The 56,023-nt window shown below is 72.3% G+C and carries 53 protein-coding genes (2 of these 53 running past the window's edge); 32 read left to right on the top strand and 21 right to left on the bottom strand.

Annotation, left to right across the window (positions count from 1 at the left end; translation table 11 throughout):
* The 6 genes from ACX9MN_RS24425 to ACX9MN_RS24400 all read right to left on the bottom strand — a co-directional run.
* Nucleotides 1-967: the 5' portion of a dienelactone hydrolase family protein gene (locus ACX9MN_RS24425; protein ID WP_489725674.1), read on the bottom strand. Its footprint begins 41 nt before the window's first position; the window shows 967 of its 1,008 coding nt (coding positions 1-967); its start codon is at nt 965-967; its stop codon lies off the left edge, out of view.
* 115 nt (nt 968-1,082) lie between these two features.
* Nucleotides 1,083-2,894: an allophanate hydrolase gene (atzF, locus tag ACX9MN_RS24420; protein WP_489725673.1), complete on the bottom strand. Its 1,812-nt coding sequence runs from the start codon at nt 2,892-2,894 to the stop codon at nt 1,083-1,085.
* A gap of 15 nt (nt 2,895-2,909) precedes the next feature.
* Complete coding sequence (locus ACX9MN_RS24415; RefSeq protein ID WP_091675650.1) at nt 2,910-3,824, bottom strand: polysaccharide deacetylase family protein; 915 nt, start codon at nt 3,822-3,824, stop codon at nt 2,910-2,912.
* Entirely contained in the window at nt 3,824-4,606 is a 783-nt protein-coding gene (locus ACX9MN_RS24410; protein ID WP_020091230.1) for an ABC transporter ATP-binding protein, read from the bottom strand. The genes ACX9MN_RS24415 and ACX9MN_RS24410 overlap by 1 nt, the downstream gene beginning before the upstream one ends.
* A complete protein-coding gene (locus ACX9MN_RS24405; protein WP_489725672.1) occupies nt 4,599-5,459 on the bottom strand; it encodes an ABC transporter permease in 861 nt (286 codons plus the stop codon). The genes ACX9MN_RS24410 and ACX9MN_RS24405 overlap by 8 nt, the downstream gene beginning before the upstream one ends.
* Nucleotides 5,456-6,406 carry an ABC transporter substrate-binding protein gene (locus ACX9MN_RS24400; protein WP_020091228.1) on the bottom strand — a complete coding sequence of 317 codons (951 nt, stop codon included), beginning with the start codon at nt 6,404-6,406 and terminating at the stop codon, nt 5,456-5,458. The genes ACX9MN_RS24405 and ACX9MN_RS24400 overlap by 4 nt, the downstream gene beginning before the upstream one ends.
* 117 nt (nt 6,407-6,523) lie before the next feature.
* Here ACX9MN_RS24400 and ACX9MN_RS24395 point away from each other — a divergent pair, with 117 nt between their 5' ends.
* On the top strand, nt 6,524-7,420 hold the full coding sequence (locus tag ACX9MN_RS24395) for a LysR family transcriptional regulator (protein ID WP_042671102.1): 897 nt from the start codon (nt 6,524-6,526) through the stop codon (nt 7,418-7,420).
* A 12-nt stretch (nt 7,421-7,432) separates the two neighbouring features.
* Here the strand turns inward: ACX9MN_RS24395 and ACX9MN_RS24390 are convergent, their stop codons facing one another.
* Nucleotides 7,433-9,010, bottom strand: coding sequence for a winged helix-turn-helix domain-containing protein (locus ACX9MN_RS24390; protein WP_489725671.1), 1,578 nt, complete (start codon nt 9,008-9,010; stop codon nt 7,433-7,435).
* A 203-nt stretch (nt 9,011-9,213) separates the two neighbouring features.
* Between ACX9MN_RS24390 and ACX9MN_RS24385 the strand changes: the two genes are divergently transcribed.
* From ACX9MN_RS24385 to phnE (ACX9MN_RS24360), 6 genes are all read left to right on the top strand, one after another.
* A complete protein-coding gene (locus tag ACX9MN_RS24385; RefSeq protein ID WP_489725670.1) occupies nt 9,214-10,263 on the top strand; it encodes an alpha/beta fold hydrolase in 1,050 nt (349 codons plus the stop codon).
* Nucleotides 10,264-10,328: 65 nt separating this feature from the next.
* Nucleotides 10,329-10,841, top strand: a complete 513-nt coding sequence (locus tag ACX9MN_RS24380) for a cytochrome P460 family protein (protein WP_042671122.1) — start codon at nt 10,329-10,331, stop codon at nt 10,839-10,841.
* Between the two features lie 202 nt (nt 10,842-11,043).
* On the top strand, nt 11,044-12,066 hold the full coding sequence (phnD, locus tag ACX9MN_RS24375) for a phosphate/phosphite/phosphonate ABC transporter substrate-binding protein (protein WP_020091223.1): 1,023 nt from the start codon (nt 11,044-11,046) through the stop codon (nt 12,064-12,066).
* A gap of 35 nt (nt 12,067-12,101) precedes the next feature.
* Nucleotides 12,102-12,896, top strand: coding sequence for a phosphonate ABC transporter ATP-binding protein (phnC, locus tag ACX9MN_RS24370; protein ID WP_024828718.1), 795 nt, complete (start codon nt 12,102-12,104; stop codon nt 12,894-12,896).
* Nucleotides 12,893-13,702, top strand: coding sequence for a phosphonate ABC transporter, permease protein PhnE (phnE, locus tag ACX9MN_RS24365; protein WP_091675666.1), 810 nt, complete (start codon nt 12,893-12,895; stop codon nt 13,700-13,702). Before phnC ends, phnE (ACX9MN_RS24365) begins: the two co-directional genes overlap by 4 nt.
* A complete protein-coding gene (phnE, locus tag ACX9MN_RS24360; RefSeq protein ID WP_042671111.1) occupies nt 13,699-14,514 on the top strand; it encodes a phosphonate ABC transporter, permease protein PhnE in 816 nt (271 codons plus the stop codon). Before phnE (ACX9MN_RS24365) ends, phnE (ACX9MN_RS24360) begins: the two co-directional genes overlap by 4 nt.
* Nucleotides 14,515-14,526: 12 nt before the next feature.
* Here the strand turns inward: phnE (ACX9MN_RS24360) and ACX9MN_RS24355 are convergent, their stop codons facing one another.
* Entirely contained in the window at nt 14,527-15,948 is a 1,422-nt protein-coding gene (locus ACX9MN_RS24355) for a M20 family metallopeptidase (protein ID WP_489725669.1), read from the bottom strand.
* A 321-nt stretch (nt 15,949-16,269) separates the two neighbouring features.
* Between ACX9MN_RS24355 and ACX9MN_RS24350 the strand changes: the two genes are divergently transcribed.
* The 12 genes from ACX9MN_RS24350 to ACX9MN_RS24295 all read left to right on the top strand — a co-directional run bounded on the left by ACX9MN_RS24350 (nt 16,270) and on the right by ACX9MN_RS24295 (nt 30,403).
* A complete protein-coding gene (locus ACX9MN_RS24350; RefSeq protein ID WP_489725668.1) occupies nt 16,270-18,060 on the top strand; it encodes a peptide ABC transporter substrate-binding protein in 1,791 nt (596 codons plus the stop codon).
* Nucleotides 18,061-18,077: 17 nt separating this feature from the next.
* A complete protein-coding gene (locus ACX9MN_RS24345; protein ID WP_091927930.1) occupies nt 18,078-19,037 on the top strand; it encodes an ABC transporter permease in 960 nt (319 codons plus the stop codon).
* Nucleotides 19,003-19,935: an ABC transporter permease gene (locus ACX9MN_RS24340; RefSeq protein ID WP_012321500.1), complete on the top strand. Its 933-nt coding sequence runs from the start codon at nt 19,003-19,005 to the stop codon at nt 19,933-19,935. The genes ACX9MN_RS24345 and ACX9MN_RS24340 overlap by 35 nt, the downstream gene beginning before the upstream one ends.
* A gap of 2 nt (nt 19,936-19,937) precedes the next feature.
* Nucleotides 19,938-21,797, top strand: a complete 1,860-nt coding sequence (locus ACX9MN_RS24335; protein ID WP_489725667.1) for an ABC transporter ATP-binding protein — start codon at nt 19,938-19,940, stop codon at nt 21,795-21,797.
* A gap of 200 nt (nt 21,798-21,997) precedes the next feature.
* Nucleotides 21,998-22,552, top strand: coding sequence for a SiaB family protein kinase (locus ACX9MN_RS24330; RefSeq protein ID WP_020091215.1), 555 nt, complete (start codon nt 21,998-22,000; stop codon nt 22,550-22,552).
* A gap of 13 nt (nt 22,553-22,565) precedes the next feature.
* Nucleotides 22,566-22,955 carry a DUF1987 domain-containing protein gene (locus tag ACX9MN_RS24325; protein ID WP_012321503.1) on the top strand — a complete coding sequence of 130 codons (390 nt, stop codon included), beginning with the start codon at nt 22,566-22,568 and terminating at the stop codon, nt 22,953-22,955.
* Nucleotides 22,952-23,797 (top strand): GGDEF domain-containing protein, encoded by an 846-nt coding sequence (locus tag ACX9MN_RS24320; protein WP_489725666.1) that lies wholly within the window; start codon nt 22,952-22,954, stop codon nt 23,795-23,797. The genes ACX9MN_RS24325 and ACX9MN_RS24320 overlap by 4 nt, the downstream gene beginning before the upstream one ends.
* A gap of 54 nt (nt 23,798-23,851) precedes the next feature.
* On the top strand, nt 23,852-25,660 hold the full coding sequence (locus tag ACX9MN_RS24315; RefSeq protein ID WP_489725665.1) for a SpoIIE family protein phosphatase: 1,809 nt from the start codon (nt 23,852-23,854) through the stop codon (nt 25,658-25,660).
* Between the two features lie 198 nt (nt 25,661-25,858).
* Nucleotides 25,859-26,989 (top strand): L-talarate/galactarate dehydratase, encoded by a 1,131-nt coding sequence (locus ACX9MN_RS24310; protein ID WP_489725664.1) that lies wholly within the window; start codon nt 25,859-25,861, stop codon nt 26,987-26,989.
* 633 nt (nt 26,990-27,622) lie between these two features.
* Nucleotides 27,623-28,501: a heme/hemin ABC transporter substrate-binding protein gene (locus ACX9MN_RS24305; protein WP_447692773.1), complete on the top strand. Its 879-nt coding sequence runs from the start codon at nt 27,623-27,625 to the stop codon at nt 28,499-28,501.
* Nucleotides 28,502-28,525: 24 nt separating this feature from the next.
* Nucleotides 28,526-29,569, top strand: coding sequence for a FecCD family ABC transporter permease (locus tag ACX9MN_RS24300; RefSeq protein WP_489725663.1), 1,044 nt, complete (start codon nt 28,526-28,528; stop codon nt 29,567-29,569).
* 12 nt (nt 29,570-29,581) lie between these two features.
* The gene (locus tag ACX9MN_RS24295) at nt 29,582-30,403 is read left to right on the top strand and encodes a heme ABC transporter ATP-binding protein (RefSeq protein WP_489725662.1); all 822 of its coding nucleotides are present in this window, start codon (nt 29,582-29,584) and stop codon (nt 30,401-30,403) included.
* Here the strand turns inward: ACX9MN_RS24295 and ACX9MN_RS24290 are convergent.
* Nucleotides 30,400-31,332: a glycosyltransferase family 2 protein gene (locus tag ACX9MN_RS24290; RefSeq protein WP_489725661.1), complete on the bottom strand. Its 933-nt coding sequence runs from the start codon at nt 31,330-31,332 to the stop codon at nt 30,400-30,402. The two genes, ACX9MN_RS24295 and ACX9MN_RS24290, sit on opposite strands and share 4 nt — an antisense overlap.
* Nucleotides 31,333-31,336: 4 nt before the next feature.
* Nucleotides 31,337-32,356 carry a glycosyltransferase family 2 protein gene (locus ACX9MN_RS24285; RefSeq protein ID WP_234081757.1) on the bottom strand — a complete coding sequence of 340 codons (1,020 nt, stop codon included), beginning with the start codon at nt 32,354-32,356 and terminating at the stop codon, nt 31,337-31,339.
* Nucleotides 32,357-32,911: 555 nt separating this feature from the next.
* Between ACX9MN_RS24285 and ACX9MN_RS24280 the strand changes: the two genes are divergently transcribed.
* Nucleotides 32,912-33,133, top strand: coding sequence for a DUF6894 family protein (locus ACX9MN_RS24280; protein ID WP_447681938.1), 222 nt, complete (start codon nt 32,912-32,914; stop codon nt 33,131-33,133).
* A gap of 20 nt (nt 33,134-33,153) precedes the next feature.
* Here ACX9MN_RS24280 and ACX9MN_RS24275 read toward each other — a convergent pair whose 3' ends face one another.
* Complete coding sequence (locus ACX9MN_RS24275; protein ID WP_447699949.1) at nt 33,154-34,230, bottom strand: acyltransferase family protein; 1,077 nt, start codon at nt 34,228-34,230, stop codon at nt 33,154-33,156.
* Nucleotides 34,231-34,404: 174 nt separating this feature from the next.
* On the bottom strand, nt 34,405-34,557 hold the full coding sequence (locus ACX9MN_RS24270) for a hypothetical protein (RefSeq protein ID WP_020091203.1): 153 nt from the start codon (nt 34,555-34,557) through the stop codon (nt 34,405-34,407).
* A gap of 211 nt (nt 34,558-34,768) precedes the next feature.
* Here ACX9MN_RS24270 and ACX9MN_RS24265 point away from each other — a divergent pair, with 211 nt between their 5' ends.
* The 3 genes from ACX9MN_RS24265 (at nt 34,769) to ACX9MN_RS24255 (ending at nt 37,152) form a co-directional block, all read left to right on the top strand.
* Entirely contained in the window at nt 34,769-35,506 is a 738-nt protein-coding gene (locus ACX9MN_RS24265) for a sugar transferase (RefSeq protein ID WP_083916189.1), read from the top strand.
* Between the two features lie 54 nt (nt 35,507-35,560).
* Nucleotides 35,561-35,791, top strand: coding sequence for a hypothetical protein (locus tag ACX9MN_RS24260; protein ID WP_020091201.1), 231 nt, complete (start codon nt 35,561-35,563; stop codon nt 35,789-35,791).
* Between the two features lie 417 nt (nt 35,792-36,208).
* Nucleotides 36,209-37,152, top strand: a protein-coding gene (locus tag ACX9MN_RS24255; protein ID WP_100250497.1) for an IS630 family transposase whose coding sequence is annotated in 2 segments (ribosomal slippage) — nt 36,209-36,545 and nt 36,545-37,152 — 945 coding nt in all. Because the reading frame shifts where the segments join, the coding sequence is not laid out codon by codon here.
* Between the two features lie 12 nt (nt 37,153-37,164).
* On the opposite strand, the gene ACX9MN_RS24250 is transcribed toward ACX9MN_RS24255, so the two are convergent.
* Entirely contained in the window at nt 37,165-38,022 is an 858-nt protein-coding gene (locus ACX9MN_RS24250) for a glycoside hydrolase family 16 protein (RefSeq protein WP_489725660.1), read from the bottom strand.
* A gap of 206 nt (nt 38,023-38,228) precedes the next feature.
* Between ACX9MN_RS24250 and ACX9MN_RS24245 the strand changes: the two genes are divergently transcribed.
* Nucleotides 38,229-39,254 (top strand): glycosyltransferase family 2 protein, encoded by a 1,026-nt coding sequence (locus ACX9MN_RS24245; RefSeq protein ID WP_489725659.1) that lies wholly within the window; start codon nt 38,229-38,231, stop codon nt 39,252-39,254.
* 31 nt (nt 39,255-39,285) lie between these two features.
* Here the strand turns inward: ACX9MN_RS24245 and ACX9MN_RS24240 are convergent, their stop codons facing one another.
* From ACX9MN_RS24240 to ACX9MN_RS24225, 4 genes are all read right to left on the bottom strand, one after another.
* Nucleotides 39,286-39,594, bottom strand: coding sequence for a hypothetical protein (locus ACX9MN_RS24240; protein ID WP_244534870.1), 309 nt, complete (start codon nt 39,592-39,594; stop codon nt 39,286-39,288).
* A gap of 172 nt (nt 39,595-39,766) precedes the next feature.
* Nucleotides 39,767-40,072, bottom strand: a complete 306-nt coding sequence (locus ACX9MN_RS24235) for a hypothetical protein (protein WP_489725658.1) — start codon at nt 40,070-40,072, stop codon at nt 39,767-39,769.
* Between the two features lie 317 nt (nt 40,073-40,389).
* Nucleotides 40,390-40,617 (bottom strand): hypothetical protein, encoded by a 228-nt coding sequence (locus tag ACX9MN_RS24230; protein WP_489725657.1) that lies wholly within the window; start codon nt 40,615-40,617, stop codon nt 40,390-40,392.
* Between the two features lie 100 nt (nt 40,618-40,717).
* Nucleotides 40,718-40,939, bottom strand: coding sequence for a DUF6894 family protein (locus ACX9MN_RS24225; RefSeq protein WP_020091195.1), 222 nt, complete (start codon nt 40,937-40,939; stop codon nt 40,718-40,720).
* A gap of 406 nt (nt 40,940-41,345) precedes the next feature.
* Between ACX9MN_RS24225 and ACX9MN_RS24220 the strand changes: the two genes are divergently transcribed.
* A complete protein-coding gene (locus ACX9MN_RS24220) occupies nt 41,346-42,731 on the top strand; it encodes a UDP-glucose dehydrogenase family protein (RefSeq protein WP_091675708.1) in 1,386 nt (461 codons plus the stop codon).
* A gap of 369 nt (nt 42,732-43,100) precedes the next feature.
* On the opposite strand, the gene ACX9MN_RS24215 is transcribed toward ACX9MN_RS24220, so the two are convergent.
* The 4 genes from ACX9MN_RS24215 to ACX9MN_RS24200 all read right to left on the bottom strand — a co-directional run bounded on the left by ACX9MN_RS24215 (nt 43,101) and on the right by ACX9MN_RS24200 (nt 49,709).
* A complete protein-coding gene (locus ACX9MN_RS24215; protein ID WP_020091193.1) occupies nt 43,101-43,928 on the bottom strand; it encodes a LuxR C-terminal-related transcriptional regulator in 828 nt (275 codons plus the stop codon).
* A 785-nt stretch (nt 43,929-44,713) separates the two neighbouring features.
* The gene (locus ACX9MN_RS24210) at nt 44,714-45,952 is read right to left on the bottom strand and encodes a glycosyltransferase (protein WP_427508508.1); all 1,239 of its coding nucleotides are present in this window, start codon (nt 45,950-45,952) and stop codon (nt 44,714-44,716) included.
* Nucleotides 45,949-48,321 (bottom strand): GumC family protein, encoded by a 2,373-nt coding sequence (locus tag ACX9MN_RS24205; protein ID WP_489725656.1) that lies wholly within the window; start codon nt 48,319-48,321, stop codon nt 45,949-45,951. Before ACX9MN_RS24205 ends, ACX9MN_RS24210 begins: the two co-directional genes overlap by 4 nt.
* Nucleotides 48,322-48,419: 98 nt before the next feature.
* A complete protein-coding gene (locus ACX9MN_RS24200; RefSeq protein ID WP_091980308.1) occupies nt 48,420-49,709 on the bottom strand; it encodes a polysaccharide biosynthesis/export family protein in 1,290 nt (429 codons plus the stop codon).
* Between the two features lie 354 nt (nt 49,710-50,063).
* Between ACX9MN_RS24200 and ACX9MN_RS24195 the strand changes: the two genes are divergently transcribed.
* The 7 genes in view from ACX9MN_RS24195 to ACX9MN_RS24165 are tightly spaced (at most 13 nt apart) and all read left to right on the top strand, a layout consistent with a single transcriptional unit that may run on beyond the window.
* Nucleotides 50,064-50,612, top strand: coding sequence for an acyltransferase (locus tag ACX9MN_RS24195; protein WP_026604627.1), 549 nt, complete (start codon nt 50,064-50,066; stop codon nt 50,610-50,612).
* Nucleotides 50,613-50,625: 13 nt separating this feature from the next.
* Nucleotides 50,626-51,654, top strand: coding sequence for a Gfo/Idh/MocA family protein (locus ACX9MN_RS24190; RefSeq protein WP_020091188.1), 1,029 nt, complete (start codon nt 50,626-50,628; stop codon nt 51,652-51,654).
* A complete protein-coding gene (locus ACX9MN_RS24185; RefSeq protein ID WP_020091187.1) occupies nt 51,651-52,766 on the top strand; it encodes a DegT/DnrJ/EryC1/StrS family aminotransferase in 1,116 nt (371 codons plus the stop codon). The genes ACX9MN_RS24190 and ACX9MN_RS24185 overlap by 4 nt, the downstream gene beginning before the upstream one ends.
* The gene (locus tag ACX9MN_RS24180; RefSeq protein ID WP_020091186.1) at nt 52,750-53,781 is read left to right on the top strand and encodes an NAD-dependent epimerase/dehydratase family protein; all 1,032 of its coding nucleotides are present in this window, start codon (nt 52,750-52,752) and stop codon (nt 53,779-53,781) included. The genes ACX9MN_RS24185 and ACX9MN_RS24180 overlap by 17 nt, the downstream gene beginning before the upstream one ends.
* Nucleotides 53,778-54,914 carry a DegT/DnrJ/EryC1/StrS family aminotransferase gene (locus tag ACX9MN_RS24175; protein ID WP_056524965.1) on the top strand — a complete coding sequence of 379 codons (1,137 nt, stop codon included), beginning with the start codon at nt 53,778-53,780 and terminating at the stop codon, nt 54,912-54,914. Before ACX9MN_RS24180 ends, ACX9MN_RS24175 begins: the two co-directional genes overlap by 4 nt.
* Nucleotides 54,911-55,711 (top strand): polysaccharide deacetylase family protein, encoded by an 801-nt coding sequence (locus tag ACX9MN_RS24170; protein ID WP_489725655.1) that lies wholly within the window; start codon nt 54,911-54,913, stop codon nt 55,709-55,711. Before ACX9MN_RS24175 ends, ACX9MN_RS24170 begins: the two co-directional genes overlap by 4 nt.
* Nucleotides 55,708-56,023, top strand: partial view of a glycosyltransferase family 2 protein gene (locus ACX9MN_RS24165; RefSeq protein WP_489725654.1) — the start only. It continues 653 nt past the right edge of the window; the window shows 316 of its 969 coding nt (coding positions 1-316); its start codon is at nt 55,708-55,710; its stop codon lies beyond the right edge, outside the window. Before ACX9MN_RS24170 ends, ACX9MN_RS24165 begins: the two co-directional genes overlap by 4 nt.

The following is a 56,023-nucleotide window of genomic DNA, read 5'->3' as shown; positions in this document are numbered from 1 at the left end:
GCGCCAGGATCCCGGCGCGGGCGGCGGCGTCGGAGCCGATATGCGGGTCGCGCTGCACGCACGGGTCCGCGTAGGTGAACGGCGTGGCGTCCGGGCCCGCCACGAGGGCGCCGTCCCCCGCCTCGCTTATCGCGCAGGCGCGGACGGTCTGCGCGCCCCGGGCGACCACGGGCTGGGTCGGCCCGGCCGGGTTGTCGAAGACGTGCTGCGCTCCGGGAAAGACGGTCAGGTCGACATCGGCGCCGGCCGCCCTCAGCCGCTCCGCGTAGGCCGCGCAGGTGGCGGCGGGATTGTAGTCGTCGCCGCCGCCACCGAAGATCCGGATCGGCCGATCCGCCACAGCCGTGTCGTCCCGGAAGCGGATGGAGCAGTCCGGGTAGACCGGCAGGTAGAGCGCGGGGATCACGCCGGAGCGGTTCCAGGCCGCGTCGAAGCGCTTGAGGCTGGCGTAGAGCGCGGCCTGCCCGCCGCGCGAGAAGCCCATCACGGCGATCCGCGCCGGGTCGACCCGCGGATGCTTCGCCAGCACGCCCAGCGCCCGGTAGATGTCGAGGATCAGGTTCGTGCGCGCCAGGAGGCTCTGGTCGGTGTTGACGCTGGTCAGGCCGCGCCCGGTGAAGCCGTCGATCGCGAAGGTCGAGATCCCGCGCGCCGCCAGCGCCCGCTGCCAGAACTCGATGTTGCCGCCCAGACCCCCGGAGCCGTGCATCAGGATCACGGTCGGCAGGCGCTCGGTCCCCGCCTTGGCGATGCGCAGGATCCCCGCGACCGTGACCGGCTTCGCTCCCTCGGACGTGCCGGTGAGGAACTGCCGGTCGGTCAGCGTCAGGCTCTCGAACGGGTGAACCTCCACGCGGGCGGCGTAGCTGCCGAGATCGGCGACGCCGTCCGCTGCGGGCCCGGCGGAGGCCGCCGGCGTGATGCCGGCCAGCAGACAGGCCGCCAGGAACAGGATCGATCGCCGCATCGGAACGCTCCGCCACCGGGCGGCAGCCTAGCAGCGGCGCGGGCGGCCTGTCGCCGCGCGAGGGACCGGAACCGGTTTCCTCTCGCTGCCCGATGTCAGGCCCCGGGGGCGAGGGCTACGCGGCCGCGCGGTCGGCCAGGTAGGCGCGCCAGCCGCCGAAGCGCGTGATGTCGGCCGCCCCGTCGAGGCCGGCTTGCTCGACCAGGAAGCCCTTGGGCGCCGTGCCGTCGGCGAGCCGCAGCGTGCCGATGCCGAGCGGTGCCGGGATGGCGGCGACGAAGCGTCCGAACGCGGCGGGCGGCAGGGCCCACACCTCGGTCTCGATGGGGGCGCCGTCCCCGGCCGCCACCCGGAGCAGCCCCGGGCGCTGCGGCGGGCCGCCCGGCAGGGCGTAGAGGCGATAGTCCCGGGCTGTCGGCACGGCGCGCAGGAAGCGCGCGCCGCACGCGGCCAGCTCGCGGTTCAGCGGAAGCCCCGAGAGATGCGCCCCGACGACCGCCAGCTCGATCGCGTCCGGTCCGGCCGGTGCCGGTCCCGGCTCCACGACCGGCACCGGCATCGTGCCCGCGCCGATCCGCGGCGCCGAGGCCGCGTGCAGGCGTGCCCCGAGGGCGGCGAGGAGCCCGTCCGAGCCGCGCGGCGCCAGCAGGGTGATCCCGGCGGGGAGGCCGTCGGCGCGGGGCCGGCCCGGCACCGCCAGGGCGCACCAGTCCAACAGGTTGACAAAGTTGGTGTAGGTGCCGAGCTCGCTGTTCGGCCCGATCGGGTCGGCCGCGACCGCCGCGCAGGTCTGCGGGCGGGGGTAGGTCGGCACGGCGAGGACGTCGATCCGGTCCCAGACCGCGTCCGCGGCCCGGCGCAGCGCCGCGAGGCGGTAGAGGCCCGCGAAGGCGTCGGCCGCGCTGTGGCGCTCGGCGGATGCGATGACCGCCCGCGTCGTCGGGTGGAGGATGTCGGGGCGCGTCTCCATCACCGGGCGGATCGCCGCGTAGCGCTCGGCGACCCAGGGGCCGTCGTAGAGCAGGGCCGCGACGGCGAACATCGGCGCGAGATCGACCGGCGCCGCCGCTCCGGCGAGGGCTTCGAGATCGGCGACCGTCGCCGCGAAGGCCGCCTCGGAGAGCCCGTCGCCGCCGAAGCGGAGGCTCGCCCCGTCCGGGAGCCCGAGGCGCAGGCCCGGCGGGAGGGCGGCGGGGGCGGCCGGCACCGGCAGGGCCCGCGACCAGGGATCGGCGGCATCCGGACCCAGCATGACCCGGAAGGCCGCGTCGGCGTCGGCCACGGTGCCGGCGAAGACCGAGAGCGTGTCGAGGGTCCGGCAGGCCGGCAGCATCCCGCGGCTGGAGACCGCCCCCAGGGAGGGCTTCAGCCCGACGACGTTGTTGAGCGCCGCCGGCACCCGGCCCGAGCCCGCGGTGTCGGTGCCGAGGGCGAAGGCGACGATCCCGTGGGCCACCGCCACGGCCGAGCCGCTGCTGGACCCGCCGGGCACGTAGGCCGGATCGATCGCGTTGCGCGGGGCCGGGTAGGGGGTGCGCAGGCCGACGAGCCCGGTGGCGAACTGGTCGAGGTTGGTCTTGCCGATCAGGATCGCGCCGGCCGCGAGGAGACGCGCCACCGCGGGCGCGGTCTCGGCGGGGGTATGGGCGAAGTCCGGGCAGGCGGCAGTGGTCGGCAGCCCGGCGACGTCGATGTTGTCCTTGACGGCGAAGGGCACGCCCCAGAGCGGCATCGCCGCGGGGTCGAAGGTCGGGAGCGCCGCCGCGGCTTCGCGAGCATCCGCCTCCGGGACGAGCGCGAGGAAGATGCCGGGATCGTCCACCGCGGCGAGCCGCCGGTAGGCCTCGGCCACGACGGCGCGCGGGTCGAGGCCTTCGGCGTAGGCCGCGTGCAGGAGCGGGATGGTCGGGAAGGGGGGCACGGTCATTCCTCGCAGCGAGGCTCAGGATTCGTCGCCGGTGGCGCGGTACCAGTCGAGGATCTCGCCGCCCTGCATGAACACCGCGTCGCTGCGCGCCAGGACGGCGTCGAGCAGCCGCTCCAGCAGGCCGATCCGGTGCGGCACGCCGGTGATGTAGGGGTGGATCGCGAAGCCCATCACCTTGGCCCCGCCGAGGGGGCCGGAGCCGGCGGCCTCGGCCGCGAGCCGGTCGAGATGGGCGAGCGCCCGCTCCACGAACTCGTCGGCCCGGTGGTGCTGGATGGCCAGCAGCGGGATGTCGTTGAGCTCGACGGAGTAGGGGAGGGCGACGAGGTCGCCCGTGCGCGTCGCCACCCGGCAGGGGCGGTCGTCGACCACGAAGTCGCCGACGTACTCGAGGCCGGCCGCGCGCAGGTGGTCGGGCGTGTCGAGGGTCTCGGTGAGGCCCGGCCCGAGCCAGCCGCGCGGCGGGCGCCCCGTGGTCTGGGTGATCGCCGCGATGGTGCGGGCGATCATCGCCGGCTGGTCCGGGATCCGGTGCGTCGGGACCTGGTGGAAGCCGTGGGCCATGAACTCCCAGCCGGCCGCGTGGGCGGCCTCGGCGACGCGGGGATAGGCCGTGCAGACCGAGCCGTTGATCGACAGCGTCGGGCGGATTCCGCGGCTGGCGAAGGCCTCGAGGAAGCGCCAGAAGCCGACCCGCATCCCGTACTCGTGCCACGCCCAGTTGGGGATATCCGGGAGCAGGCTTGCGGCGGTCGGCGGCACCAGGATCTGGCGCGGCATCGGGTTGTCGATCAGCCAGTGCTCGACGTTGACCACCGGCCAGACCGCCACGTGCTTGCCGCCCGGCAAGGTCAGGCGCGGCCGGTCCACGGCGGCGCGGTAGGCGAGGCGATTCTCGGGCCGGCGGGGATCGTCGGGCGCGGTGTCCATCAGGCGGCGGCCCGCGGGGCGTGGTGGCTGTGGAGCTGGGCCGCCAGCATCCGGCGCAGGTCGTTGAAGGCCGGGCTCGACACGTCGCGCCGCCGCGGCAACTCGACCGGGTGGATCGCCTCGATCCGGCCGGGGCCGGGCGACATCATCACGATGCGGTCCGCGAGGAAGATCGCCTCCTCGATGGCGTGGGTGACGAACAGGATCGTCAGCCCCGTCCGCGACCACAGGTCGAGCAGCTCGTCCTGCAGTCGCTCGCGGGTCATGGCGTCGAGCGCCCCGAAGGGCTCGTCCATCAGCACCACCTCGGCCTCGTTGGCGAGCACCCGGGCGATGGCGACCCGCTGCTTCATCCCGCCCGAGAGCTGGTGCGGGTAAGCGTCGGCGAAGGCCTGGAGGCCGACCAGGGCGATGTAGCGCTCGGCGGTGTCGCGCACCTCGGCGGCGGGCCGCCCGCGGGCCTTCGGGCCGAAGCCGATATTGTCCCGCACCGTGAGCCACGGGAACAGGCCGTAATCCTGGAAGACCATGCCGCGGCTCGGCCCCGGCCCGGCGATCGGCTTGCCCCACATCAGGGCCTGCCCGGCGGTCGGGGCCTCGAAGCCGGCGGCGACCCGCAGCAGCGTCGACTTCCCGCAGCCCGAGGCACCGAGCAGGCAGACGAACTCGCCGCGGGACACCGTGAGGTTCGCCTCGCGCAGGGCCTCGGTCCGGCGGCCGCCCGCCGTGTAGGTCTTGGAGACCGCCCGCATGTCGAGGATCGGGATCGTCGGATCAGCCATGATTCGGGCTCCAGGCGAGCAGCCGGCGGCCGAGCTGCATGACCAGCCAGTCGGAGACGAAGCCCGCGACCCCGATCACCGCCATGCCGCAGATCACGATCTCGGTGCGCGAGAGCTGGCGCGCCTCCATGATGATCGCGCCGAGGCCGGTCTGGACGCCGGTCATCTCGCCGACCACGATCACCACCCAGGCGAAGCCGAGGCCCAGCCGCAGGCCGGTGAAGATCGACGGTAGCGCCGCCGGCAGCACCACGCGGACGAACTGGGCCGGCCCGGTGCAGCCCAGCATCGCTGCCGCCTCGAACAGGCGCGGCTCAACGGAGCGGACCCCGAACACGGTGTTGACCAGGATCGGGTAGAACGCCCCGAGGAACACGAGGAAGAAGGCCGAGCGCGGCCCGAGACCGAACAGGATCATCGCCAGCGGCAGCCACGCGGTGACCGGCACGGGCCGCAGGACTTGCAGGACGGGATCGAGCAGCGCCCGGATCAGCGGCACGCGGCCGATCAGCAGGCCGAGCGGCAGGGCGGCGGCGGCCGCCAGCGCGAAGCCGCCGTAGACCCGGCTCAGCGACGCCGCGAGATGGGTCCAGAGCGTGCCGCTGAACGCGTCGTCGTTGACGCCGCCGACCGCGAGATCCCGCATCTCGGCCCAGACCTCCGCGGGGGGCGGGATCAGGCTGTAGGGCCGGCCCGCGGTGGTGACCTGCCAGACCGCGACGAGCGCGGCCGGCACCACGCAGGCGAGCGCCAGCCGGCGCAGGTGGGCGAGCCCGGCCCCGTCTCCGACCCGGCGGGCGGGGGCCGGCGTCACCGCCACCGGCAGGGCGCCGGCCTCGATCCCGGTGCTCACGCCCGCCCCAGCGCGTCGACGAAGCGGGTATCGATGAAACCCGGCTCCGGCAGCCGCTTGATCTGTTTGAGCGCGAGCATGTGCTGCGCGTAGGCATCGGCCTGCCGGATCTCGTTCGGCCCGAGGCGCCAGGTCAGCTCGACGTTCGGGGCCGAGAGCTCGAGCGCCTCGCGCTTCTGGCCGAGCTTCGCCACCGCCATGGCGATCATCGCGTCGCGGTCGCCGGCCGCGAAGTCCGTCGCCTTGCGGTGGATCTCCAGCATGGTCCGGACGAGGTCCGGCCGCTCGGCCAGCGTGTCGCGGTGGGCGCCAAACACCATGTTCAGCGCGCCCATCTCGGTGCCGTAGGGGTACTCGACGAGCTGGCCGACGCCCGAGGCGAGGCTGACGCCGGGGCCCGGCTCGGCGCCGACATAGGCGTCGACATCGCCGCGGGCGAGGGCGATGTGCATCTCCGAGAAGGAGACGCGCACGGGGGTGATGTCTTTCACCGAGAGCCCCTCCATGCGCATCCGCTCCAGGACGAAGACCTCCTGGGTGCTGCCGGGCCAGATCGCGACGCGCTTGCCGCGCAGGTCCTTGATGGCGTGGATGTCGGAGCCCTTCTTGGCGATCACCGCCATCCCGCGGTTGCAGGTGGAGGCGATGACCACGAGCGGCTCGCCGGCGGCGGCGCCCAGCGTCGCGGCGGCGATCCCGAAGGTGCCGAAATCCACCGACTTGGTGACCACGGCGTTCTTGCACTCGGTCGGGCTCTCGAAGGGCACAACCTCCACATTCACCCCGGGCGGGGTGAAGCGCGCGTAGAAGCTCGGCGCGATCGAGTGGATCAGCTTGAGGGAGCCCATCCGGATCGTGACGGGCGCGCCCTGGGCGCGGGCCCGGGCCAGGGGTCCGAGGGCGAGGCCGGCCCCGAGACCGGCCAGGAGGGTGCGGCGGCGGATCATCGAACGGCTCCTGAAGGGTCCCGATGTGCCGACGCTACGGGCACCGCCTGTTGCGAGGAAGTGCTATTTTCTGAGCGTGCCGTTGCCTCTCGGGCAACGGTCGGGCAGGGTGCGGGCGTGAAGCACCTGCGCACCGTCACCTACGTCGCCGAGGTCGCCCGCGCCGGCTCGATCCGGCGCGCCGCGGAGCGCTTGAACCTCACGCCCTCGGCCCTGACCCGGCAGATCCAGGATCTCGAATACGAGCTCGGCACGCCGATCTTCGAGCGCCTGCCGCAGGGGATGCGGCTCAACGCGGCCGGCGAGCTCTTCGCCCGGCACATCCGCGACCAGGCCGCCGATCTCGACCGGGTCCGCTCGCAGATCGCCGACCTGTCGGGCGTGCGGCGGGGGCACGTGGCGCTCGCCTGCAGCCAGGCCTTCGTCACCCAGGTGGTGCCCGAGGAGGTCGAGGCCTACCGCGCCCGCTTTCCGCAGGTCGGCTTCACCGTGCAGGTCCGCGACCACGCCCAGGCGGTGACAGCCCTGGCGGAATTCGAGGCCGACCTCGCCCTGATCCTGCAGCCGCCGCCCTCGGCGGAGCTGCACCCGCTCTATTCCGGCCACCAGACCCTGTGCGCGCTGATGCGCAGAGGCCACGCGCTGGCGGCGGAGAGCGGGCCGGTGCGGCTGCGCGACTGTCTCGCGCACGCCCTGGCGCTGCCCGACCGATCGCTCGCCATCCGCCACCACATCGAGCACGCGCTGGCCCGGCGGGGCGTCGAGCTGCGGCCGGTCGTGGAGTCGGGCTCGCTGGAGTTCCTGCGCAACCTCACCCTGCGGGAGGACGTGGTCAGCCTGCAGGTGCCCAGCGGCATCCCGGAGGATCCGCGCCTGCACAGCCGGCCGATCGACACCCGCGACCTCACCCCGATGACGCTGGTCCTGGCGCAGCTGCGCGGGCGCTCCCTGTCGGTGGCCGCCGCCAAGTTCGCCGATCAGCTCGTCGTCCGGCTGAACCGGGAAGGGGCCTGACCGGCGTCCCGCTCAGGCGGGCAGGCCGGCTTCGGCCAGGGCCTTGGCGTATCGCTGCCCCAGGGCGGCGACCGGGAAGGGGATCCGCGCCAGGAAGCCCGAGACCGTCAATCCGGGCTCGATCGCCAGGAGCTCGGCCACCGCCTGCCGGGCGCGCTCCGGCTGGCCGAGCCCGACATGGGCCACGGCGAGCGCCCGCAGGGCGACGGCGAAGCGCCGGTTCTGCGCCAGCGCCCGCTCGGCCCACCGGATCGCCTCGGGATAGTCGGCCTCGCTCACCGCCGCGACCGCCATCACGCCCGACATCAGCCAGCCGCGCGGATCCCGCGGGTTGAGCTGCAGCGCCCGCTCGACCATGGCGCGTCCCGCCTCCGCGCGGCCGCACATGGTCTCGATCCAGCCCGCGAGGGTGAGCGCCAGGGCGGAGTTCGGGTTGACGAGCAGCGCGCGGCCGAACAGGTCGCGCGCCCGGTCCCGCTCGGTCTCCGACATGTTCCAGACCGCGAAGGCCGCCATCCACAGCACCTGCGCGTCCCCGGGCGCGCGCTCGACCGCGCCCCAGGCCAGCCGCACGGCCGCCGCGCGCTCCGCGTCGCCCTGCGCGATCCAGCCCTGGAAATGGCACTGCGCCCGGCAATAGGCCGCGGCGGCCATCGCCGGTGCGTAGCCCGGGTCGAGCGCCAGGGACTCGTCCAGGTGATCGAGCGCCGCCGCCATGCCGGCGGCGGTGAAGTCGGCGAGCCGGGCATTGGCCCGGAGCAGCCGGTCGTAGGCGTCCGGATGGGCCGGCGCGTCGCGGCCGAGCCGGCCGATCTCCGCCAGCTGGAGGGTGGGCTCGATCGCGGCGGCGGCGCGCGCGGCGACCCGCTCCTGCAGGGCGAAGACGTCGTCGAGCCCGCCGTCGAAGCTGTCGGCCCAGAGATGGGCGCCGGTCCCGGCATCGACCAGCTGGCCGGTGATCCGCAGGCGCGACCCGCCGCGGCGCACGCTGCCGGCGACCACGTAGCCGACGCCGAGCTCCTGCCCGACCCGGCGCACGTCGATCGCCGCGCCCCGGTAGGTGAAGGTCGAGTTGCGCGCGATCACGAACAGGCCGCTGACGCGGGACAGCGCCGTGATGATCTCCTCGGTGATCCCGTCGGCGAAGTAGTCCTGATCCGGATCCGCGCTCATGTTGGTGAAGGGCAGGACCGCCACCGCGGGCAGGCGCGGCCCGGTGCGCCACGTGACGCCCAGCTCCGCCGCGTCTTCCGGAGCGATCCCGGGCGAGACCTCCGATGCGGCCTCCCGCACGGCGCCGACGAAGCGCACGCCCTTGCGCGGGAGCGTCCGGATCCAGCGCTGCTCGGTTCCGGTGTCGCCGATCGCCGTCCGGGCCGCGTTGATCCGGCTGCCGAGGGTCGCCTCGGAGACGATGCGCCCGTTCCAGACCGCCTCCAGCAGGTCGTCGCGGCTTACCACCCGGTCGCGCCGCTCGATCAGCACCCGCAGGAGGTCGAAGACCTGCGGCTCGACGGCGATCTCGGCGCCGTCCCGGCTGAGCTCGCGCCGGGCAGAATCGAGGGTGAAGGATCCGAACCGGTAGATCAAGGGGCGTTCCTGGGCGGGGCCATGTCCTCGTTCCGCGCCCTGCTCACCGAACCGGTCTCCGCGGCGGAGGGCGCTCTAGCACGGGCCCGGGCGGGCATAAATCATGGGCCTCTGAAGGTGTCCTCAAGGTCCTCTCAAAGCGCGGTGTCGAGCATCGGGATAGATTTCGCTCCATCGAAGACTTTCCGACGAGGGAGCTGTCCATGGCCCGCGAGACCGATCCCGACACATCCGCCTGGAGCCGCCGCCGCCTCCTGAAGAGCGCGGTAGCCACCGCCGCCCTCGCCGAGCTCGGCCTCGGCCGGACCGCGCGGGCGCAGGGCGGCTCGGCCCCCGGCGCCCCGGTCCCCGGCGCCGTGCCGGGCGTCCTGAAGCAGGTCGAGGCCGGCGTGCTCGACGTCGGCTACGTCGATGCCGGTCCCGCCGACGGGCCGGCGGTCATCCTGCTGCACGGCTGGCCCTACGACATCCACGCCTTCGCGGAGGTCGTTCCGATCCTCACGGCGGCCGGGCACCGGGTGATCGTGCCGTACCTGCGCGGCTACGGCACCACCCGTTTCCTGGCGTCGGACACGGTCCGGAACGGCGAGCAGGCGGCACTCGCGGTGGACGTCATCGCCCTGATGGACGCCCTGAAGATCCCCCAGGCCGTCCTGGGCGGCTTCGACTGGGGCGCGCGGACGGCCGACATCGTCGCGGCGCTGTGGCCGGAGCGGTGCCGGGCGCTGGTGGCGGTCAGCGGCTACCTGATCGGCAACCAGGAGGCCGGCAAGAAGCCGCTGCCGCCGCGGGCCGAGCTGTCCTGGTGGTACCAGTTCTACTTCGCCACCAGCCGGGGGCGGGCCGGCTACGAGGCGTACCGCGCCGACTTCGCCAAGCTGATCTGGCAGACCGCCTCGCCGCGCTGGCGCTTCGACGACGCCACCTTCGCGCGGAGCGCCCCGGCCCTCGACAACGCGGATCACGTCAGCATCGTCATCCACAATTACCGCTGGCGGATGGGCCTCGCCGAGGGCGAGCGCCGGTACGACGCGCTGGAGAGCCGCCTCGCGCAGGCGCCCACGATCGGCGTGCCGACCATCACCCTGGAGGGCGACGCGAACGGCGCCCCGCATCCGGATCCCGCCAGCTACGCGGCCAAGTTCACCGGACGCTACGCGCACCGGCTGATCACCGGCGGGATCGGCCACAACCTCCCGCAGGAAGCCCCGCGCGCCTTCGCGCAGGCCGTGATCGACGCGGCCGCGGCCTGACCGCGCCGGCGCGGCCGGATCATCCCCGGACACACGATCATCCCGAGACGATGACGGAGGTTGCCATGCGGTTCCTGGCTGTCGCGCTGCCGGCCCTGCTCGCTGCGGGCCTGATTTTGGGAGGCTCCGCGGTGCGCGCCGTGGATGCCGGGACCGCCCCGGCGGCCTCGCCGATCTACGGCGTCACCGTCCCGGACGGGTACCGCGACTGGCAGCTCGTCGGCGTCGCGCAGGAGACCGGGGCCCTCGACGAGCTGCGCGCCGTGGTCGGCAACGCGCGGGCGCTGGACGCCTACCGGTCGGGCACCCTGCCGTTCCCGGACGGGACGGTGCTGGTGAAGCGCGCCTGGACGCGGGTGCCGTCCGCGGAGTTCGCCCCGGCCTTCGTGCCCGGCGGCGCCACGACGGTTCAGGTCATGGTGAAGGATTCGCGGCGCTACGCGGCGACGGGGGGCTGGGGGTTCGGGCGCTTCGTCGACGGCAAGCCCGCGGACGCGGCCCAGCACGAGACCTGCTTCGCCTGCCACAGCGCGAATGTCCGGGACCACGACTACGTGTTCACGCGGCTCGCGCCCTGAGGCCGGCCGCCGCCCGGACGGCCGCCCGGACGGCCGCCACGACGCCCCTGTCAGCGCGCGGCTTCCCTCAACGTCCTCTCGCTGTCGCGCCTTGCGTCTCCCGTCAGCCGGCGCCTACACCTTTGCCGGCTCAAGCTCGGCCCGGACCGGGCGGGACACGACGGCGCCGGCCCGAGGCACGGCCCCGCAGGGAGGATAGCGCGTGACGATCGCCCGATACGGCGCAGCCCTGGCGCTGCTCTGCGGCTTCGGTTTCCTGTCGCCCTTGAGGGCCGACGAGTGCCCCAACCGCGGCCAGCTCGACGACGCCTACTGCGACGCCAACAAGGACCTCGTCGCCGACGTTCCGGCCAAGACCCGCGACCCGAGCGTCATCGTCTTCGCCTACACGCCGGTGGAGGATCCCGCGGTCTACGAGAATTCGTTCAAGCCGTTCACGACCTACCTGAGCCAGTGCACCGGCAAGCGCGTCGTCTACTACCCGGTCCAGTCGAACTCCGCCGAGATCGAGGCGATGCGCTCCGGCCGGCTCACGGTGGCGGGCTTCTCGACCGGGCCCCTCGGCTTCGCGGTGAACATGGCCGGCGCGATCCCGTTCGCCGCCAAGGGCACCGAGAAGGGCGCCGAGGGCTACAACCTGATCGTCGTGGTGAAGGCGAGCAGCCCGTACAAGACGCTGGCCGACCTCAAGGGCAAGCGCGTGGCCCACACGGCGCCGTCGTCGAATTCCGGCAACCTCGCGCCCAAGGCGCTGTTCCCCGAGCAGGGACTGAAGCCCGGCGAGGACTACAAGCTCATCTACTCGGGCGGCCACGACAAGTCGGCGCTGGGCGTCGGCACCGGCGACTACGACGCCGCCCCGGTGGCCTCCGACGTGTTCTACCGGATGGTCGCCCGCGGGACGATCAAGGGCGACGATTACCGGGTGATCTACACGAGCGAGAAGTTCCCGACCTCGGGTTTCGCCTACGCCCACGATCTCAAGCCGGAACTCGCCGAGAAGCTGAAGCAGTGCTTCTACGACTTCCGCTTCCCGCCCGACATGGTGAAGGATTTCGAGGGCGACGACCGGTTCGCGCCGATCACCTACCTCAAGGACTGGGCGATCGTCCGCAAGGTCGCGGAGGAATCGGGCACGCCGTACAACAAGGTCGCCTACGAGCGCGAGGCCGCCCGCGAGGCCGAGGCAGCGCGCAAGAAGGCCGCGGGCGCCCCTAAGCCGTGACGCAGGCCGTGACGGCGGGGAGCGCGGCGCGCGCGGTGGCGGCCGGACCCGAGGGCGATCCCCGGGCGGAGGATCCGCGCGCGCTGGTGATTCGCGGGCTGACCAAAGCGTACCGGGCCGGCCAGCCGGTCCTGAAGGGCATCGACCTCGTGGTGCCGGGCACTGGGCTCACGGCGATCATCGGGCCGTCCGGTACCGGCAAGAGCACCCTGATCCGCTGCATCAACCGGCTGGTCCAGCCGACCTCGGGGGAGATCCTGTTCCGGGGCGAGGACCTCGCCCGGCTCTCCGGCCCCGCCCTGCGCCGGGCGCGCCGCCGGATCGGGATGGTGTTCCAGGAGTACAACCTGGTCGAGCGCCTCTCGGTGATGGAGAACCTGCTCTGCGGCCGCCTCGGCTACGTGCCGGCCTGGCGCGCGTGGCTGCGGCGCTTCCCCGAGGCGGACATCGCCCGCGCCTTCGACCTCCTCGACGCGGTCGGCCTGTCGGGCTTCGCCACCCGCCGGGCCGACGCCCTGTCGGGCGGGCAGCGCCAGCGCGTCGGCATCGCCCGGGCGATCATGCAGGAGCCCGAGATCGTGCTCGCCGACGAGCCGACCTCGTCCCTCGACCCGAAGAGCTCCGTCGAGATCATGGAGATCCTGTCCCGGCTCGCGGCCGAGCGCGGCGTGCCGGTGGTGGTCAACATCCACAACGTGGCGCTCGCCCAGCGCTTCGCCGCGCGGATCGTCGGCATGTCGGGCGGGCACGTGGTCTATGACGGGCCGCCGGACCGGCTGAGCGAGGCCGACCTGCGCGGCATCTACGGCGGCGAGAACTGGCTCGAATGAGCGCGCCCGCCCGCCCGGCCTCCCCCGACGCCTCCCCCGACCGCGTCGCGTTCCGGCCCAACTGGACCGCCCGCGCCGGCTGGGCGCTCCTTGCCGTCTACGCGGTCTACGCGGCGACCCAGCTCGGCTTCTCGCCCGAGCGCTTCGCCGGCGGCCTCGCCCACGGGCAGCAGTTCCTGGCCCGGATGTTCCCGCCGAACTTCTCCCGCTGGGAGCTCATCCAGTCGGGGATCCTCGAGAGCCTGCAGATCGCCGTGATCGCCACGGTGGTCGGCATCGCGGTCGCCCTGCCGATCGGCTTCCTGGCGGCCCGCAACCTGATGCCGCCCTGGGTGACGTGGCCGACCCGCATCCTGATCGCGCTCTGCCGGTCGTTCCACCCGATCATCGTGGCGATCCTGTTCGTGAAGGCGATCGGCTTCGGGGCGCTCGCCGGCGTCATGGCGCTGATCGTCGCCTCGGTGGGCTTCATCGCCAAGCTGTTCGCCGAGGCGATCGAGGAGATCTCCCTGAAGCAGGTCGAGGCCGTGCGGGCGACCGGCGCCGGCTTCCTGTCGACCCTGATCATGGGCGTGCAGCCGCAGGTGCTGCCGCGCTTCATCGGCTTCGCCACCTACCAGCTCGATTCCAACCTGCGGAACTCGACCATGGTGGGCATCGTCGGCGGCGGCGGCATCGGCGCGACGCTGTTCACCGCCTATCAGCGCTTCGACTTCGACGTGGTGCTGGCGATCCTGATCGTCATCGTCGCCCTGATCATGGTGGCCGAGATCGTCTCCGGCTGGGCCCGCAAGGTGTTCCAGTGAGCGTCGCCCTCGCGCCCGCGTCCGCCGGCCCGCGCCGCTGGCAGCGCTTCCCCCTGTGGAAGCGGCTGGCGCGGCTCGCCTTCACGCTCTGCGCGGTGGCGGCCTTCGTGGCGAGCCTGCGCACCATCGAGGTGATCCCGGAATTCCTCTACGACGCCCCCGACCAGCTGGCCGACCTGTTCGGCCGGATGTGGCCGATGGATGCCGGCTATGTCGGGCCGACCCTGCGGGCGCTGGTGGAGACGCTCCACATCGCGACGCTCGGCACCCTGATCGCCATCGCGATCGCGGTGCCGATCGGGCTGATGGCGGCCCGCAACGTCACGCCCAACCGCGCGCTGAACCTCTTCGCCAAGTTCGTGTTCGTGACCTCGCGCTCGGTGAACTCCCTGGTCTGGGCGCTGCTGTTCGTGGCGGTGTTCGGCCCGGGGCCGCTGGCCGGGACCCTGGCGATCGCGCTCCGCTCCGTCGGCTTCACCGGAAAGCTGTTCGCCGAGGCGTTGGAGGAGGCCAATCGCGGCTCGATCGAGGCCCTGCAGGCCGCGGGTGCCGGCCGGATGTCGACTTTGCTGCTCGGCTACTGGCCGCAGGTGAAGCCGGCCTTCTGGTCGATCGCGCTGTTCCGCTGGGACATCAACATCCGCGAATCCGCCGTGCTGGGGCTGGTCGGCGCGGGCGGCATCGGCGTCGCGCTCGATACCGCCCTGAACCTGCTCTACTGGGACCAAGTCGCCGTGGTGCTCGCCGCGATCTTCGGCGTCGTCATCCTGGCCGAGATCGTCGTGACGGCGCTCCGCGCCCGGACGCTCTGAGGCGGGACTGCGTCAGCGCCCCAGCGACATGCCGAGCGGCGGCTCGACCTCCGGCGGCAGCGGCGAGACGTAGCCCGCCGCGCCGACCCGGCGGGCGAGGTCCGCCTTGGCGGCGTCGCGCAGGGCCGCGTCGGTCACCGCCCGGGCCCCGGTGGCGGCCATCGCCTTGGCGACCTGCACCATCGCCTTGTGGGCCGCGGGGGTCTTGCCCTGCGCCACCACCTGCCAGGTGTGGAACGGCGTGCCGATGGCCACCGTGGGCGCGTGGGCCTGGACGGTCGGCACCACCCAGCTGACGTCGCCGACGTCGGTGGACCCCACCGCCGGGTTGCGCAACGCGTCGAGGGGCACGAGGAAGTCGGCGAGCGGCGCCTCGGTGCGCGGCATCCCCACGGCGCGGAACACGGCGTCGATGTCGCCGTCGGTGAGCGTCGCCCGGATCTTGCCGGCGAAATCCCGGTCGGCCTCGTCGAAATGCGGCGGCCCGAGCTCCTCCATGACGCCGTGCAGCGCCCGCTCCAGGGGATCGTTGCCCAGCAGGTTCGACACCGCGCTGACGATCCGCACCTCGACGGCGGTCTCGGTCATCAGGGCGGCGCCCTGCGCGATCTTCTTCACCCGCTCGACCAGCGCCAGCATGCCGGGCAGGTCGCGAGCCCGGATCGAGTAGCGCACCGTCGCGCCGGCCTGGACGACGTTCGGGGCGATGCCGCCGGCGTCGAGATAGGCGTAGTGGACCCGCGCGTCGGACGGCATGTGCTCGCGCATGTAGTTCACGCCGACGCTCATCAGCTCGACGGCGTCGAGCGCCGAGCGCCCGAGATGGGGCGCGGCCGCCGCGTGGGCGGTGCGGCCGGTGAAGACGAAGTCGGCCCGGGTGTTGGCGAGGGCGACCGGCGGTGCCACCTCCCAGAAGCTGCCCGGATGCCAGGTGATCGCGATGTCGGCGTCCGCGAAGGCGCCGTCGCGGACCATGAAGGCCTTGGCGGCGCCGCCTTCCTCCGCCGGGCAGCCGTAGTAGCGCACGCGGCCGGGCGTCCCGGTCTCGGCGAGCCAGTCCTTCAGCGCGGTGGCGGCGAGCAGAGCCGCCGAGCCGAGGAGGTTGTGGCCGCAGCCGTGGCCGTGCCCGCCCGCCTCCACCGGCCGGTGCTCGGCGACGCCGGCCTCCTGCGACAGGCCCGGCAGGGCGTCGTACTCGCCGAGGAACGCGATGACCGGCCCGCCGTCCCCGGCCTCGCCCATCACGGCGGTCGGGATGCCGGCGACTGCCTCGGTGACCCGGAAGCCCTGGTAGCGCAGTTCGGCGACGTGCTCGGCGCAGGAGCGGCTCTCCGTGTAGCAGACCTCCGGCATGCCCCAGACCCGCTCGGACAGGGCGATCAGCCGTTCCGACTGCGCGTCGACGTGGCGCCACACGGCGTTGCGGTTGTCCATCGGGTCCACTCCGGGAAAGCTGCGCGTCGAGGTCGCGCCACCATAGCGGGCTCCGCGCCGTCTTCGCGAGCGCAGCGAAGCGACCCAGGGTTGCGCGCCCTCGGGAAGCGTGGCGCCGCTGGATTGCTTCGCTCCGCTCGCAAGGACGGACACGGCGCGAGCCCTGCTGCTGCCTGACCGCATGCACCGCCCAGGCCATGCTCCTGCCCGAACCAAGCGTCCGTCAACACGTTCCGATTGAACCGTCACTGGCCCGCCCCTTGCCAAGGCCGCTGCCGGAATGTTGCTGTGCCTGTCACGGCGGTAAACGGGAAAGCGTACATGGACGAGCGGGATCTGCGCGGCCTCATCGGGCAGGTGAAGGACGGCCGCCTGTCGCGGCGCGCTTTCGTGCAGCGGATGGTGGCTGTGGGCCTCACCGCGCCCATGGCCGGGCTGATGCTGGCCGGGAATGGGGTCGCGATGGCGGCCGATATCCGGGCCGGCTACAAGCCGACCAAGGCCGGCGGCGGCGGCGCGCTGAAGCTCCTCTGGTGGCAGGCGCCGACGCTGATCAACCCGCATTTCGCCGTCGGCACCAAGGACCAGGACGCCTCGCGGATCTTCTACGAGCCGCTCGCCGCCTGGGATGCGGACGGCAACCTCGTGCCGGTGCTCGCCGCCTCGATCCCCTCGAAGGAGAACGGGGCGCTCGCCGCCGACGGCCGCTCGGTTGTCTGGACGCTCAAGCCCGGCGTGAAGTGGCACGACGGCAAGCCGCTCACCGCCGACGACCTCGTCTTCACCTGGGAATACGCCCGCGACCCCGCCACCGCGGCGGTGACGGCCGGGTCCTACAAGGATTGCAAGGTCGAGAAGGTCGACGACCTCAGCGTCCGGGTCCTGTTCGACAAGCCCACGCCCTACTGGTGCGACGCCTACGTGGGCATCGTCGGGATGGTGCTGCCGAAGCACCTGTTCGGACCCTACAGCGGCGCCAAGTCCCGGGACGCGCCCCAGAACCTCGCCCCGGTGGGCACCGGCCCGTACCGGTTCGTGGAGTTCCGGCCCGGCGACATCGTCCGCGGCGAGCGCAATCCCGACTACCACCTGCCGAACCGGCCCTACTTCGACACGGTCGAGATGAAGGGCGGCGGCGACGCGGTCTCGGCCGCCCGAGCCGTGCTCCAGACCGGCGAGTACGACTACGCCTGGAACATGCTGATCGAGGACGAGGTGCTGAAGCGCCTGGAGACCGGCGGCAAGGGCCGGGTTGACGTGGTCTACGGCGGCAAGCTCGAGTTCCTGCTCCTCAACGCCGCCGACCCGAACGTCGAGGTCGACGGCGAGCGCGCCTCGATCACCACCAAGCACCCCGCCTTCTCCGACCCGAAGGTGTGCCAGGCGATGAACCTGCTGGTCGACCGCAAGTCGATCCAGACCTACATCTACGGCCGCACCGGCAAGCCCACCGCCAACACGGTCAACGGCCCGGACCGCTTCGTCTCGAAGAACACGAGCTTCGCCTTCGACCCGGCCAAGGCCAACGCGCTCCTCGACGAGGCCGGCTGGAAGAAGGGCTCGGACGGCATCCGCGCCAAGGACGGCAAGAAGCTCAAGCTGGTCTTCCAGACCTCGATCAACGCCCCGCGCCAGAAGACGCAGGCGATCATCAAGCAGGCGGCCGCCAAGGCCGGCATCGAGATCGAGCTGAAATCGGTGACCGGCTCGGTGTTCTTCTCCTCCGACCCGGCGAACCCCGACACCTGCACGCATTTCTACGCCGACATGGAGATGTACGCCTACAGCATGACCCAGGCCGATCCGGCGATCTGGCTGCTCATGTACGCCTCCTGGGAGGTGGCCCAGAAGGCCAACAAGTGGCAGGGCCGCAACGTCGTGCGCTGGCGCAACGCGGCTTACGACGAGGCCTACAACGCCGCCCAGAGTGAGCTCGACCCGGTCAAGCGGGCGGCGCTCCTCATCAAGTGCAACGACCTCGCGGTCTCCGAGAACGTGCTGCCGCTGATCCACCGCGCCGAGGTCTCGGCGGTGGGCGCCACGCTCACGGCGCCCCGCAGCGGCTGGGACAACGACCTGTCGTTCCTGCCCGACTGGTACAGGGAGGCCTGAGCGGGAGTTGTCGCGCCATGGGCGCCTACATCCTGCGACGCCTCCTGATCGCGATCCCGAGCCTGCTCGGCATCAGCCTGATCCTGTTCACCGTCCTGGCGCTCGCGCCGGGCGACCCGTTCGGCGAGCTCGCCAGCAACCCGAACGTGCCCCCGGAGGTGCGGGCGGCGCTCCGCGTCAAGTTCGGCCTCGATGACCCGATCCTCACCCGCTACCTGCACTGGCTCACCGCCATGCTGCAGGGCGACTGGGGCTTCTCCTTCGCCAGCCGGGTGAACGTCGACACGCTGATCCTGCAGCGGCTGCCCACGACCCTGTTCGTGGTCGGCTCCTCCCAGGTGCTGGCGCTGCTGATCGCGGTGCCGGTGGGCCTCTACGCCGCGCGCCGGCCCTACTCGCTCGCCGACCAGGTCGCCAACACGCTGGCCTTCGTGGGCTTCTCGCTGCCGACCTTCTTCACCGGCCTGCTGTTCATCCTGCTGTTCTCGATCAAGCTCGGCTGGCTGCCCTTCGTCTACCAAGCCGACCTGCCGGGCTCCGGCCTGCCCTGGGTCTGGGCGAATGTCCGGCAGGCGATCATGCCGGTGGCGGTGCTGGGCTTCTTCCAGGCCGCCTCCTACACACGCTACGTGCGCGCCTCGGCGCTCGACGTCGCCCGGCTCGACTACGTCACCACGGCCCGGGCCAAGGGCCTGACCGAGGGCACGGTGACCCGCCGGCACATCGCCCGCAACGCCCTGATCCCGGTGGTGACGCTCGTCGCCCTCCAGATCCCCGCGGTGTTCGGCGGCGCCATCGTCACCGAGCAGATCTTCCGGATCCCCGGCATCGGCTCGCTGCTGATCGACGCGATGCTGTCCAACGACACGCCGGTGGTGATGGCGGTGACCTTCGTGTTCGCCGGCCTCGTCATCCTGTTCAACCTCGTCGCGGACCTGCTCTATGGCTGGCTCGACCCTCGCATCGCCCTCCGATGAGGCGGTGCCCGTCGCCCGCGCGCCGGCCTCGCCGGGGCGGGAGACGTGGCGGCGCTTCCGACGGCACCGGCTGGCGCTCGCCAGCGTCGGCGTGCTGGCGCTCCTCGTCGCCGGCGTGGTGTTCGGCGGCCTGCTCTGGCCGGTCGCCATCGACGACATCGACTTCGCGGCCCAGCTCCAGGGCCCGTCCTGGGACCACCCGTTCGGCACCGACGATCTCGGTCAGGACCTGCTCGCCCGGATGATCTACGGTGGCCGGATCTCGCTCGCGGTCGGCTTCGCCGCCATGGCGGTGGCGAGCCTGATCGGGGTGCTGGTCGGCGCGCTCGCCGGCATGTCGCGCCGGTTCCTCGACCCGGTGCTGATGTGGCTGACCGACCTGTTCCTGTCGCTGCCGCAGCTGCCGCTGCTGCTCCTCGTGATCTACCTGTTCCGCGACAGCCTGAAGGCCGTGTTCGGCAGCCAGGGCGGCGTGTTCCTGATGATCGTCGCGGTGATCGGCGGCCTGCGCTGGATGCCGGTCGCCCGGCTGGTGCGGGCGCAGTTCCTGTCCTTGCGCGAGAAGGAGTTCGTGGAGGCGGCCCGCTCGCAGGGCGCGACGACCGGGCACCTCGTGCGCCGCCACATCCTGCCGAACGCGCTCGGTCCGGTGATCGTGGCGGCCTCGATCGAGGTCTCGTCCGCGATCATCGCGGAATCGACGCTGTCCTTCCTGGGGCTCGGCTTCCCGCCCGACATCCCGACCTGGGGGCGGCTCCTGTTCGACGCCAAGGACCATCTCGACGTCGCCCCGCACTGGGCGCTGTTTCCCGGCGGCGCGATCTTCCTCACGGTGCTGTCGATCAACTTCATCGGCGACGGCCTGCGCGACGCCCTCGACCCGCGACGGGTTCTCTAGCGATGACGGATCCAGTGGACCCGATCCTCTCGGTCTCAGACCTCACCGTCTCCTTCCGCTCGGACGGGCGCTGGCGCGAGGTCGTGCACGGCGTCTCGTTCGACGTGGGCCCGCGCGAGACCGTGGCCCTCGTCGGCGAATCCGGCTCCGGCAAGAGCGTCAGCGCCCTCTCGATCCTGCGCCTCCTGCCGCGGGACGCGAGCCGTGTCGGCGGGCGCGTGCGCTTCGAGGGCCGCGAGCTGCTCGCCGCCCCCGAGGCCGAGATGCGGCGAGTGCGCGGCGATTCCATCGCCATGATCTTCCAGGAGCCGATGACCTCCCTGAACCCGGTCCTGACCATCGGCTTCCAGATCGCCGAGGCGCTGATCCGGCACCGGGGCCTGTCGCGGTCCGCGGCCGAGGCGGAGGCGCTCCGGCTCCTCGACAAGGTCCGGATCCCGGCCGCCCGGTCGCGCCTGCACGAGTACCCGCACCGCTTCTCCGGCGGCATGCGCCAGCGGGTGATGATCGCCATGGCGCTCGCCTGCCGGCCGAAGCTCCTCATCGCCGACGAGCCGACCACGGCGCTCGACGTCACGATCCAGGCCCAGATCCTCGACCTCATCAAGAGCCTGCAGGACGAGGAGGGCATGTCGGTCCTGTTCATCACCCACGACATGGGCGTGGTCGCCGAGATCGCCGACCGCACCGTGGTGATGTACCGGGGCCGCGCCGTGGAGGCCGGCCCGACCGCGCGGATTTTTTCCGAACCCACCGAGCCTTATACGCGGGCGCTGCTGGCCGCGGTCCCGCGCCTCGGGACCATGGCGGGCCGGGCGCGCCCGATGCGCTTCCCGGTGGTCGACCGGGCCACCGGCCTCGCGGCACCGACGCCCGAGACCCCCGACACCGTCAGGGCCGCCGAGCGCCCGGTGCTGGAGGTGCGCGACCTGACCACCCGGTTCGACATCCGTTCCGGGCTGCTCGGCCGCGTGACCGGCCGCGTCCACGCGGTGGAGCGGGTCTCGTTCAGCCTCGCGGCCGGCGAGACCCTGGCGCTCGTCGGCGAATCCGGCTGCGGCAAGTCCACCACCGGGCGCTCGATCCTGCGCCTCGTCGAGCCGCTCTCGGGCTCGGTCCTGCTCGACGGCGAGGACATCACGGGCTTCGATCCCAAGACCCTCCGCGCCCGCCGCCAGCGCATGCAGATGATCTTCCAGGACCCGTTCGCCAGCCTCGACCCGCGCCTGAGCGTCGGTGCGGCGGTGGCGGAGCCGCTGCTGATCAACCGCCTCGCGACCCCCCGCGAGGCGCGGCGGCGGGCGGAGGATCTGCTCGCCCGGGTCGGGCTTCCGCCCGAGACCGTCGCGCGCTTCCCGCACGAGTTCTCCGGCGGCCAGCGCCAGCGCATCTGCATCGCCCGCGCGCTCGCCCTGAACCCCCGCCTGATCGTCGCCGACGAGGCGGTCTCGGCGCTCGACGTCTCGGTGAAGGCGCAGGTCGTGAACCTGATGCTCGACCTGCAGGCGGAGCTCGGCCTCGCCTATCTGTTCATCTCGCACGACATGGCGGTGGTCGAGCGGGTCAGCCACCGGGTGGCGGTGATGTATCTCGGCGAGATCGTGGAGATCGGCCCCCGGGCCGCGATCTTCGGCGATCCGCGGCACCCCTACACGAAGAAGCTGCTCGCCGCGGTGCCCGTGCCGGATCCGGCCCGGCGGGGCGAGCGGCACGCGCTGCCGGACGACGAGATCCGCAGCCCGATCCGGACCCCCGACTACGTGCCGCCGGAGCGCCTCTACCGGGAGGTCGCGCCCGGCCACGTCGTGCAGGACTGGGGCACCGAGTGGGACGCGGGCGCCCGCCAGGGCGCGGCCGCCTGAAGCCGGCGGCCCGGACCCTCGCGCGCGATGCCGCGCGGTCCGCGACAGGATCCAGCGTAAAGCTTGCGGTACTGCTCGCAATACGGGCAATGTTGCTCAGAAAGCGATCAGTACCGGTAAGAAATCTTTGATTATTTCCGCATTAATGTCGGCCCTACACACGCGGTGTGTTGCCGCGATGAAGCGGTCGAGAGGCTTCCTTGCGCGCGAGCGATTTCCGATCCTTCCACGAGGCGTCGAAGCGCAGCGGCGTGATCCTGTCGTTCGGCGGAGATCTCTCGGAGAACATCCTGTTCTCGCTCGGGGAAGTGCTGAAGCTGCGCATGCGGCACGAGGAGACCGACGCCGCGGTCGCCAAGCGCGTCTTCTCGATCTTCGTCGAGCAGGCCCAGAACGTGATCCGCTACTCGGCCGACAAGGTCGCGCCCGCCGAGCCGCCGGGCCCCGCCCGGGTCAGCGCCGGCATGATCGCCGTCGGCACCGAGGAGGGGCGGTTCTTCGTGGTCTGCGGCAACGAGGTCGGCAGGACCGAGGTCCCGCGGCTGCGCGAGCGGCTCGACGAGATCGCCACCCTGTCGAGCGACGAGCTCAGGAAGGTCTACCGCGAGAAGCTGCGCCAGCCGCCGGACGAGGGCAGCCTTGGCGGCAGCATCGGACTGATCGAGATCGCCCGCCGGTCGAGCGCCCCGGTCGAGTACGACTTCCAGGATCTGGGCGCGGAGCGCAGCCTGTTCTGCCTCAAAGCCTTCATCTGAGGATCGCACGGACATGGACCGCATCACGCTGCCCCGGACCGAGCGCTCGCCCGAGGTCGATTTCGACTTCGCGTCGGGGCGGCTCGTCCTGCGCGGCGAATCCTACCCGGAGGACGCCGCCGCATTCTTCGGCCCGCTGCTGCAGGCCCTGCGCGGCCACCTCGCGGCGACCGAGGCGAGCCCGATCACCTTCGACGTCGCGCTCGCCTACTTCAACTCGTCGAGCGCCAAGGCGCTGATGAACCTGTTCATGCCCCTAGAGGACGCCGCCGCCGAGGGGCGCCCGGTGACGATCCGCTGGATGTTCGGCGCCGACGACGACGTGATCCAGGAGGCCGGCGAGGATTTCGCGGCCGACTTCGCGCATGCCCGGTTCGAGATGATCGCGAGCGTCCCCGCGTGAGCCCGCACCGGGCGCCGGCCCACGATCTCCTGTCCGAGCCGGCGGACGCCTTCAGCCTGTTCGACACCGAGGAGGCCGTTCTCGGCCGATCCGAGGTGATGCTGGCCCGCCTCGCCGAGGTCGGCGACGGGGTGCGGGAGCTCGCCGGCGCCTACCGGCGCAGCTACCACGAGCAGCGCCGGCTGGTGCGGCTGAGCGACCGGATGCAGCTCGACCTGCACCGCGCCAACCAGCGGATGGCCGAGCAGCAGCGCGCCCTGCGACACCTCAACGACGCCCTCTCGGCGGAGATCGAGCACCGGGCGCGCCTCGAGGCCGAACTCCGCCGCCTCGCCGACACCGACCACCTCACCGACGCCCTGTCGCGCCGCCGCTTCTTGCAGATCTGCGAGGAGGTCTGGGCGCGGACCCAGTCGGGCGACACGCCCTCCAGCGTGCTGATGCTCGACCTCGACCGCTTCAAGCTGATCAACGACCGCTACGGCCACAGCGCGGGCGACACGGTCCTCAAGGCCTTCGTCGAGACCTGCCGCGACAGCCTGCGCGCGGTCGACGTGATCGGCCGCATGGGTGGTGAGGAATTCGCCATCCTCGTCACCGGCACCGTGATGGCCGAGGCGCAAGTCATCGCCGAGGCGCTCCGCCGCGCGGTGGCGCAGCGGCCGGTGCGCCTGGAGCACGGCCCGCTGCCGATCTCGGTGAGCATCGGCCTCGCGGCGTTCGGCCCGAGCGAGTTGATGTCGGCGACGCTCCGGCGGGCCGACGCGGCGCTCTACGCCGCCAAGCATGCCGGCCGCGACTGCGTGCGCTGCGCGGCCGAACCGGGCGCGTCCCTGACCTGAGGCGCCGCGCGCCCGGCCTCGGAGCGGAACCGCTGTGACACGGAGTGACGTCGCGTGAGCGGACCTGACACGGCCCTGGACAGCCCGCGTCTCGCCGGGGGGATCCGCGGCGCGCGACCGCTGCGGACCGGGGATGCCCTGGCGCGGCTCGGCTTCGCCGACATCGATCCGGTCCCGGCCGCCGGCGGCGCCGGGCGCGCGGGCGGCCTGCGCGGGGCCGGCCCGATCCGCCGGGGCGATCCCCTGTCGAAGCGCGGCTTCGCCGACGTGCTGGCCGCGGGCGCGCCCGCGGACGAGCTGATGAAGCCCGGCGCCCTGCGCGGGGCGGCCCGAGGCCGCGACCTCGACAGCCTGTCCCACACCCTGTTCCTGCGCATCTACCCGGTGATCGGCGCCCTCCTGCTGCTGACCCAGCTCGGGATCGCCTGGGTGACCTACACCGACCAGCTCCGGCTGTACGGCGACCGGGCGCATCTCCTCGCCCGGCTCACCGCCGCGGCGATCGCGCGGCCCGACTGGGCGCGCGACCCGGACGCCTACGACGGCCCGCTCAAGGCCCTGGCCGCCGAGCCCGATTTCGCCCACGCCGTCCTGCGCGACGCCACGGGCCACGTCGTCGGGACGGCGGGCGCGGCGCCCCTCGCGCGGGGCTGGTCCACCCTCTCGGCCCAGGCCGACCTGTCGGTGCCCGGCCGCGCCGGCCCGGCGGGCAGCCTGACCGTCACGGTCTCCACGAAGGCGCTGCGGGACAACGCGGCGTGGCAGGTGATGCTCGCCCTCGGCGCCAGCGTCGGGCTGATGATCGCCTTCGTGGTCACCCTGCATGCCACCGTGCGCCGCCACGTCATGGCGCCGCTGATGCGGCTGCTGCTCGCCATGCGGGAGATCGAGCACAAGCGCTGGACGACCGTGGAGCTCGGGGGCGCCTACCGGCCGAGCAACGAGATCGACGTCATCAGCCAGGCCTTCAACCGCATGGTCGAGGGCCTGCGGAGCGGCGACGCCGCCAAACAGCTCCTCGTCGAGCTGGAGCAGGCCCACGACAGGCTGGAGCGCGCCAACCGCCAAGTGGTCGAGAGCATCGGCTACGCGCGGCGCATCCAGGATTCGGTGCTGCCGGACCGCAACGCCCTGGCGGGCGCGGGGGTCGAGGTCGCGGTGCTGTGGGAGCCGCTCCACGTCGTCGGCGGCGACTATTTCTGGCTGGAGGAGATCGACGGCCTCTGCGTGATCGCGGTGGCCGACTGCACCGGCCACGGCGTGCCCGGCGCGTTCCTGACCCTGATCGTCGCAACCGCCCTCGACCGGCTGCTGCACGAGCGCGGCCTGCGCGCGCCGGCGGCTATCCTGGCCGGGCTCGACGCGATGGTCCGCACGCAGCTCCGCCAGGACGGCCGCGGCGCCGAATCGGATGACGGGCTCGATTGCGGCCTGTGCGTCTGGGACCGCGCGGCCGGGACGCTGCACTTCGCCGGCGCCGGCCTGTCGCTCACGGTGGTCCGGGACGGCGTGGCCGAGCGCGTCCGCGGCGGCCGCCGGGGGCTCGGCTACCCGCGCCCCGCCCGTGACGGGCAGCCGGAGGACGTCGTCGCGGACATCGCCGTTCCGGTGGCGGGCGCCACCTTCTACCTGATGACGGACGGCATCACCGACCAGATGGGCCGCGCGGTGCCCGACCGGGCGCCGCGGCTCCTCGGCCGGCGCGGCGTGGCCGACAGCCTCCTGCGCCACGCCGACCTGCCCCTCGCCGCCCAGACCGTGGCCCTCGAGGCCGATCTCGACGCCTATCGCGGGACCGAAGCCCGGCGGGATGACATGACCCTGGTGGCGTTCCGGCTTCCTCCGGCGACGGCCGCCGGCTGAGACCGGCTGTCCCCCTCGGGGCCATCGATGCCAGGTGCGCATCGATCAATCCAACAATGACGTTGGACAGGCCGTCCGGCCTGCGGCACTCCTGGGTCCGGCCCCGGGAGAGCCGTCGCGGTCGCCGCCGAGAGGCACCGCCAAGAACCGCCTCCGGGGCTTCCAGCGCGCCCGCGCGGACAAGACCTGGAGGAAGCCATGGCTGAGGACGCCGTCACCGGGATCCGCCTGCGGTCCGTCGCCCTGCCGCTGAGGACCCCGATCAGCGACGCCAAGGTGCTCACCGGCCGCCAGAAGCCGATGACCGAGATCGCGATCCTGTTCTGCGAGGTCGAGAGCCGGGAGGGCCATCGCGGCCTCGGGATCAGCTATTCCAAGCGCGCCGGCGGGCCGGGCCAGTTCGCCCATGCTCGCGAGATCGCTCCGGCGCTGTTCGGGGCGGATCCGAGCGACATCGCCAAGGCCTGGGACACGCTCGCCTGGGCCGGCGCCTCGGCCGGCCGCAGCGGCCTCGCCGTCCAGGCGATCGGCGCCTTCGACGTGGCCCTGTGGGATCTCAAGGCGCGGCGGGCCGGCCTGTCGCTCGCCAAGCTCCTCGGGGCGCAGCGCGACTGGGTGCGCTGCTACAACACCTCGGGCGGCTTCCTGCACACGCCGCTGGAGGAGCTGCTCGTCAACACCGACCGCGCCCGGGCGAAGGGCATCGGCGGCATCAAGCTGAAGGTCGGCCAGCCGGACTGGGCCGAGGATATCCGCCGGGTCTCGCGGGTGCGCGAGCATCTGGGCGACGCCTTCCCGCTCATGGTCGACGCCAACCAGCAATGGGACCGGCCGACCGCGATGCGGATGGGCCGGACCTTCGAGCGCTTCAACCTGATCTGGATCGAGGAGCCCCTCGACTGCCTGGACGCCGCCGGGCACGCGGCCCTGGCCGCCGCCCTCGACACGCCGGTCGCCACCGGCGAGATGCTGACGAGCGTCGCCGAGCACTGGGACTTCATCCGCCAGGGCGGCGCCGACTTCCTGATGCCCGACGCGCCGCGGGTCGGCGGCATCACGCCCTTCCTCAAGGTGGCGGCGCTCGCCGAGTTCGCCGGGCTGACGATCGCGCCGCACTTCTCGATGGAGCTCCACATCCACCTCGCCGCCGCGCTGCAGCGGGAGCCCTGGGTCGAGCATTTCGAGTGGCTGGAGCCGCTGTTCAACGAGCGGCTGGAGCTGGAGGACGGCCGCATGCGCGTGCCGACCCGGCCGGGCCTCGGCCTCTCCCTGAGCGAGCAGGCGCTGGCCTGGACGCGCGAGACCGCCGGGTTCGGCAGCCTCGGCTGAGCGCATGGGGAGGGAACGCTCCGAGGCCGGCCGACCCGGATCATCCGATCCTCCCCCCATCCCGCGGTGCGGTCGCGCGGCGGCCGCCTCGAAGGAGCTCTCCGCCGGGGCCGCGACGCGTCACCTCAGGACGAGGGTCGGACCTCGTCGTGCCGCGCTCCGCCCGAGCGGGCACAGCGAAGGCCCGTTCTGTCCCGACCACGCCGTCGGGCGGCCCACCGGAGCCGGGGACCGGCGCCGCCTGTACCAGTGTCCGCCGCCCGGAATCGACCGCCGGCGCGCGCGACGATATCCTGACCTATAAAATGACATAGGCCGCTTTTTCAGGCCGGTCAGCGAAGTAAAACCGTGACCTTGTCGCGGGGTGGCGTCCGCGATCGATTGCCGATACGCTGCGTTTCTGTCGTCGCGATCCTCTCATTTGAAAATTTATAAAGAACAGATCTGGAGTGACCGGTCCATGTCGTGTGCCGAAGGAGAAGGTCATCGCCGCGTCCCGGGCGGCACGCGCGCGGGGCCCGGCGCGACGCGGCCGGTCGCGCGTTCTGAGGCGGCGGGCAAGATCGTCAACCGCCACGGCGATCACGCCTGTCGCCCGCGGTTGACCGCCGGCGACGCGCCGATGCTGACCCGATGAGCGCCCCCGGCCTTCTGTCGCGCCGCGCGCTCCTGGCCGCCGCGGCGGCCGGGGCGCTCGCCCCGCGCGCCGCCGCCGCGCAGGCGGCCACCCGCATCGCCGCCCTGGGCGGGGCCGTCACCGAGATCCTCTACCGCCTCGGCGCCGGCGGCCGGATCGTCGCGGTCGACACGACCAGCCTCTACCCGCCCGAGGCGCTGCGCGAGAAGCCGAGTGTCGGCTACCTGCGGGCGCTCTCGGCCGAGGGCCTTCTGGCGCAGCAGCCCGACCTGATCATCGCCGCCGAGGGGGCCGGGCCGCCGGCCGTCCTGGCACAGCTGCGCGAGGCCGGGCTGCGCGTCGAGACGGTGACAGAGCCGCCGAATCCCGAGGGCGTGCTGGACAAGATCGAGACGGTCGGGCGCCTCGCCGGCCTGGAGCGCGAGGCCGAGGCCCTCGAGACCGAGGTCCGCGCGCGCTTCGCCGACCTCGCGACCCGGCGCGCCCGGATCGCCCGGGCGGCCCGGGCCCTCGTCGTCCTGTCGGTCCAGGGCGGCCGGACCGTCGTCGGCGGCACCGGCTCCTCGGCGGACGGCATCCTGGCCCTGGCGGGCATCGGCAACGCGGCCGCGGGCCTGGAGGGCTTCAAGCCGATGACGGACGAGGCCATCGTGGCCGCCGCCCCCGACGCGGTGGTGATGATGCAGAACGGTCCCGAGCCGCCGAAGCCCGAGAGCATCTTCGCCCCCGGCACGGCCCTCGGCCAGACGCCGGCGGCGGCGCGGGGGCGGCTGGTGGCCATGGACGGCCTCTACCTCCTCGGTTTCGGGCCGCGCACGCCGGAGGCCGCCACCGACCTGATGCGGGCGCTCTACCCGGACCTGCCGCGTGACTGAGCCGCGCGGCGGCGGGCGGGACGCGTGAGCCGCCGCGCGGCGCCCTGGGTGCTGGGTGTCCTGGCGGCCCTGGTGCTCGCCGCCGCCCTGCTCTCGGTGAGCCTCGGGGCGATCCCCATCCCGCCGCACCGGGTCCTCGCGGTCCTGATCGGGGAGGGGAGCGATCCGGCCCGCGCCCGCGACGGGCTGGTGATCCTCTCGATCCGCCTGCCCCGCACCCTGCTGGGGCTGCTGGTCGGGGCCGGGCTGGCGGTCTCGGGGGCGCTGATGCAGGGGCTGTTCCGCAACCCCCTGGCCGATCCGGCGCTGGTCGGGGTCTCGTCGGGGGCGGGGCTCGCGGCCGCGGTGATCATCGTCCTGGGCGACCGGATCCTCGCCGGGCTGGGGCTTCCCGGGCCGCTGCCCTACGCCGCGCTGCCGGCCGGAGCCTTCCTCGGTGGCCTGTGCGCGACCCTCATCCTCTACGCCCTCGCCACCCGGTCCGGGCGCACCGCAGTGGCGACGATGCTGCTCGCGGGGATCGCGCTGGGGGCGCTGAGCGGCGCGCTGACCGGCCTGCTGACCTTCGTCAGCGACGACCGGCAACTGCGCGATCTCGCCTTCTGGTCCCTGGGCAGCCTCGGCGGGGCCACCTGGTCCAAGGTCGCGGCCTCGGCGCCGCTGATCCTGCCGGTGCTGGCCGCGGTCCCGCTCCTCGGCCGCGGCCTGAACGCCCTCGTCCTCGGCGAGGCCGAGGCGTTCCATCTCGGCGTCCCGGTGGAGCGGCTGAAGCGCGCCTGCATCGTGCTGGTGGCGGTCGCGGTGGGCGCCAGCGTGGCGGCGGCGGGGGTGATCGGCTTCGTCGGCCTCGTGGTGCCGCACGCCCTGCGGCTGCTGATCGGCCCGGGGCACCGGCTGCTGCTGCCGGCCTCGGCACTCCTCGGCGGCGCCTTCCTGGTCCTCGCCGACGTGGTGGCGCGCCGCGTCGCCGCGCCCGCCGAGCTGCCGATCGGGATCGTCACCGCGCTGGTCGGCGCGCCGGTCTTCCTGTGGCTGCTTCTCGGCCGGGTGCGACCGGACGATGTCTGACGATGTCTGACAATGTCTGATCCGGCCCTGCTCACGGCCCGCGACCTGACCGTCACGGTGGCGGGGCGCGACCTCGTGCGCGACGTCTCCCTGGCGGTGGCGGGCGGCACCCTGCAGGTGATCGTCGGCCCCAACGGGGCCGGCAAGTCGACCCTCGTCCGCCTGCTCAGCGGCGCCCTGCGCCCGACCCGGGGCAGCGTCGCCTATGACGGTGCGCCCGTGGCGACGATCCCGCTCTGGCGCCTCGCCGCGACGCGGGCGGTGCTGCCGCAGGCGGCGCGCCTCGCCTTCCCGTTCGCGGCGGCCGAGGTCGCCCGGATCGGCCTCGACGGCATCGGCCGGGGCCTCGGGGCCCGCGACCGGGCGGCGATCCTGGCCCGGGCCCTCGCGCGGGCCGACGTGGCGCATCTCGCCGACCGGGCCTACCCGACCCTCTCGGGCGGGGAGCAGGCGCGGGTGCAGTTCGCCCGCGTGCTCTGCCAGCTGGAGGCCGGCCGCACGGTGGCGGACCGGCAGGTGCTGTTCCTTGACGAGCCGACCGCGAGCCTCGACCTCCGGCACCAGGGCGCGCTACTCGACGCCGCCGCCGGGCTGGCGGCGACCGGCGTCGCCGTGGTGGCGATCCTCCACGACCTCAACCTCGCGGCCGCCTACGCCGACCGGCTGCTGGTGCTGGACGGGGGCCAGCTGGTCGCCGGCGGGCGGCCGGCCGAGGTCCTGACCGACGACCTCATCGCCGGGGTCTTCGGCGTCCGCTGGCCGGTCGGGCGGGTGCCGCCGGGCGGCCAGCCCTTCCTGCTACCGCACCGGGGCGCGCCCGGTCGGCGCGGCTAGCGATAGCGCGACGGGTGGTATTCCCGGTAGCTCACGCCGATCACGGCCGCGAGCAGCCCGGCCCCGCGGCATAGCGTGTAGCCGCCGCCGATCAGGGTCGCCGGTCTGAGGGACAGGCCGGCGACCCCGAGCCGCAGCAGGCCGCCGCCGAGGCGCACGAAGCCGCGGCCCGCGTTCGCGAGACGGCCGCCCACCGTTTCCGGGCGGAGCCGGCCGAGATAGGCCTCGACGCTGCCGCTGCGGTACCAGCGCGCCAGCAGCCAGCGCACCCGCATCCGGTGCGTCGGGATGCTGTCGTAGACCACGGCCGTCTCGGCCCAGGCGATCCGGTGCCCGGCGAGCATCAGGGCCCGGAAGAAGAACGTGTCCTCGCCGCCCATCGTGTTGAAGCGCATGTCGAAGGACAGGCCCAGCGCCCGGATCACCCGCAGGTCCAGGAGCGCGTTGGCGGTGTAGCCGTCCTCCACGTAGCCGTCGCGGACCGGCAGGCGCTTGGCGAAGAAGCCCCCGGCGGCCGCCCAGGCGGGCGGAACCCGGTCGAAGAACGGCACGACCGGCCCGACGCAGGCCGCGACGCCCGCGGCGAGGGCGGTCTCGAGCAGGTTGTGAAGCCAGTCGCGGTCGGGAAACTCGTCGTCGTCGATCAGAGCGACCCAGTCCGCGCCGGCCGCGGAGGCCTCCGCGAGGCTCCGGTTGCGGACCGCTGCGAGGCCGCGGGTCTCCTCCCGGGCATAGGTGACGGGGAAGCGGCCAGTCGCCCGGTAGGCCTCCACCACCGGGACGGCGGCGCGGCTGCGCCCGTTGTCGATGATCAGGATGCGCAGGGCGGTCTCGGCGAGGCTGCCGAGCCGCTGCTGGTCCAGGGCCTTGAGCAGGCGCGCCAGCCCCACGGGCCGCTCGCAGGTGCAGATGCAGATGCACAAGCGCATCGTCTTACCTCTGTCCGATCGGGTGGGCATGCGGCCGCGGCCGCAGGCGCTTGCCCGCCGCCGCCAGCAGCGTCGCGGCCAGGAACCGCCAGATCCGGGGATGCCGGAGCGCCAGGGTCGCGCCCGCGCGCCAGCGGCCGGCCTGGGCCGCCTCGATGACCTGGGCGATCAGCCGCGTCACCGCGAGGCCGTCGCGGTAGGCGCGGCTGCCGTGGCGGATCTCGGCGGAGCGCGACCGCGCCTCGGCGAGGCGGCCGTGCTCGGCCCGGGCCGCGAAGGCCGCGTCGAGGCGCGCGATGTCGGCCTGGCGCAGCCGGTGCGACAGCGAGGTGGGTCCGCGCCGGTAGCCGTAGCCCGCGTAGGTGGTGACCACGAACCGCGCCCCCGCCGCGAGGGCTTCCAGGCACAGCAGGAAATCTTCCCCGATCCGGACGCCCTCGTCGTACCGGATGCCGTGCCGGCGCAGGATCTCGGCGCGCATCATGGGCTTGAGGTAGCCGAGCTTGGTCACCCGGCTGAGCAGCTGGTTGCTGGCGATGTACTTGGCGAGGTCGATCTCGAACAGGTACGGCTCCCGGCCGCCCTCCAGCATGCCGGGCCCCTGCGGGTCGAACATGTCGGTGAACGGGATCGGGTTGTCGGCGACGATGTCGGCATCCGCCGCGAGCGCGAGATCGAGCAGGGTCCGGGTGCGGTCGGGCAGGATCAGGTCGTCGGCGTCGAGGATCGCGATCCACCGGCCCCGGGCGGCGTTCAGCGCCGCGTTCCGGGCGCTCGACGGGCCCCGGGGCGTGCCCGGTCCGGCATCGGCGAGAGGAATGACGCGGACCCGCGGATCGGCTTCCGCCAGGCGCGCCAGCACGGAGGCGGTCCCGTCCCGCGAGCCGTCATCGACCGCCACCACCTCCACGGCGACGCCGGTCTGGGCGAGGGCGGAACGGATGGCCGTCTCGATCCAGGGCGCCGCGTCGTGCGCGGCCATGATGAACGAGACGTCCACGAAGGTGCCCCGAGCATCGGACAAGAGTTGATCCGCCATCGCGCTTCCTGGGCCGCCGGGCGCGGCCTCCGAGACCGCCCCCGACTTTGGCCGGAAGCGATCGGCGCGCACGACGCTCAAAGGGCGTAGGGCGGCCGCCATCCCCTCCCATTGCGGGGGATGGCCCCGACGGCCGGAACAGGTCAGTGCGTGTCGGGGGCTGTGTCGCCCGCGGGGCGGGAATTCCGGACGCTGAGGCCCTTCGCCAGAATCGTCCGGACGTGGGCGCGCAATTTTTGTTTTCTCTCCGCCGAGGCAGGAGAATCTTTTTTGAGGCTCGAATCGCCGGAGGCTGCCATGTCGAACGCCCCTGAGGCCCGTCACCGCGCGCCGCCATCGCCGAAGCGGCCGCAAGGGTGATCGGCGATACCTATAATGGATTATTTGGCTGGAATCTCGACATTATTGCAACGCAACCAACGAAAACAGTTTTGATGTTTGTTAAGGTTTATGTCTCCTACTGAGCATTGTCGGACGTGGGCGAACTACGTAGGTAGTATCCGAGGGCCCTCCCGAGGGCGAAAATCAGGGAGGAGATGAGTGCCCAGTCGCTTCTATTTCGACATCGAGAACGGCGAGGAGACGATCCGCGACGCGCAGGGCGTGGAAGCCGCGGACGTGGCCGAGGCGCTCGCGGAGGCCCGCAGCGTGATCGACGAAATGGCGGGTGAACTGGAGGTCGCGGGACCGGCCGGCGCGTGGACGCTTGTCGTGCGCGACGCCACCGGCGCGGAGGTCGGCCGGGTGCCGATCAAGGGCTGAGCCGGGGACGCGCGAGCGGATTACGGGCCGACCAGCGCGGAGGCGCCGACTCGCCGGCGCGGGGCCCGCAGCAGCCGGCGTGCGGGCCGCTCCAGGAGCCGCCACGACAGTTCGGCCAGCAGCAGCGTCAGCATCAGGTCGAGCGCCATGGAGACCGAGCGCGGTCCGGCGACGTCGAGGCCGACGAGGGCCAGCACGCGCTCCGCGTGGAGCGGCACGTGGAACAGGTAGGCGGCGTAGCTGATCACGCCGATCCGGCGCAGCCACGGGATCTCCAGGAGGGCGACCGCGCGGCCCTCCCACGCCTCGACCACCTGCAGTAGCAGCAGCGCCGCCAGGACGCCGCTGAGGCGGCCGAGAACGAGCCACCAGCCGGTCGGCGCGATCAGGAGCGGCAGGGCCACGAACAGGGCCAGCACGCCGGCCAGGGCGGCGTCGCGGGCGAGCCAGGCCGGGAGCGGCCGGGTGCGCAGGCCGGCGAGGCCGCCCAGCGCGATCAGTCCGACATTGGCCAGGGTGTCGACGTCGAAGCACCGCGGCGCGGCGCCCGCCCGCCACAGGGCACCGTGCGCCAGGACGCTGATCCCGACCAGGAGCCAGCACAGCGTGCCGAGGTGGCGCCGCGGCAGGAACAGGGCCGCCGGCGCGAACAGCAGGTAGAATTGCTGCTCGACCGCGAGGCTCCAGAGATGGCCGAGCTCGGTGCCCCAGCCGTTCAGCTCGATGTAGATGTTGGTGACGTAGAACCACGTCGCGAGCTTGAACGCGTCGTTGCCGAGACTGGCCGGGTCGCCGGGCCGGACCGTGTAGAGCACGAACAGGAAGACGTAGTAGACCGGCACGATCCGGGCGACTCGATTCCGGTAGAACAGCCCGAGGCTGCCGAGCGGGGTCGACGCGCCCGCCTCCACGGCCGTGCGGGCCGCGGCGAGGATCCGGACGATCAGGAAGCCGCTCAGGACGAAGAACAGCCACACGCCGGCCGTGCCGAGGGCCTCGGTCCTCGGGCTCGGCGCCTTGTGGCTGACGAAGACCATCAGGAACGCCAGGGCCCGCAGGCCGTCGAACCCGTTGATGCGGCGCTCTGAAGGGGCCACGGCGCGTCCTGTCCGGTGATCGACTGCGCCGCGCCGGGGCAGAACGCGCCCGCGCGGCCGGGTCCGGCCGGGAGGGCCGGGCAGCCCGGTTTAGACCGGCCCCCGCGCGGGGGCCCTTACCTCGATCGGCGGACGGGACCTCCCCGAAAGCGGTCCCGCCGCCCGGTAGGGCCGTCAGCGGCGGCGGATGAGCAGGACGACGAGGCCGACGGCGACGGCCGCCCCGGCCTGGGCGGCCAGCAGCGCGAGCAGGAACCCCTTCGGTAGAACAACCGCGAAACCGATCGCTCCTCCAATCAGTGCAGCGAACACCAGCACGACCAGCAACGCCTTACCTCCATTGATGGATCGGCGGCCGTCTTGTTGCCGAACCGGTCGTGGGCCCAGTGTTGTCGCAAGGGTTCCGCCTGCGATCGACGCCCCTTCGGACCGGCCGAGCGCCGCCGAAGCCGGCTGCGGCGAGGCTGGCCGAACCGGCCGGCTGCGCACGTCGCTCCGCAAGTTCCGATCCCGTCTCACCCCGAGTCAAGGAGCCGACATGTTGCGCCCGGCTGGGACCCCGACGCCGATCGAGTCGTCGACGCCGCAGGATATGGTCGAGACGCTGAACGAGGCGTTGGTCAAGACATTGCCGGCCCCGCGGCAGGCCGGCCCCGGCCTCCGGGCGAGCTGGGCGATGAAGCGCCTCCTCGACGCGACCATCGCGCTGACGGCGCTCTTCCTGCTTCTGCCCCTGCTGCTGTTCATCGCCCTGCTGATCTGGGGCAGCGACGGCCGGTCGCCGATCTTCCGACACAAGCGCCTCGGCCGGCACGGGCGCCCCTTCGGATGCCTGAAGTTCCGGTCCATGGTCGCGGACGGCGACGCGGTGCTGGCGCGGCATTTCGCCGAGAATCCCGATGCCCGGGCGGAGTGGGAGGCGTCCTTCAAGCTCACCCACGATCCCCGCGTCACGGCGCTGGGCCATGTCCTGCGCAAGACGTCCCTCGACGAGCTGCCGCAGCTCTGGAACGTGCTGCGCGGCGAGATGAGCCTCGTGGGGCCGCGGCCGATCGTCCAGGCCGAGGTCGTGCGCTACGGCGCCGACTTCACCGCCTGCTTCTCCGTTCCGCCGGGCCTGACCGGCCTCTGGCAGGTCTCCGGGCGCAGCGACACGGGCTACGCCGAGCGCGTCGCCCTCGATTGCGCCTATGCCAGCCAGTGGAGCCTCCGCCGCGACCTCGCCATCCTGCTCAAGACGGTTCCGGCCGTGCTGAGCCAGCGCGGCAGCCGCTAGGGCCATGACCGGTCGGCCGCGCCGCGCCCGCCGCGCCCGCCGCGGAGCGCGCCGATGAAGGGCATGATGCTCAACGCCCTGCTGGGCGTGATGCTGGGCCGCTTCGGCTCGGTCTGGCGGCTGCTGGTCTTCGTCCCGATCGTCGCGGCCGAGGTCGGCTACGGCCTCCTCGTCTACAACCTGAGCGCCGGCGCGTGCCTGCGGCGCGGGACGGCGCTGCTGGTCTGCGGGCAACTGGCCTTCCTGCTCGGCGCCCTGCTGCGGCCCATCGCCAACGAGCGGTGAGCCGTCCGGGCCCGGTGCGGCCCGGCGCGGCGAAGCGGACACGTCAGGCCGGATCCTCCTCGGCGGCCGGCGCCTGAAGGCAGAGCCGCCAGAACTCCACGAAGCCGGCGGCGTACGCGGCGATGACGAGGCTCGACCAATGCATCGCGTGGCTCCGGGCGCGTTCGAGGGCCCAGCCTGCCGCGGAGACGTTAAGATTTAGCCCGGCCCGGTGTCGGGTCCGGTGTCGGGTCCGGTTCCAGGGTCCGGAGCCCGGTGCGGTGTCATGTGTGGTCCGATGCCCGGGGCGGTCGCCGGTGCGGCGTCCGCCCGCCGGTGCGGCTAGAGCGTTTTCGGTTTGGGCTGAGTCGGCTTGGTGGGGTTCACGCGGCGCTGGGAGGCTGATTCACTCAGGCCGGTCGACAGCCGGAGTGATGCATGGGCCGCCCCTACAGCTTGGACCTGCGCGAGCGGGTGGTGACCGCGGCTGCGGCGACCTCGCGCCGTCAGGCGGCCGCCCGCTTCGGGGTCGGCCAAGCAACCGCGATCCGCTGGATGGCGGCGCTCGCCGCGACTGGGACGGTGGCCGCCCGGCCGCAGGGGCGTGCCCGCCGCTCCAAGCTCGACCCGTACGAGACGTTCCTGCGTACGCTGATCGACGAGACGGTCGACATCACCCTGGAGGAGATGCGCGCCCGGTTGCAGGACGAGCATGGCCTCACCGTCGGGCTCGGCACGTTGTGGGCCTTCCTCGACGCGCGCGACCTGACGTACAAAAAAAGACGGCCCACGCCGCAGAGCAGGATCGGCCGGACGTGAAGGCCGCCCGGGAAGCGTGGTTCGAGAGCCAGCCCGATCTCGACCCGGACCGGCTGGTGTTCCTCGACGAGACGTGGACCGCCACCAACATGGCCCGCACCCGCGGGCGCTGTCCCCGCGGCCAGCGGCTGCGCTCCCCCGTCCCGCACGGTCATTGGAAGACCACGACCCTGGTGGCGGGCCTGCGCCTGTCCGGGATCGCCGCGCCGTTCGTGCTCGACGGGCCGATCAACCGCGACGCCTTCCAAGTCTACGTCGATCAGGTCCTGGTGCCCGAACTCGCACCCGGGGACATCGTGATCATGGACAATCTCGGCAGCCACAAAGGCCCGGCCGTGCGCGCGGCGATCGAGGCGGCGGGCGCGCGGCTCCTGTTCCTCCCGCCCTACTCGCCGGACTTCAATCCGATCGAGATGGCGTTCTCGAAGTTGAAGGCGGGGCTGCGCAAGGCCGCGGCGCGCACGCGCGAAGGGCTCTGGACCACAATCGGGCGGCTCGTCGATGCCGTTACGCCCGACGAGGCCGCAAACTTCTTCGTCGCGGCAGGATACGACCCCGATTAAACCGAAACCGCTCTAGCGGCAGACGATCGATTCCTTGAAGCCGCACGGATCGCCCATCCGGGTGAACGCGACCCGCTCGAACAGCGCGGTGACCGGCTGTCCCGAATACTCCGTCGGTCCGAGCCACGACGCGAAGTCCGGGCCCTGTCCCGACCAGACGCTGAGCATGATCTTGCTCGGATGGGAGGGAAGCGGCCGGTCGGGCGTGCCGACGACCTCGCGCAGCAGGCGTCCGTTGACGTACCAGCGCAGGCGGTCGGGCAGCCACTCGAAGGCGTAGTCCGCGGTGGTGGTCGCGGCGTCGAAGCCGAGGGCGTCGAGGCTGACGTGCTCGCCGACGCCGCCGACGAAGTAGTTGAGCTGGACCTTGCTCGTGTCCTTGCCGAGCCACTCGAAGTCGATCTCGTCGTTCGTCCGCCGGTCGCCGTTCTCGGGGCCGTTATAGGTGAAGAATGCCGAGACCATGCCGGACCCGGTGCCGGCCCGCATCCGGACCTCGTAGGTGCCGTAGCCGTAGCGCTCGCGGGTCTGGATCTCGGCGCAGCTGAAGGGGCGCTCCTTGTAGGTGATGTCCGTCAGGGACAGCGAGAGTTCGCCGGGCGTCGCGATCCGGGCGCGGTGCTTCGACCACGTGCAGCCCTGCCAGTCGCCGTTGACCCAGCCGTCCGAGACGTACCAGCGGCGTTCGTTCAGGGTGCTGAACAGCTCCACGAAGGATGCGCCGCCCTGGGCAGCCTGGGCCGCGGCGGGAGAGGCGGACTGGGCCGCGGCCGGCGGCGTGGCGGTCTCGCCCGCGCTCGCCGGGTAGGCCTGCAGGAGAAGCGTCGCCGCCACGCAGAGGCGGCGGCCCGGGCCGGACCAGATCGTCATGCGCACGTCCTCAAACCAGTCGCCGCAGGATCGCGGCGGCGCGCATCGTAGCGGCGGGGGCGGCTCCGGCCGGGGATCATTCGGACGATCCGGCCCGGGGCCGGCCCACTCCTTTCGGACGATCTCGCGCGCCGCGCCGGGATCGCCCTACCGTGCCGGCGGACCGGCCGCGGTGCGGACCGGCCGGAGAGTCGCGGAGTCGTCCGGTGCGCAGCTTAGAGGCCTCGTCCCCCGTCCCGGAGGTCTGCGTCATCATCGCGGCCCGGGACGCCGCGGACACGATCGCGACCGCCGTCGCCTCGGCGCTCCGGCAGCCGGAGGTCGCCGAGGTCATCGTGGTGGACGACGCCTCCGCGGACCCAACGGGCGCGGCCGCCGCGGCGGCCGACGACGGTACCGGCCGCCTGCGGGTTATCCGGCTCACCGAGAATGTCGGGCCGGCCGAGGCCCGGAACCGCGCCATCGCGGCCGCCCGCGCCCCGCTGCTCTGCATCCTCGACGCCGACGACTACTTCCTCGAGGGCCGGCTCGGCCGGCTCCTCTCCGCGCCCCGGACCTGGGATCTGATCGCCGACGACATCGTCATGGTCCGCGGCCGCGAGGCTGCTTCCGCCGCCGGCCTCGTCACCGGACCGGGGCGGCCGCAGCGGCTCACCCTCGCGGCCTTCGTGAGCGGCAACATCCCCCGTCCCGGCGCGAGCCGGCGCGAGCTCGGCTTCCTGAAGCCGATCATGCGGCGGGGTTTCCTGGACCGGCAGGGGCTGCGCTACGACGCGCGCCTGCGGCTCGGGGAGGATTACGCCCTCTACGTCGAGGCGCTGGCGGCCGGGGCGGTGTTCGCCGTGACCGCGCCCTGCGGCTATGTCGCGGTCGAGCGCTCGAACTCGCTGAGCGCGCAGCACCGGACGGACGACCTCGGGGCGATGCTGGCCTTCGACGACGCCATGCTGGGCCGGCCAGGTCTCGCCCCGGAGGCGCGGGTGGCCCTCCGGGCCCACCGCGCCGCCACGGCGCGGCGCTGGCAGCACCGGCGCGTCCTCGACCGCCGGCGCGCCCAGGGCTACGCGGCGGCCCTGCGGGAGCTGCTCGGCACGCCCCTGGCGTGGCGCCACATCCTGTCGGTGACCCTGGCGGCCAAGCTCGCGCGCCTCGTGCCCGCGTCCGTGCCGGAGCGGGAGACCGGTCCGCGCCTGCTCCTCGGACCGGAGCGCCGCCTCGAGCCGGCGCGCTGAGCCGGCGCCGGGCCGGGCCGGCAGCGGCGCGTCAGCGGTCGCGCTCCTCCCTGCGCGCCCGCACGGCCGCCACGTCGGACCGGACCTCGTCCAGCGCGCTGCGGACCCGCTCCAGGGCCGTCGAGACCGTCGCGTCCAGGTCCGGATCGACGGCGTCCGGCGCCGTGCCGTGACGGAAGCCGTCCAGCAGGTAGGGCATCATCTTGCCGTGGAGCGCCGTGTAGGCACCGGGACTGGACAACTCGTAGACGACCGCGAGAGCGTGATAGGCTCGGACGAGAACCTCGAGCGCGACATCCGCGCTGCGCGCCCCCCGATCGCAATCATCGTTGCCCATCATCGTGCTTGATAATTTATTGCTGCCCCGTCCGCCGGGTAACATGCCCACTTAAGACTGTCGACGTCGGGAGCCATTGCAATCTTCGATCCCCTATGGCGCGGGGCCGTTTATCCGCGCGCCATGGCTCGACTGCAACAGTCACTGAATAGCGGGGGGCAATTCAAGGTCTCGTCTAGCCGCGGAGCTGCCGTGTCGGCCGGATCATTGTGGCGATCTTGGTCTCGACCTCGACCAAAACGCTGTTCACAAGGTGAAGGGCGCCGTCAACTGTACCGGTTGTCAGGCTCTCGTCGCGGCTCGTCTCCTGGATGATGCGGAAATTGTCCTCGACGAACGCGCGGATCTTCTGCTGAACGTCGACGAACTCTCCGGGATGGGCCGTCTCGTAGAGGAGCGCCAGGGCCAGGTAGGCGCGCCCCACCATGTCCAGCGCCAGGGTCGTGCTGACCTCAGAATCTCCGGCGTCCGGGGGCGACACGACGACTGAATTTCCTGTCGGATGTTAGTAATTTACACTATCACGGACTTTATTTGGCGCCAACCGCGCCGATGATCGGTGATGTGGATTCCGCATTGATTCCCGTCGACCGTGGGCCGGTCCCCGGCGGGGCGGTCGGTGCCCGGTCGGAGCGCCGACACGACGCGCGCGGGCGCTGCGCCCGCCAGCAATCCTCGCCACAGTGATCAACGGACCGCCGGCAGGCCGGTCCGGGTGAGCCCGGCTCGGGTGGTGAGACGCGTCCCGTCGCGTGCGGCGCGGGCTCCGTGACCGTCCCGGGCCGATCGCGCGCGGCGTTAACGGCCGGCGGTAGCCCGGCGCTCGGCGCGGTCTTGGCCCGGCGCCAGATCCTGCGCGATCCGCAGCTTGAGCGCGAGGATCCGGTTGTGTCGCGCCATCGCGAGGAGCGACTCGGCGGTCCCGACATCGCCGCGCATCCGCAGCGCGTAGGCGGCCAGCGCCATCTGGGCAGCCATCGCGTCCGCCTGGCGGGCGGCGTGCGGGACGTTCTGGGAGAGGGGCATTCCGGATGGCCACGGTTCGAGGGCTCAGCCGATCCTCCGGACGATCCGTTAACGATATCTTAATGGCCGCACCCCCGCGCCGTCCGAGCGGCGCGGGCCGTCACTTCCGGATGGGCAGGCGGCCGACCAGCCAGCCCTCCTCGTTGCGCACGAGGAGGGTCCAGGGCGGCTCCCGGCCGTTTCCCGTAATCTCATCGGCCATCTCGGCGATCACGCTACGCGCCTCGATCAGGGCTTCCTCGAGGCCAGCGGCCTCGACCCCCACGTGGTCGTGGATCGTCTCCTCGGCATTTGCGATCTCGAAGTAGAAACGCGCCGCCAACAGGGTTCTCCTCCGCCGGAACTCTTCGGGGAGTTCAGTTCTATAGACCGGTGTTAGCATCTTAGCCGTTCGCGCTCCCGGACAAAGCGGTCGGGAAAAAGCAGCCTGTCTTTGACAATTCGGGTGATGCGCCGGGAAAATGTTCGCGCGATCGTCGACCGGCGCCGCCGGATCAGCCGAATGGCGTAGCCGCCCGGCCGCCGCCATGGCCGGATGGCGATGTAAGGCGCGGCTCGGGGCGGCCCGGCTGCCGGTTCGGGACGGGCCGCGGCGGGGTCTGGCCGGTCGGGCCGAATCGTCGCCGCTACGCCCGATCGGCCGAGCCGCGTACGCCTAAGATATGATGTTGGTGGCCCTGTCGGGCCGCCGTAGACCCGAGCGTCGGTGCGATCGCGGCGAGGATTCCATGAACATCACGATGGTCGGGTCGGGCTATGTCGGTCTGGTCTCTGGCGCGTGCTTTGCGGATTTCGGCCACACGGTCGTGTGCGTCGACAGCAATCGCGGCCGGATCGACGCACTGAACGCCGGTCGGATGCCGATCTACGAGCCGGGCCTCGAGGCCCTGGTCGCCGAGAACGTCCGCCAGGACCGCCTGTCCTTCATCACCGACCTGGAGGCGGCGGTCGGTCAGGCCGACGCGGTCTTCATCGCGGTGGGCACGCCCTCCCGCCGCGGCGACGGCTTCGCCGACCTGAGCTACGTCTACGCGGCCGCCCGCAGCATCGCGCGCGCGCTGCGCGGATTCACGGTGGTGGTGACCAAGTCGACCGTGCCGGTGGGCACGGGCGACGAGGTCGAGCGCATCATCCGCGAGACCAACCCCGAGGCGCAGTTCGCGGTCGTCTCGAACCCCGAGTTCCTGCGCGAGGGCGCGGCCATCGCCGACTTCAAGCGCCCCGACCGCATCGTCGTCGGCACCGACGAGCCGCGGGCCGTGGCGGTCATGGAGCAGATCTACCGCCCGCTCTACCTCAACGCCGCGCCGATCGTCGCGATGAGCCGCCGGACGGCCGAGCTGACCAAGTACGCGGCGAACGCGTTCCTCGCGGCGAAGATCACGTTCATCAACGAGGTGGCGGACCTGTGCGAGGCGGTGGGCGCGGACGTGCAGGCGGTGGCGCGCGGCATCGGCCTGGACAACCGGATCGGGTCGAAGTTCCTGCACGCCGGGCCGGGCTACGGCGGCTCGTGCTTCCCCAAGGACACGCTGGCCCTGGTCAAGACCGCGCAGGACGCGGGCACGCCGCTGCGGCTGGTCGAGACGGTGGTGGCGGTCAACGACCAGCGCAAGCGCGCGATGGCGCGCAAGGTGATCAAGGCCTGCGGCGGGTCGGTGCGGGGCAAGACGATCGCCCTCCTCGGCCTGACCTTCAAGCCGAACACCGACGACATGCGCGACGCGCCCGCGCTGGCGATCGTGGCGGGTCTGCAGGACGCCGGCGCCGTAATCCGCGCCTACGATCCCGAGGGCATGGAGCAGGCGCGCCCGCTCCTGCCCGGCGTCGCCTTCGCGGAGGACGCCTACCACTGTGCCGAGGGCGCAGACGCTCTGGTCCTCGTCACCGAGTGGGACGCGTTCCGGGCCCTCGACCTCGACCGGCTGCGGGCGGCGATGCAGCGGCCGGTCCTCGTGGATCTCCGCAACGTCTACCGGGCCGCCGACGTTCGGGCGCACGGCTTCGCCTACAGCAGCGTGGGCCGGCCTGACGAACCCGGTGACCAGCCCGGCGACGAGTCCGAGATCCCGCCGGCTCTGCCCCCCGCCGACGCCGTCGCCGGGACCGCGTGAGGCGCGGCTGGGCCCGCGGAACGCGGGCCCGTCGTCGCCCGGCGCCGATGAGGGCGGCGGACGGGAGCCCCACCGATCCGCTGGACGATCCCCCGTACGAGCGACCCGGCGCGCGGCCGCTCCGGCCGCGGGGACCGCGCCGGCGCGCGGGGCGAGAGGACGGGGAGGCCGATCCGCGGCGTCGGGACCGGGCCGGTGGCGCCGCGCCGATCCGCCGACCGCTTGGCGGGACGGTCCGACGCGAAACGGGTCCCCTCGCGGGCCGCCCGGGCAGGCGACCCACGAGGAGACCCCGAAGCTCCGTCCGGCCGCGCCGGACCGAATTTCTGCCAGGGCGGCCCCGCCGCGGCGGGGCCGGCGCCCGAGCGATCAGGCCGCCGGGGCCTTCACGCTCGCCAGGCTGGAATCTTCCCGGAGGAAGTACTTGTTGGTCAGGTAGGCGACCTCGGTCCGGTTCTTGGCCTTGAGCTTCTTCATGATGTTGCGGACGTGAACCTTCACGGTGCTCTCGCACATGTTGAGTTCGTACGCGATGATCTTGTTCGGCGTCCCCTTCCGGAGCGCCCGCGCCACGCAGAGCTGCCGCGGCGAGAAGATGTCGTCGTCCCCGGCCTCGACCGGCTCGTCCACCTTGATGTTGGCCAGCAGGGGGAGGAGGCATTCGGCCGGGATGTAGACGCCGCCGGCCTGCACGAGCTGGAGCGCCTGCAGGGCGATGTCCACGGAGGTCGTCGTCGGGATGTAGCCTTTGACGCCGAGCTTGATGATCCGCACGATCTGGTCGAGGTTCTCGCCGTCCGAGATGACGGCCACCGGCGGAGCGCCGGCCTCGCCCTGCAGGAACGCCAGTTCCCGCGTGATCTCGGTCCATTCGGTCTCGGTCAGGTTGCCGTCGGGCCGGCAGAGAACGACCACGCTCGCGGCGACGAACGGCGTCTGCCGCTTCCACGATTCGATGTCCGCGAAGACTTCGAACGACGTCTGCCGGTCGGCCTCGCTGAGCGAGGCGGCGAGGCATCGGCCGACGAGCTGGCGTCGATCGATGATGACGATGCGGCTGGCGCGGCCCCGGGACTGGTCCCGTTGCTCGACGACGACCGGGTTGTCACCGGCATGTGCACCCGAAAAGCCGCGGCGGCTTTCGGCCGTGTCCCGCTCAACGAGGGTGAGCGCGTCTCGAGTACCAAGACTGGCCATAGAAAATTACCTCCTTTCGAAGGAAGCCGAATGTCAGCGATGACGGGATACCCAATGCGCTCGCCGACGGCGTGACACTGAGATACGCGGTGGCGCCGGTCGCCTTGGGGCGATTGCCGATGACCACGGATACAATGCTAGCTTTCGTAAAATCGTCTGTAAATACCCTATTTGAATCTTAACCCTTAAATTGCAGGGCTAAATACAATCATCGCGCACTACGTACGTACATAGTGATTTGTTTGATTGCGCACGACGGTGCTGGTGGAGAGATGCATTCGCAAGATCATTCGCCGTCTGTGGTGGTCCGGTTCAAGATCTTTTCGAATGTAGTCGCTCAGATGTCGGTTTTAAGAATATCGAAACTTTGTCTTATTCGGAATTACTTTTTGCGTGGTCGTATCGGTGGGACTTCGAGGGCAATTCAATGATCTCGGTGCGATGTAGGTATTCGTGACGGGAGTATTCGAGGGATGAGGGCCCGCTGTACCTGACTGAGGCTAAAAGGCAACATGCGTACTCGGTTGTTTACCCTGTTGGGGTCCGAGTACTGATTTCATCGGTGCGGCGCTGTACCAAACGGCACGCTCCGCGGGAGGAGAGGCCGCCCCGCGCGCCGTCCGACGCGACGGGCGAATCACTGGCGGATCCCTGCCGGGATCCGGAATCGCCGCGGCGGCGATCGAGAGCGCTCTCCGCCGAAGTGGATACCGGTGCGGCGTGAGAGAGCGCGTCAAGACAAAGGATTAGAGCCGTGCCCGATCGCAACGCGATCGGGCACGGCTCTAGTCCAGCCGGACCAGGAGATCCCGCATGCCGCCGACATCGACGAACGTGCCGAGGTCGCGGCCGAGCAGGCCGGCATGTCGCTCCGCGTAGGCCTCCGGCGTGAGCGTCCGCAGGAACGCCGTCACCGAATCGGCGAGCGGCTCGGGAAACGCCCAGCCCAGGCGCTCCGACACCGCGTAGCGTCCGGTCGCCGTCGCGGCGCGCGCCAGCGTCAGGGCGCCGCACAGGCCGCCCTCGTAGAGCCGGTTCGGCAGTAGCCAGTCCGAATTCAGTCCATCATCGAGGTAATCGACGGCCCAACTGAAGTGGATCCCGCTGTAGATCTCCGGAAGGTCGCGGGGATTGGCGTAGGGGCCGCGGAACGACATGTTCGGCCGGCCGTCCAGCGTGTCCGCGAGGGCGCGCGGGGCGATGTCCTCCTCGGAGAGGCGCCCGGCCAGGACGATCCGCACCGAGTCGCCGAGGGCGTCCGCGATGGCGGCGAGGATCGTCAGGCTCCGGCGGCAGCGCAGCGTCCCGAACCAGCCGATCACCCAGGGCGGTTCCGCCGTCCGGGTGCGGTCGAGCCGGGTCGTCACCTCGCCGAGGCGGTGGCCCATGACCTTGTTCTCGAGGAGGTGCCACGCGCCGGCGAAGCCCTGGACCGGCCGGAAATACCGGTCGATGAAATCCGGGGCACTGACGACGAGGAGGTCGCTGCGGCCGAGGATCCAGCGCTCGACGGCGCGGGCGATCCGTCCCGGCGCGTCCGGCCGCACCATCAGACGCTGGATGTCCAGCACCTCGTAGACGAGGCGCGCGCGGCTCCCGGCGAGGCGCGCGGCGGTCCAGGCCACGAGGGCCATGTCGAGGTTGCGCACGTAGATCACGTCCGCCGCGCGCAGGTCGCGCCGGCGGCGCAGCGCCCGGGCGATGCCGACGGCGAGGCGCGGCAGGCGGCGGGCGTAGTTGCGGTCGACGGTCAGGCCGAGGGGGACGATGTCGTCGGCCACCGGGGCCTCGGCCGGCACCGCGCCGGGGCGGTCCCGCTCGAAGGCGTACACGATGACCGACCACCCGGCGTCCCGGATGGCGTCGACCCGCTTCCGGACCGTGGGCTCGGCCCGGTCGTGCCCGAAGAAGGCGACGCGGCGGCCGCGCGGGGTCGCGGAAACCGCGAAGGCCGGGGTCGGGGCGGCCCGGGCCGGCACGAAGGCCGCCACCCGGTCGAGACCTTCGGCGCGCGGGCCGGTCACGAGGCCGCCTGGGTCGCGCCGCGGGCGCTGCGCCGGGCCGCGGTCCAGCGGCTCAGCGCGCCGCGGAATCCGCCGCGCCGGACCGTCTGGCCGTCGTTGGTCTTGTTGAGCACGACGCCCAGGACGGTGCTGCCGCTCGACTCGAGATCGTGCACGGCGGCGGCGACGTCGTCGATGCTGGTCCGGCCCGCCTCCACCACGATGATCAGGCCGTCGAGCGTGTCGAGGAGCGGCCGGAGCGTGGGGAGCTCGTCCACCGGGGGCAGGTCGACGACGACGCGGTCGAGGGCGGGGCGGTCGAGGGCGGGGCGTCCGTCCCCCAGCACCGCGGCGACGCCCTCCGGGGTCATCAGATCGCTGAAATGGGGATCGTTCGGGTGGCGGTTGCCGCAGGCGAGCAGGCGGACCTCGCCGGGCTGGGGGCGGACCGCCTCGGTGGCGCCGCAGCGGCCGGCGAGCACGTCGAGGAGTCCGCGCTGCTCGGTGGCCTGGCTGAGCCGCGAGAGCGTCCCCTGCCGGACGTCGGCGTCGATCATCAGCACCCGCCCGGAGCTCGCGCGGGCGCGGGCGAGGAGCTGGCCGAGATTGCTCGCGAACAGGGTCTTGCCCGCGCCGGCCCCCACGGACGTGACGCCGATCGCGAAGACCGGGCCGCGGCGGTCGCTGCCCAGGACGTGGGCCTTGAGGCTGTGCAGGCGCTCGACGAACACCGATTGCGGCATGAACCGCACGGCGCTCGCCCGGAACGCCTCGATGCTGGCCGGACGCTGTGCCTCGTTGGCGTGGGCCTGCGCCAGGGCCAGCGCCGCCCGGAAGCCGGGCTCGCGCCGCAGCTCGGGGAGGGCGGCGAGGCAGGTCAGGCCGTGTCCGGTCAGCTGCCGGGGCGTGCGGATCGTCCGGTCGAACCAGTGCCGCGCGAAGGCGCCGCTCACGCCGAACCCGGTGCCGACCAGGAGGCCGAGCAGCATGATCAGGCTGCCGCGGGGCGCGCTCGGGGATTCCGGCACGGTCGCGGGCGTGATCACGTGGGCGGAGGGCTGCGGATAGGATTGCTGGTTGACGGCGTCGATGTAGCGCTGGAGCAGGTTGGTGTAGATCTGGTCGTAGGTCTCGGCGGTGCGGTCGAGCTCCCGCGCCTTGACGCGGGCGTTGCTCATGATCAGCGTCTTCGAGATCAGGGCGTCGAAGGCCGCCGTCATGCTGTCCTCGCGCGCCTTGGCGACCTCGAAATCGTGGTCGAGGGACACGGCGAGGCGCTCGAGCTCGGTGCGCAGCGACTGCTTGGCCGCCAGGATGTCCCGCTGGATCGCCTGGACCGCCTCGTGGTCGGGGCCGAGGCGGCGCTTCAGGTCGTCGGCGCGCTGCACGAGGTCGACGTACTGCCGGCGCAGCTGGATGATGACGCTGTCCTTGAAGGCCTCGGTGATCCCGGGATCGGCGATGTCGGAATCGAGGAGCCCGCGGATCTGGTCGCGCACCGCGCGGGCGTCGACGGTCTTGGACCGGGCTGCGGCCACCGCGGTGTTGAGCTCCTCGACCTGCTGCTCGCCCACGAGGCCGCGCTTGCCCAGGTCGATGATGGTGTGCTCGGCCTTGTAGGTCTGGGCCTCGCGCGAGGCCTGGCTGGCGCGCTGCTGGAGTTCCTTCAGGCGCGGCAGCATCCACTCGCCGGCGACCTTCCAGACCTGGGCCCGGTTCTCCAGCTCGGTGCTGACATAGGCCCCGGCCACCGCGTTCGCGACGGCGGCCGCCGTGGCGGGATTATCCGCGCTGTAGCCGACCTCGATCACGTAGGCGGCGCCGATGCGGCTGGCCTCGACGTTCTCGCGCAGCGTTCGCGCCTGGCGCAGGTCCGGGCTGACGGGGGCGGGTTCCTGGACCGGCCGCTCGGCCCCGATCAGCCGGAGGGGGAGCGCCTTGGCGGCCTTCACGAACTCCCGGACCTTCGCGACGAGCGGGTGCGTCGGCGCCGCCAGATCCTTCAGGGCCGACTCGTCGAGCCGGTGCACGGCGGCGAGCGCGATCTTCTCCGAGCGGATGTACTCGACCTGGCTCTCGACCTCGGCGATCTCGAGCGGCGTCCCGGCATTGGGCGTGTCGCGGGCCGTCACCGGGCTGGAGCGGCTCTCGATGTAGACGCGGGCCCGGGCCGTGAAGATGGCCGGCGCCGTCGCGACGTAGATCCCGGCGCAGACCAGCCCGACGGCCGCGAAGGCCAGGATCGACCGCCAGTTCTGCCGCGCGATGGTCAGGATCGAGACCTGGGACTCCGTCTCGGGCGAGAAGGACTGGCCGCGCCAGGCTCCGGTCCCACCGGGGCGGGTCGCACCGATCGGCAGGAAGGACGCGCTGGTCGAGTGTCGGTTCATGGATCTCTCCTCACCGCGGCGGTCACCGCCTCGGGGCGCTATCCGTCAAAGGGGACGCCGGCTCGGCCCGATGGGCGCGTCGAGCCGGGGCGGGTGGGTCAGTTCTGGCCGGCCCCGTCGCCGACGCCCCGCATGGCGGGATCCGGCTTGAGCGCGATCTCCACGACGTCGCCCGGCAGGAGTTCCGTGTCCTCGGCGGCGTCGATCTGCGTCTTGGCCGGTCCGCTCTGCCGGAAGACCGCGATCGCCGCCTGCGCGCGGCTTCCGGACAGGAGCTGCGCCCGGAGGGCGCCGGTATAGACCAGCTTGTCGTTGATGCTGTTCAGGCGCGACCGGTACGTCGCCAGGTTGTTCTCCGCGACCTGGAGCTTCTCCAGGGCGTCCATGGCCTGCACGTCGTCGACCCGCTCGAGCTTGCGGGCGACGTCGCTCTTGTCGCGCTCGAGCTGGGTGAGCTGGACCGTCGTCTGCAGCGCGCGGGTCGAGGAGAGCAGGACGGCGCGCCGCGCGTCGGTCAGCCGGGTCGTGACCACGGCGCCGCGCTGGAAGAGCGCCCGCACGGTGTCGTAATCCTCGGCGTCGGCGGTGACGCCCTCCTTCTCCTTGACCTGCTGATCGCTGAGGCTGGTGAACTGCGTCTGCGTCCGGTTGAGGGAGCGCTGCAGATGGTCCTTCTCCTTGGCGATGTCGGTCATCTGCACCCGGAGCTGCTGCTCGGCGAGCTTCTGCGCCGGGGTCGCGCGGCTGCCCGGGGCGACGTCCGCCGGCGGCGGGGACTTGTCGCCCCGCGACGCGGCGACGACCGCCTTCAGGCGCCAGATCGTGGCGGATTCCCGCTGGATGCTCGCCCAGGTGCTGTCGTACTCGGCGCGCAGGTTCGCCGTCTCGACGACGGGGTTCTCCATCCTGAACCGCAGGAGGTTGTAGCCGCCCGCCAGGGCGATGGCCTGCCGCACGGTCATGCCCGGATGGAACGGGTGCTCGCCCTGCTTAGTCACGTCGCCGCTCAGGTAGACCGGCTGGTACTTCGAGATCCGCACCCCGATCTCGTCGGGCTCGAGCACGGCGATCGATTCCTTGCCCTCGGAGTTGCGCTGCCGCACCGCCTTGGCGGGCAGCGACTTCTGCAGGCTCTGGCGCAGCTCCGCGACGGTGAGCCCGGCGGCCGGCACGTCCCCGAGCAGCGGGACCATGACGGTGCCGTCGGTGGAGACCGTCGCCTCCTGCTTGAAGGTCGGGATGCTGAGGGCCGTGACCTCGATCGTGTCGCCGGGCCCGATGCGGTACTCCGCGGCCGCCGGCAGCGCCGACACGGCGAGCAGGCACGCCGCGAGACCGGCGCGGCCGGCGCGGGCGGTGGCGCGGGTTGCCGCGGTCTTCGTCGACATCTTCGACACGCATCGTCCCCTTAAGGCTCGCCCTCGGAACCCGGGCGCGGCGGTCGAGCGGCAGGACCGCGCCGGCCTCACGGGCTCATGAGGGCTGAGACGGCATGATGCGTAACGGCCGAGCCAGCCGGGACTCCTCCAAATGGCGGGCGCGCGCATCCATGCCGGGGCGGGGGCTTCGCCTTTCGACGTAGGCCCCCTGACCCGAACGGTGTGCCGGCGCCGTGGGGCGCCACCCCGGACGGGCGCCGTTCGCCTTTCGACGGACGAACCGCATCGAAAGCCTGGGTTCCCGGCCGTCCGCAGCTCTGTGCAGTTTTGACGCACAGAAGTTCGGCGGAAGGAGCGGCGGGTATGCCGATTACCGATGCAGATATTGGGGCGGATGTGGGGATCTTCTACCCGGATCTAGTCAATATTTATGGATGTCGAATCGAAAGCGGTTCGCGCATCGGCCCCTTCGTGGAGATCCAGCGCGGCAGCCGGATCGGCCCGCGCTGCAAGATCTCCTCGCACAGCTTCATCTGCGCGGGCGTCTCGATCGGGGCCGAGGTGTTCGTCGGCCACGGGGTGGTCTTCACCAACGAGCTCTACCCGGAGGCCACCAACGCGGACGGGAGCCTGAAGCGGGACGGCGAGTGGGAGCTCGTCGAGACCGTGGTCGAGGCCCGCGCCTCCATCGGCTCCAACGCCACCATCGTGGCGGGGATCACCATCGGCGAGGGCGCCCTGGTCGGCGCCGGTGCCGTCGTCACCCGGGACGTCCCGGCCTTCGCCATCGTTGCCGGATGCCCCGCGCGGGTCGTCGGCGACACCCGCACCAAGCGCGCCGAGAGCGCCGCGCGCGCCCGTTCCGTCCAGTCGCCGCGGCCCGAGCCGGCCGAGCCTCTGCAGGTTGCTTGAGGGGAATGCAGTCATGATCTCGATCGGTATCGTCGGATACGGCTACTGGGGGCCGAACCTCGCCCGGTGCACCTCGGAGAGCGAGCGCTGCCAGCTGGTGGCCATCGCCGACCAGTCGCCCGCCGCGCTCGGCCGGGCCGGCAAGCGCTACCCCGCCGTCCAGCTCCATCAGGACTGGCGCGACCTCGTGGCCGATCCCGCGATCGACGCCGTCATGGTGGCGACGCCGGTGAGCTCGCACTTCGAGATCGCCATCAACGCGCTGCGGGCCGGCAAGCACGTCTTCATCGAGAAGCCGATCACGCCCTCGGCCTTCGAGGCCCGGCTGCTGATCGAGGAGGCGGCCAAGCGCAACCTGCGGCTGATGGTGGACCACACCTTCGTCTACACGGGCGCGGTCGAGAAGATCCACGAACTCATCACGACCGACGCCATCGGCGACGTGTTCTACTACGACTCGACCCGGGTGAACCTCGGCCTGTTCCAGCGCGACGTGAACGTGATCTGGGACCTGGCGGTCCACGACCTCGCCATCCTCGACCACATCCTGGACCTCGCCCCGGTGGCGATCTCGGCGAGCGGCACCGGCCATTTCAGCGGCCGCCCCGAGAACATGGCCCACCTGACCGTCTTCTACCCGCGCGGCGTCGTCGCGCAGATCAACGTCAACTGGCTCGCGCCCGTGAAGGTGCGGCAGACGCTGATCGGCGGCAGCAAGAAGATGATCGTCTACAACGACCTCGACCCGATCGAGAAGGTCAAGGTCTACGACCGCGGCGTCACGGTCGGCGGCGGCTCGGACGACATCACCGAGCTGATGGTCTCCTACCGGACCGGCGACATGTGGTCGCCGCATCTGTCCTTCCGCGAGGCGCTGATCGTCGAGATCGAGCACTTCGCCGACTCCATCGAGAACGGCACCGCGCCCATGACCGACGGCCACAGCGGCCTGCGCGTCGTCGAGATGCTCGAAGCCGCCATGCGCTCCCTGCGCCAGAACGGCACCCCCATCGACCTCATGCCACTTGCGAGGGCCTCGTGATCCCCTTCCTCGACCTCAAGGCGCAGTACGCGGCGATCGGCGGCGACGTCGAGACCGCGGTCCTCAACGTCCTGCGCAGCGGCGACTTCGTCCTCGGCCCGGCGGTCAGCGCCTTCGAGGCGGCCTTCGCCGAAGCCTGCGGCGCCCGCCACGCGGTCGCCGTCAGCAGCGGCACCGCGGCCCTGCACCTCGCCCTCCTCGCCCTCGACATCGGTCCGGGCGACGAGGTGATCACGGTCTCGTCGACCTTCGTGGCGACGGTGGCGGCGGTGCTGTACGCCGGCGCCACTCCGGTCCTCGTCGACATCGATCCGGTCGACTGGACCATGGACCCGGCCCTGGTCGAGGCGGCGATCACGCCCCGCACCAAGGCGATCCTGCCGGTGCACCTGCACGGCCGGATGGCCGATCTCGACGCGCTCGGCGCCATCGCCCGGCGCCACGGGATCGCCCTCGTCGAGGACGCCGCCCAGGCGCATCTCGCCGAGCGCGGCGGCCGCAAGGCCGGCACGATCGGGGATCTCGGCTGCTTCAGCTTCTATCCCGGCAAGAATCTCGGGGCCTACGGCGAGGGCGGCGCCATCGTCACGGACCGGGACGACCTCGCCGAGGCGGCCCGCTGCCTGCGCGACTGGGGCCAGCAGGGCAAGTACAACCACGTCCGCCACGGCTTCAACCTGCGCATGGACGGCGTCCAGGGCGCGGTGCTGGGGGTCAAGCTCCCGCACTTGGAGGGCTGGACCCGCGCCCGCCAGGCGGTGGCGGCGGAGTACGGGGCGCGGCTCGCGGGCCTCGGCCTGGAGCTTCCGGCCCCCGCCGGCCTCGACCACGTGTTCCACGTCTACGCCGTGTCGACGGCGGACCGCGAGGGGCTGCGCCAGTACCTCAACGCGGCCGGCATCGCCACCGGCATCCACTACCCCGTCCCGGTCCACCGGCAGCCCGCCTACAGCCACCTCGACGACGGTGCCGGCCGCCTGCCGGTCACCGAGCGGCTGGCCGCCCGGACCCTGTCCCTCCCGATGTTCCCCGAGATGACGTCCGCGCAGATCGACACCGTCTGCCGGGCCGTCGCCAGCTACTGCGAGGTCGCCGATGCCCAAGCTGCGTGAGGTCACCAAGGGAAGCCGGTTCAGCGGCGACCTGCGCGGGACCCGGATCCTGGTCACGGGCGGATCGGGCTTCATCGGCTCCCACATCATCGACCTGCTGGTCGAGGCCGGCTGCGACGAGATCGTGGCCATCGACAACATGATCCGCGGCCGCCCCGAGAACCTCGGGGACGCCCTCGGCTCCGGCCGCGTCCGCCTCGTCCAGGGCGACATCCGCGACCGCGCCCTGATGGACACGCTGGTCAAGGGCACCGACGTGGTGTTCCACCAAGCGGCCCTGCGGATCACGCAGTGCGCCGCGGAGCCGCGCCACGCCTTCGAGGTGATGGCCGCCGCGACCTTCAACCTGCTCGAGAGCTGCGTCGAGGCCGGCGTCGCCAAGGTGGTGATGGCCTCCTCGGCCTCGGTCTACGGGATGGCGGAGGTCTTCCCGACGACCGAGAAGCACCACCCCTACGACAACAGGACCCTGTACGGCGCCGCCAAGTCCTTCGGCGAGGGCCTCCTGCGCTCGTTCAACGACATGCACGGGCTCGACTACGTGGCGCTCCGGTACTTCAACGCCTACGGCCCGCGGATGGACCTGACCGGCCGCTACACCGAGGTCATGGTCCGCTGGATGCAGCGCCTGGCCGAGGGCCAGTCGCCGATCGTGTTCGGCGACGGCCTGCAGACCATGGACCTCGTCCATGTCCGCGACATCGCCCGGGCCAACATCCTGTCGGCGATCTCGCCCGCCACCGACGTGGTGCTCAACGTCGGCACCGGCGTCGAGACCTCGCTGGTCGACCTCGCCGGCCACCTCACCCGGATCATGGGCCGGGACGGCACGCCGCTGGTCCACGAGGCCGAGCGGGCCGTGAACCCGGTGCCCCGGCGCCTCTGCGACACGAGCCTCGCCAAGGAGCTGATCGGCTTCGAGGCGAAGATCGGGGCGGCCGAGGGCCTCGCCGACCTCGTCGCCTGGTGGCAGGACGAGTCCCGCTCGGAACACCTGCGGCGGGCGCTCGCATGATCCCGATCGCCAAGCCCGAAGTCGGCGCCCCCGAGGCCGAGGCCGCCGCCGCCGTCGTCCGCTCCGGATGGCTGACCCAGGGGCCGCAGGTCGCGGCCTTCGAGACGGAGTTCGCCGCGATCGTCGGCGCGCCCCACGCCTGCGCGGTCTCGAACTGCACCACCGCGCTGCATCTCGCCCTGCTCGCCGTCGGGGTCGGCCCCGGCGACGAGGTGGTGACGGTGAGCCACAGCTTCATCGCAACCGCCAACGCCATCGCCCAGTGCGGGGCGACGCCGATCTTCGTCGACATCGACCCGGCGACCTACAACATGGCCCCGGACGCCGCCGCGGCGGCGATCACCGGGAAGACGAAGGCGATCGTCTGCGTCCACCAGATGGGCATGCCCTGCGACCTGGAGGCGATCGCCGCGATCGGGCGCCGCTCCGGCATCCCGGTGATCGAGGACGCGGCCTGCGCCATCGGCTCCGAGCGGCTCCAGGGCGACGTCTGGCGGCCGATCGGCAGCCCGGCGGGCGACATCGCCTGCTTCTCGTTCCACCCGCGCAAGGTGCTGACCACCGGCGACGGCGGCATGATCACCACCGCCAACGCCGCGTGGGACCGGACCTTCCGGCTGCTGCGCCAGCACGGGATGAGCGTCTCCGACATCGCCCGCCACGGCAGCGCCAAGGTGGTGGTCGAGGCGTACTCCATCGCGGGCTTCAACTACCGGATGACGGACGTGCAGGCGGCCATCGGCCGGGAGCAGCTGAAGCGGCTGCCCGACCTGATCGCCCGGCGCCGCAACCTCGCCGACGGCTACCGCGCGCGGCTCGCCGATCTCCCCGGGGTGACGCCGCCGCCCGAGCCGATGGGGCTGCGCAGCAACTGGCAGAGCTACTGCGTCCGCCTCCCGGACGACGCGGACCAGCAGGCGGTCATGCAGGCGATGCTCGACCGGGGCATCGCCACCCGCCGGGGCATCATGTGCGCGCATCTGGAGCCGCCCTACGCGGAGGCGCCGCGGCGGTTCGCGCTGCCCGAATCCGAGCGGGCGCGCGACCACGCGATCCTGCTGCCGCTCTACGCGGCGATGACGGAGGCGGAGCAGGACCAGGTCGTCGACGGCCTGCGCGACGCCCTGCGATGATCCCCGCACCGGTCAAGAGCCTCGCCCGGACGGTCGGCCTGACGCGCCCGCGCGTCGCCGCCGCCCGGATGGCCTGCGAGCGCACGACGCTCGCCCTCGCCCGGATCCGGCGCCCGGCGCCGGGGGGCCGCATCCTCTGCTACCACTCGGTGGGCCAGTCGGAATGCGGCGTCAACGACGTCTCTCCCGCGCGCTTCCGCTACCAGCTCGAGCGCGCCCTCAGCCTCGGCTACCGCTTCGTGCCGGCGGCCACGATCGCCGACGGGCGCGGCGGCGCGCGGGACCTCGCCATCACCTTCGACGACGGCTGGCGCAGCGTCCTCAGCGGGGCGGCGCCGGTCCTCAGCGATCTCGGGATCCCCTGGACCCTGTTCGTCGTGTCGGGCTGGCTCGACCGGCCCGAGAGCGCGCCGCCGGGCATCCTGGGCTGGCGCGCCATCGAGGCGCTGGCCGCCAACGGGGTCGAGATCGGCAGCCATTCCGTGACCCACCCGGATTTCGGGCGCCTCAGCGCGGAAGAGGCGGCCGAGGAGCTGGAGGAATCCCGGCGCGCCATCTGGGCCCGCCTCGGCCTCCTGCCCGACTCCTTCGCGATCCCCCTGGGGCAGTCGGCGAACTGGACGCGGGCGGCCGCCCACGCGGCCCGGGAGGCGGGCTACCGGATCGTCTACGCGCAGGCGGTGGAGACCCGTCCCGCCGGAACGGTGGCGCGCAGCTTCGTCACGCAGTTCGACAATGATCTGGTCTTCGGTGCCCTGCTCCGGGGCGCCTACGACGCCTGGGAGGAGTGGGTATGAACCGACCCGCGCGGCGCCGCGTCTCCGTCGTGGTGCCCACCTGCAACCGGCCCGCCTTCCTGCGCGACGCCCTGGCGAGCATCCGCGCGCTGGAAGGCCCTGACCTCGTCTTCGAGATCATCGTCGGCGACAACGGCGCGGCGGGCCCCGCCTCCGAGGTCGCCGCCGCGTTCGGCGCGATCCACGTCCCCGTCGACAGGCCCGGCGCCGGCGCGGCCCGCAATGCCGGCCTGACCCGGGCGAGCGCGCCCTACGTGGCGTTCCTCGACGACGACGACGTCTGGCAGCCGGCGCATATCCGGGAGCATCTGC

The sequence above is a fragment of the Methylobacterium sp. 1A genome (assembly GCF_058072805.1).
Note: the sequence above shows the minus strand (reverse complement) of the source record. Positions and strands in the feature narration are given on the sequence as shown.

Bases quoted from the DNA above. Each gene is read 5' to 3' on its own strand.
- atzF (WP_489725673.1), bottom strand. From the start codon at position 2,894: ATGACCGTGCCCCCCTTCCCGACCATCCCGCTCCTGCACGCGGCCTAC.
- ACX9MN_RS24415 (WP_091675650.1), bottom strand. From the start codon at position 3,824: ATGGACACCGCGCCCGACGATCCCCGCCGGCCCGAGAATCGCCTCGCC.
- ACX9MN_RS24410 (WP_020091230.1), bottom strand. From the start codon at position 4,606: ATGGCTGATCCGACGATCCCGATCCTCGACATGCGGGCGGTCTCCAAG.
- ACX9MN_RS24400 (WP_020091228.1), bottom strand. From the start codon at position 6,406: ATGATCCGCCGCCGCACCCTCCTGGCCGGTCTCGGGGCCGGCCTCGCC.
- ACX9MN_RS24385 (WP_489725670.1), top strand. From the start codon at position 9,214: ATGGCCCGCGAGACCGATCCCGACACATCCGCCTGGAGCCGCCGCCGC.
- ACX9MN_RS24380 (WP_042671122.1), top strand. From the start codon at position 10,329: ATGCGGTTCCTGGCTGTCGCGCTGCCGGCCCTGCTCGCTGCGGGCCTG.
- phnE (WP_091675666.1), top strand. From the start codon at position 12,893: ATGAGCGCGCCCGCCCGCCCGGCCTCCCCCGACGCCTCCCCCGACCGC.
- ACX9MN_RS24355 (WP_489725669.1), bottom strand. From the start codon at position 15,948: ATGGACAACCGCAACGCCGTGTGGCGCCACGTCGACGCGCAGTCGGAA.
- ACX9MN_RS24350 (WP_489725668.1), top strand. From the start codon at position 16,270: ATGGACGAGCGGGATCTGCGCGGCCTCATCGGGCAGGTGAAGGACGGC.
- ACX9MN_RS24345 (WP_091927930.1), top strand. From the start codon at position 18,078: ATGGGCGCCTACATCCTGCGACGCCTCCTGATCGCGATCCCGAGCCTG.
- ACX9MN_RS24340 (WP_012321500.1), top strand. From the start codon at position 19,003: ATGGCTGGCTCGACCCTCGCATCGCCCTCCGATGAGGCGGTGCCCGTC.
- ACX9MN_RS24335 (WP_489725667.1), top strand. From the start codon at position 19,938: ATGACGGATCCAGTGGACCCGATCCTCTCGGTCTCAGACCTCACCGTC.
- ACX9MN_RS24325 (WP_012321503.1), top strand. From the start codon at position 22,566: ATGGACCGCATCACGCTGCCCCGGACCGAGCGCTCGCCCGAGGTCGAT.
- ACX9MN_RS24310 (WP_489725664.1), top strand. From the start codon at position 25,859: ATGGCTGAGGACGCCGTCACCGGGATCCGCCTGCGGTCCGTCGCCCTG.
- ACX9MN_RS24305 (WP_447692773.1), top strand. From the start codon at position 27,623: ATGAGCGCCCCCGGCCTTCTGTCGCGCCGCGCGCTCCTGGCCGCCGCG.
- ACX9MN_RS24295 (WP_489725662.1), top strand. From the start codon at position 29,582: ATGTCTGATCCGGCCCTGCTCACGGCCCGCGACCTGACCGTCACGGTG.
- ACX9MN_RS24290 (WP_489725661.1), bottom strand. From the start codon at position 31,332: ATGCGCTTGTGCATCTGCATCTGCACCTGCGAGCGGCCCGTGGGGCTG.
- ACX9MN_RS24265 (WP_083916189.1), top strand. From the start codon at position 34,769: ATGTTGCGCCCGGCTGGGACCCCGACGCCGATCGAGTCGTCGACGCCG.
- ACX9MN_RS24260 (WP_020091201.1), top strand. From the start codon at position 35,561: ATGAAGGGCATGATGCTCAACGCCCTGCTGGGCGTGATGCTGGGCCGC.
- ACX9MN_RS24250 (WP_489725660.1), bottom strand. From the start codon at position 38,022: ATGACGATCTGGTCCGGCCCGGGCCGCCGCCTCTGCGTGGCGGCGACG.
- ACX9MN_RS24240 (WP_244534870.1), bottom strand. From the start codon at position 39,594: ATGATGGGCAACGATGATTGCGATCGGGGGGCGCGCAGCGCGGATGTC.
- ACX9MN_RS24230 (WP_489725657.1), bottom strand. From the start codon at position 40,617: ATGCCCCTCTCCCAGAACGTCCCGCACGCCGCCCGCCAGGCGGACGCG.
- ACX9MN_RS24220 (WP_091675708.1), top strand. From the start codon at position 41,346: ATGAACATCACGATGGTCGGGTCGGGCTATGTCGGTCTGGTCTCTGGC.
- ACX9MN_RS24215 (WP_020091193.1), bottom strand. From the start codon at position 43,928: ATGGCCAGTCTTGGTACTCGAGACGCGCTCACCCTCGTTGAGCGGGAC.
- ACX9MN_RS24205 (WP_489725656.1), bottom strand. From the start codon at position 48,321: ATGAACCGACACTCGACCAGCGCGTCCTTCCTGCCGATCGGTGCGACC.
- ACX9MN_RS24200 (WP_091980308.1), bottom strand. From the start codon at position 49,709: ATGTCGACGAAGACCGCGGCAACCCGCGCCACCGCCCGCGCCGGCCGC.
- ACX9MN_RS24195 (WP_026604627.1), top strand. From the start codon at position 50,064: ATGCCGATTACCGATGCAGATATTGGGGCGGATGTGGGGATCTTCTAC.
- ACX9MN_RS24190 (WP_020091188.1), top strand. From the start codon at position 50,626: ATGATCTCGATCGGTATCGTCGGATACGGCTACTGGGGGCCGAACCTC.
- ACX9MN_RS24180 (WP_020091186.1), top strand. From the start codon at position 52,750: ATGCCCAAGCTGCGTGAGGTCACCAAGGGAAGCCGGTTCAGCGGCGAC.
- ACX9MN_RS24175 (WP_056524965.1), top strand. From the start codon at position 53,778: ATGATCCCGATCGCCAAGCCCGAAGTCGGCGCCCCCGAGGCCGAGGCC.
- ACX9MN_RS24170 (WP_489725655.1), top strand. From the start codon at position 54,911: ATGATCCCCGCACCGGTCAAGAGCCTCGCCCGGACGGTCGGCCTGACG.